General features: G+C 49.8%; 47 protein-coding genes and 1 pseudogene (2 of these 48 only partly in view). 32 read left to right on the top strand and 16 right to left on the bottom strand.

The window, feature by feature from the left end:
* Window positions 1-1138, bottom strand: the 5' portion of a protein-coding gene (locus tag IEY53_RS09080) for a sensor histidine kinase (RefSeq protein ID WP_189024091.1). 719 nt of this gene lie to the left of the window's left edge; 1138 of the gene's 1857 nt are visible here — the first part of the coding sequence; the start codon lies at window positions 1136-1138; its stop codon lies off the left edge, out of view.
* Window positions 1139-1343: 205 nt separating this feature from the next.
* On the opposite strand from IEY53_RS09080, the gene IEY53_RS09075 reads away from it, so the two are divergent.
* The 5 genes from IEY53_RS09075 to IEY53_RS09055 all read left to right on the top strand — a co-directional run bounded on the left by IEY53_RS09075 (window position 1344) and on the right by IEY53_RS09055 (window position 6429).
* Entirely contained in the window at window positions 1344-2060 is a 717-nt protein-coding gene (locus IEY53_RS09075; protein WP_308424213.1) for a response regulator transcription factor, read from the top strand.
* A complete protein-coding gene (locus tag IEY53_RS09070) occupies window positions 2060-2995 on the top strand; it encodes a sensor histidine kinase (protein ID WP_189024090.1) in 936 nt (311 codons plus the stop codon). Before IEY53_RS09075 ends, IEY53_RS09070 begins: the two co-directional genes overlap by 1 nt.
* A 120-nt stretch (window positions 2996-3115) precedes the next feature.
* Window positions 3116-4036, top strand: a complete 921-nt coding sequence (locus IEY53_RS09065) for an ABC transporter ATP-binding protein (RefSeq protein ID WP_189024089.1) — start codon at window positions 3116-3118, stop codon at window positions 4034-4036.
* On the top strand, window positions 4029-4721 hold the full coding sequence (locus IEY53_RS09060; protein ID WP_189024087.1) for an ABC transporter permease: 693 nt from the start codon (window positions 4029-4031) through the stop codon (window positions 4719-4721). Before IEY53_RS09065 ends, IEY53_RS09060 begins: the two co-directional genes overlap by 8 nt.
* Before the next feature lie 163 nt (window positions 4722-4884).
* Window positions 4885-6429, top strand: a complete 1545-nt coding sequence (locus IEY53_RS09055; RefSeq protein WP_189024085.1) for a PAS domain-containing hybrid sensor histidine kinase/response regulator — start codon at window positions 4885-4887, stop codon at window positions 6427-6429.
* Between the two features lie 55 nt (window positions 6430-6484).
* Here the strand turns inward: IEY53_RS09055 and IEY53_RS09050 are convergent, their stop codons facing one another.
* The 6 genes from IEY53_RS09050 to IEY53_RS09025 form a co-directional block, all read right to left on the bottom strand.
* A complete protein-coding gene (locus tag IEY53_RS09050; protein ID WP_189024083.1) occupies window positions 6485-7336 on the bottom strand; it encodes a DegV family protein in 852 nt (283 codons plus the stop codon).
* Window positions 7337-7805: 469 nt separating this feature from the next.
* Window positions 7806-8690, bottom strand: a complete 885-nt coding sequence (locus IEY53_RS09045; RefSeq protein WP_229696056.1) for an AraC family transcriptional regulator — start codon at window positions 8688-8690, stop codon at window positions 7806-7808.
* A gap of 108 nt (window positions 8691-8798) precedes the next feature.
* Window positions 8799-10481 (bottom strand): glycoside hydrolase family 13 protein, encoded by a 1683-nt coding sequence (locus IEY53_RS09040; RefSeq protein ID WP_189024328.1) that lies wholly within the window; start codon window positions 10479-10481, stop codon window positions 8799-8801.
* Between the two features lie 80 nt (window positions 10482-10561).
* The gene (locus IEY53_RS09035) at window positions 10562-12880 is read right to left on the bottom strand and encodes a glycoside hydrolase family 65 protein (RefSeq protein ID WP_189024081.1); all 2319 of its coding nucleotides are present in this window, start codon (window positions 12878-12880) and stop codon (window positions 10562-10564) included.
* Between the two features lie 333 nt (window positions 12881-13213).
* Window positions 13214-13876 carry a beta-phosphoglucomutase gene (pgmB, locus tag IEY53_RS09030; RefSeq protein WP_189024079.1) on the bottom strand — a complete coding sequence of 221 codons (663 nt, stop codon included), beginning with the start codon at window positions 13874-13876 and terminating at the stop codon, window positions 13214-13216.
* A gap of 105 nt (window positions 13877-13981) precedes the next feature.
* Window positions 13982-15019 carry a LacI family DNA-binding transcriptional regulator gene (locus IEY53_RS09025; protein WP_189024078.1) on the bottom strand — a complete coding sequence of 346 codons (1038 nt, stop codon included), beginning with the start codon at window positions 15017-15019 and terminating at the stop codon, window positions 13982-13984.
* A gap of 514 nt (window positions 15020-15533) precedes the next feature.
* Here IEY53_RS09025 and IEY53_RS09020 point away from each other — a divergent pair.
* Window positions 15534-23243, top strand: coding sequence for a pullulanase (locus IEY53_RS09020; RefSeq protein WP_189024077.1), 7710 nt, complete (start codon window positions 15534-15536; stop codon window positions 23241-23243).
* 1540 nt (window positions 23244-24783) lie between these two features.
* Here IEY53_RS09020 and IEY53_RS09015 read toward each other — a convergent pair.
* Entirely contained in the window at window positions 24784-26529 is a 1746-nt protein-coding gene (locus IEY53_RS09015; protein ID WP_189024076.1) for an alpha-glycosidase, read from the bottom strand.
* Between the two features lie 723 nt (window positions 26530-27252).
* On the opposite strand from IEY53_RS09015, the gene IEY53_RS09010 reads away from it, so the two are divergent.
* From IEY53_RS09010 to IEY53_RS08985, 6 genes are all read left to right on the top strand, one after another.
* On the top strand, window positions 27253-28587 hold the full coding sequence (locus IEY53_RS09010; protein WP_189024075.1) for a sugar ABC transporter substrate-binding protein: 1335 nt from the start codon (window positions 27253-27255) through the stop codon (window positions 28585-28587).
* 89 nt (window positions 28588-28676) lie between these two features.
* Complete coding sequence (locus IEY53_RS09005; protein ID WP_189024074.1) at window positions 28677-29990, top strand: sugar ABC transporter permease; 1314 nt, start codon at window positions 28677-28679, stop codon at window positions 29988-29990.
* Window positions 29987-30832 (top strand): sugar ABC transporter permease, encoded by an 846-nt coding sequence (locus IEY53_RS09000; protein ID WP_189024073.1) that lies wholly within the window; start codon window positions 29987-29989, stop codon window positions 30830-30832. Before IEY53_RS09005 ends, IEY53_RS09000 begins: the two co-directional genes overlap by 4 nt.
* Before the next feature lie 100 nt (window positions 30833-30932).
* Complete coding sequence (locus IEY53_RS08995) at window positions 30933-32993, top strand: methyl-accepting chemotaxis protein (RefSeq protein ID WP_189024072.1); 2061 nt, start codon at window positions 30933-30935, stop codon at window positions 32991-32993.
* Window positions 32994-33071: 78 nt separating this feature from the next.
* Window positions 33072-34001: an AraC family transcriptional regulator gene (locus tag IEY53_RS08990; RefSeq protein ID WP_189024326.1), complete on the top strand. Its 930-nt coding sequence runs from the start codon at window positions 33072-33074 to the stop codon at window positions 33999-34001.
* Between the two features lie 101 nt (window positions 34002-34102).
* Window positions 34103-35608 carry an alpha-glucosidase/alpha-galactosidase gene (locus tag IEY53_RS08985; protein ID WP_189024071.1) on the top strand — a complete coding sequence of 502 codons (1506 nt, stop codon included), beginning with the start codon at window positions 34103-34105 and terminating at the stop codon, window positions 35606-35608.
* Window positions 35609-35720: 112 nt separating this feature from the next.
* On the opposite strand, the gene yhbH is transcribed toward IEY53_RS08985, so the two are convergent.
* A complete protein-coding gene (gene yhbH, locus IEY53_RS08980) occupies window positions 35721-36878 on the bottom strand; it encodes a sporulation protein YhbH (protein WP_189024324.1) in 1158 nt (385 codons plus the stop codon).
* 331 nt (window positions 36879-37209) lie between these two features.
* Here yhbH and IEY53_RS08975 point away from each other — a divergent pair, with 331 nt between their 5' ends.
* A complete protein-coding gene (locus tag IEY53_RS08975) occupies window positions 37210-38100 on the top strand; it encodes a DUF8580 domain-containing lipoprotein (RefSeq protein ID WP_189024069.1) in 891 nt (296 codons plus the stop codon).
* Between the two features lie 219 nt (window positions 38101-38319).
* Here IEY53_RS08975 and IEY53_RS08970 read toward each other — a convergent pair whose 3' ends face one another.
* Window positions 38320-38868, bottom strand: coding sequence for a TetR/AcrR family transcriptional regulator (locus IEY53_RS08970; RefSeq protein ID WP_189024067.1), 549 nt, complete (start codon window positions 38866-38868; stop codon window positions 38320-38322).
* Window positions 38869-39013: 145 nt separating this feature from the next.
* Between IEY53_RS08970 and IEY53_RS08965 the strand changes: the two genes are divergently transcribed.
* Window positions 39014-39934 carry a ketopantoate reductase family protein gene (locus tag IEY53_RS08965; protein ID WP_189024065.1) on the top strand — a complete coding sequence of 307 codons (921 nt, stop codon included), beginning with the start codon at window positions 39014-39016 and terminating at the stop codon, window positions 39932-39934.
* A 192-nt stretch (window positions 39935-40126) separates the two neighbouring features.
* On the opposite strand, the pseudogene IEY53_RS36280 reads toward IEY53_RS08965, so the two are convergent.
* Together IEY53_RS36280 and IEY53_RS08955 are read right to left on the bottom strand one after the other, a co-directional pair.
* Window positions 40127-40592: pseudogene (locus tag IEY53_RS36280) on the bottom strand (transposase); the annotation flags it as partial.
* A gap of 57 nt (window positions 40593-40649) precedes the next feature.
* Window positions 40650-41141 carry a hypothetical protein gene (locus IEY53_RS08955; protein WP_189024061.1) on the bottom strand — a complete coding sequence of 164 codons (492 nt, stop codon included), beginning with the start codon at window positions 41139-41141 and terminating at the stop codon, window positions 40650-40652.
* Window positions 41142-41307: 166 nt separating this feature from the next.
* Here IEY53_RS08955 and IEY53_RS08950 point away from each other — a divergent pair, with 166 nt between their 5' ends.
* Complete coding sequence (locus IEY53_RS08950; RefSeq protein ID WP_189024322.1) at window positions 41308-41688, top strand: DUF423 domain-containing protein; 381 nt, start codon at window positions 41308-41310, stop codon at window positions 41686-41688.
* Between the two features lie 118 nt (window positions 41689-41806).
* Here the strand turns inward: IEY53_RS08950 and IEY53_RS08945 are convergent, their stop codons facing one another.
* Entirely contained in the window at window positions 41807-42310 is a 504-nt protein-coding gene (locus IEY53_RS08945) for a hypothetical protein (protein ID WP_189024059.1), read from the bottom strand.
* A gap of 244 nt (window positions 42311-42554) precedes the next feature.
* Between IEY53_RS08945 and IEY53_RS08940 the strand changes: the two genes are divergently transcribed.
* The 8 genes from IEY53_RS08940 (at window position 42555) to sufB (ending at window position 49800) form a co-directional block, all read left to right on the top strand.
* Window positions 42555-42857 carry a YunC family protein gene (locus IEY53_RS08940; RefSeq protein ID WP_189024057.1) on the top strand — a complete coding sequence of 101 codons (303 nt, stop codon included), beginning with the start codon at window positions 42555-42557 and terminating at the stop codon, window positions 42855-42857.
* Between the two features lie 274 nt (window positions 42858-43131).
* Window positions 43132-43593: a Dps family protein gene (locus tag IEY53_RS08935; protein ID WP_189024055.1), complete on the top strand. Its 462-nt coding sequence runs from the start codon at window positions 43132-43134 to the stop codon at window positions 43591-43593.
* Between the two features lie 226 nt (window positions 43594-43819).
* Window positions 43820-44395: a DUF1802 family protein gene (locus IEY53_RS08930; protein ID WP_189024053.1), complete on the top strand. Its 576-nt coding sequence runs from the start codon at window positions 43820-43822 to the stop codon at window positions 44393-44395.
* A gap of 228 nt (window positions 44396-44623) precedes the next feature.
* Window positions 44624-45406 (top strand): Fe-S cluster assembly ATPase SufC, encoded by a 783-nt coding sequence (sufC, locus tag IEY53_RS08925; RefSeq protein WP_189024051.1) that lies wholly within the window; start codon window positions 44624-44626, stop codon window positions 45404-45406.
* A gap of 28 nt (window positions 45407-45434) precedes the next feature.
* Window positions 45435-46736 (top strand): Fe-S cluster assembly protein SufD, encoded by a 1302-nt coding sequence (gene sufD / locus IEY53_RS08920; protein WP_189024049.1) that lies wholly within the window; start codon window positions 45435-45437, stop codon window positions 46734-46736.
* Window positions 46733-47959, top strand: a complete 1227-nt coding sequence (locus IEY53_RS08915; protein ID WP_189024047.1) for a cysteine desulfurase — start codon at window positions 46733-46735, stop codon at window positions 47957-47959. Before sufD ends, IEY53_RS08915 begins: the two co-directional genes overlap by 4 nt.
* Entirely contained in the window at window positions 47946-48377 is a 432-nt protein-coding gene (sufU, locus tag IEY53_RS08910; RefSeq protein ID WP_189024045.1) for a Fe-S cluster assembly sulfur transfer protein SufU, read from the top strand. Before IEY53_RS08915 ends, sufU begins: the two co-directional genes overlap by 14 nt.
* Before the next feature lie 25 nt (window positions 48378-48402).
* Window positions 48403-49800, top strand: coding sequence for a Fe-S cluster assembly protein SufB (gene sufB, locus IEY53_RS08905; protein ID WP_189024043.1), 1398 nt, complete (start codon window positions 48403-48405; stop codon window positions 49798-49800).
* A 38-nt stretch (window positions 49801-49838) separates the two neighbouring features.
* Here sufB and IEY53_RS08900 read toward each other — a convergent pair whose 3' ends face one another.
* The 3 genes from IEY53_RS08900 to IEY53_RS08890 all read right to left on the bottom strand — a co-directional run bounded on the left by IEY53_RS08900 (window position 49839) and on the right by IEY53_RS08890 (window position 51978).
* Window positions 49839-51044 (bottom strand): tyrosine-type recombinase/integrase, encoded by a 1206-nt coding sequence (locus IEY53_RS08900; RefSeq protein WP_189024041.1) that lies wholly within the window; start codon window positions 51042-51044, stop codon window positions 49839-49841.
* 72 nt (window positions 51045-51116) lie between these two features.
* The gene (locus IEY53_RS08895; protein WP_189024038.1) at window positions 51117-51527 is read right to left on the bottom strand and encodes an ImmA/IrrE family metallo-endopeptidase; all 411 of its coding nucleotides are present in this window, start codon (window positions 51525-51527) and stop codon (window positions 51117-51119) included.
* A gap of 10 nt (window positions 51528-51537) precedes the next feature.
* Window positions 51538-51978 (bottom strand): helix-turn-helix domain-containing protein, encoded by a 441-nt coding sequence (locus tag IEY53_RS08890; protein WP_189024037.1) that lies wholly within the window; start codon window positions 51976-51978, stop codon window positions 51538-51540.
* 105 nt (window positions 51979-52083) lie between these two features.
* Here IEY53_RS08890 and IEY53_RS08885 point away from each other — a divergent pair, with 105 nt between their 5' ends.
* The 9 genes from IEY53_RS08885 to dnaN form a co-directional block, all read left to right on the top strand.
* The gene (locus tag IEY53_RS08885) at window positions 52084-52287 is read left to right on the top strand and encodes a helix-turn-helix transcriptional regulator (RefSeq protein ID WP_189024035.1); all 204 of its coding nucleotides are present in this window, start codon (window positions 52084-52086) and stop codon (window positions 52285-52287) included.
* A 132-nt stretch (window positions 52288-52419) separates the two neighbouring features.
* On the top strand, window positions 52420-52692 hold the full coding sequence (locus IEY53_RS08880; RefSeq protein WP_189024033.1) for a group-specific protein: 273 nt from the start codon (window positions 52420-52422) through the stop codon (window positions 52690-52692).
* A gap of 241 nt (window positions 52693-52933) precedes the next feature.
* Complete coding sequence (locus IEY53_RS08875) at window positions 52934-54061, top strand: ParB N-terminal domain-containing protein (RefSeq protein ID WP_189024031.1); 1128 nt, start codon at window positions 52934-52936, stop codon at window positions 54059-54061.
* Window positions 54054-54470: an ORF6C domain-containing protein gene (locus tag IEY53_RS08870; RefSeq protein WP_189024029.1), complete on the top strand. Its 417-nt coding sequence runs from the start codon at window positions 54054-54056 to the stop codon at window positions 54468-54470. The genes IEY53_RS08875 and IEY53_RS08870 overlap by 8 nt, the downstream gene beginning before the upstream one ends.
* Complete coding sequence (locus IEY53_RS08865; RefSeq protein ID WP_189024027.1) at window positions 54467-54613, top strand: hypothetical protein; 147 nt, start codon at window positions 54467-54469, stop codon at window positions 54611-54613. Before IEY53_RS08870 ends, IEY53_RS08865 begins: the two co-directional genes overlap by 4 nt.
* A gap of 3 nt (window positions 54614-54616) precedes the next feature.
* Window positions 54617-54979 (top strand): hypothetical protein, encoded by a 363-nt coding sequence (locus IEY53_RS08860; RefSeq protein WP_189024025.1) that lies wholly within the window; start codon window positions 54617-54619, stop codon window positions 54977-54979.
* A 112-nt stretch (window positions 54980-55091) separates the two neighbouring features.
* On the top strand, window positions 55092-56057 hold the full coding sequence (locus IEY53_RS08855) for a phage replisome organizer N-terminal domain-containing protein (RefSeq protein ID WP_189024023.1): 966 nt from the start codon (window positions 55092-55094) through the stop codon (window positions 56055-56057).
* Window positions 56058-56066: 9 nt separating this feature from the next.
* Window positions 56067-57020 (top strand): primosomal protein DnaI, encoded by a 954-nt coding sequence (dnaI, locus tag IEY53_RS08850; RefSeq protein WP_229696055.1) that lies wholly within the window; start codon window positions 56067-56069, stop codon window positions 57018-57020.
* 2 nt (window positions 57021-57022) lie between these two features.
* A protein-coding gene (dnaN, locus tag IEY53_RS08845) for a DNA polymerase III subunit beta (protein WP_189024019.1) crosses the window boundary here: on the top strand, window positions 57023-57671 show its 5' portion. Its footprint extends 458 nt past the window's final position; only the first 649 of its 1107 coding nucleotides appear in the window; it begins with the start codon at window positions 57023-57025; the stop codon falls past the right edge of the window.

Genomic DNA, 57671 nt, shown 5'->3' with positions numbered 1-57671 from the left:
TGTCAATTTCTTCCACCATACGGTTGAAGCCGCTGCTAAGCCTGCCAAGCTCGTCACCGGAGACAACGGGCACGCTCTGTTTGAAATTCCCCAGCTCGACCAGCCGCATCTTTTTCATCAGCAAGCCGAGTGGGCGGGTTAGACGGTAAGAAAAGTAAGCCGCCAGCCCGCTTCCCAGTGCCAGAGAGATCAACCCGATCCCTACCGTGAAATTACGCAGTTCCCTGATTTCTTTCAGCAAGGAGACAACGGGAATGTAGCTGATTATACTGATATCCGAATAGGCCGAATAATCGGATATGATCAGATACTCTTTTCCGTTAATGCGCAGGCGGTGCACGGCGGTTTCGGCATCCGCTCTGAGGGAACCGGCAGCGTCAAGAAGCTGGCGTGTCTCCTCACTGCTGCTATTCGCTGTAGACTTCTCATAAAAGAGTTCGTGCCCGCTATTTTGTACGACCAGACTGCCTTGATCCTCAAATTTTGCATTGTTTATAATCTGTCCGAACAACGTTTGTTTCAGATCGATTTTGACAACACCCAGAGTTCGATTGGTATTGGGTTCGCGAATCAGCCGTGACACGGAGAAATAGACCCGGGCGTCTTCCAGATAATAGGAAGGATGATGAGGGGGGATCAGCACCCAGGCACCGTCGGCTTCCTTTACCCTGGAGTACCAAGACTGTTCCTCTACATCAGAAAAAGCACTAATGGCGCTGGGCGCTTTACTGGAAAAGGTATAACCATTCCCTGCGAATATCTGAATGCTGTCAATTTCCGGACGGTCAAAGGTCATGCTGGCGATATAAAGCTGCAGATTGGAGCGCTCATCCACTGAAGGCTGCTTTTTGGAGGATTCGCTCCCGCTATATTTACGCAGAATGTTCAGAACATTGGAGTCGTACAGGGGCATAAGGGTGAGCCGCTGCATCTCCATCAGTGTCCGGTCAAGGTTGGCATTCATTTGTTCGACCAATTGTGCTGAATAATCAGCTGTTCGCTGCTCTGTGGAACGGGAAAAATCAACATAGGTCGCTATGCCTTGCAGGCTAAGAGGGATGAATATCAGCAGCAGAAAGATCAGAAGTGTTTTGGAGCGGAGACTCCAGGGTTTGCGGTGCTTATTGGATTTGTTCATAGCATCCTCCCTTCGGCCGGTCAAGGTGTGAAGTGCAGATTGGCTTTTTGCAGCTGCAGGCAGACTATTATTTTGACTTATTATACACTGATTGTTTATGGTTTGAAGACTGAACTTTGGCTTGGGACGGATACACAGGTTAAACGATTATTGTTATACTTCATCTATGAGACATAGAGTTTAAGCAAAACAGGAGGCTGGCATCATGCAGGAACGTATATTGCTGATCGAGGATGACGAGGCCATCAGCGAGATGGTGAGGTCTTATTTGGTTAAAGAGGGCTATGAGGTCGAGACGGCATTTGACGGGGAAGCGGCCGAAAGCGTCTTTCGGCTGAAGTCGTTTGATCTGGTGCTGCTGGATCTGATGCTGCCCAAACGGAGCGGGACGGATATTCTGCAGACCATCCGGGCCAGGAGTCTGGTTCCGGTGCTGATTATGTCCGCCAAGGACAGCGATGTGGACAAGGCGCTGGGTCTGGGCTTCGGAGCGGATGACTATATTACCAAGCCGTTCTCGATGATCGAGCTGGCGGCTCGGGTGAAGGCGGCGATCCGCAGGGCGGGTTATGCCGCGGCAGGCACCCCAAGAGAGGAGATGTCTCTTCCGGCGAGTCAGAGGATTACCTTGCGCGGATTGACTGTCGATCTTGATAATTTCTCGGCGTTGAAGAACGGAGAGGAAGTGAAGCTGACGGCCAAGGAATTTCATATTCTGAAGCTGTTTGTCACCCATCCGGGCCGCGTATTCACCAAAGCGCAAATTTATGCCAGTGTGTGGGCGGATGACTATTATGGCGACGAGAACGTAATTAACGTACATATGAGAAGACTGCGGGAAAAAATTGAAGATGATCCCTCCCACCCCGAATATATCAAAACCCTATGGGGTATCGGTTACAAGCTGGAAGAGGTGCAGTGATGATTACGCTTGCTGTCATGCTCATTGTGCTGCTCCTGCTGGTCATCTTGTGGCAGCGTAGACTTATTGTCAACCACAACCGTCAGGTGAAGTACGTTCATGAGAAGCTGAACAACATCCTGGATGAGGGCACTCACGAAAGGCTGCTGTTGTTCAGCAGCAACAGGGAGCTGCAAATCCTGCTGACTGACCTGAACCGTCTGCTTGATGCGAATCACAAAGGGGCCGCCGAACGGGCCAAACTCGACAAGTCGATGCGCAATATGCTGGCGAATGTGTCCCATGATCTAAAGACCCCCCTAACAGTAGTACTGGGATATATCGAGACACTTTTACATGATGAAGACATGCCGGCAGCGGAGCGCGAGCGTATGCTGCGGACCATTCATCAGAAGGCGAATGAAGTCATCAGCCTGATGAATACCTTTTTTGACCTAGCGAAGCTGGAGTCCGGGGACAGCAATATCCCCCTTGCACGGGTAGAGCTGGGAGAAGTCTGCCGCCGGAACATTCTTTCGTTCTATGATCTCCTTAACGCCAAAGGGAGCGAGGTGCAGATAGACCTGCCGGACGAAGCTCTGTACCTGATGGGGAATGAAGAGGCGCTGGACCGGATTCTCAACAACCTGCTCTCCAATGCCATCGCCTATGGCGGAGCGGGAGGGATTCTTGGCCTGAAGCTGTACAGTGACGAAGATAAATTATATATCGAAGTCTGGGACCGGGGAAAAGGCATTGCCGAAGCCCACCAGGACAAGGTTTTTGAGCGGCTGTATACGCTGGAGGATTCACGGAACCGGGTTTATCAGGGCAGTGGACTGGGACTGACCATTACCAAAAGGCTGGCGGAGCAGATGGACGGAACTATCTCACTGTCCAGTAAACCGTATGTATACACGGCATTTACGGTGGCTTTTCCCAGGCTGCGCTTTTAGGGGAGCTGCGTGAGAGGGAGCAACTTAAGATTTTCGTAAGAAACCGGTAATAAAAAAGAACAATCCGCTGTGTACAATAAGAGACAAGGAAGACAACAACAACCAAAGGGGACAGCGGATATGACCACGATACTCCAGACACGGAATTTGACGAAGATTTATCAGGGCAAAGAAGCCGTTAACAATGTCAACATGAATATCAGACAAGGGGAGATTTACGGTTTCCTGGGCCCGAACGGTGCGGGCAAAACCACGGTAATGAGGATGATTACCAACCTGGTTAAGCCGACGAGCGGCGAGATTGAATTTTTCGGGGAGATCATGACGCCCCGCTCTTATGAAATGCTGAAGCGGATGGGTTGCATCATTGAATATCCGGTATTCTATGACAGACTGACCGCCAAAGAGAATCTGACCCTGCACGGCGAGTATATGGGTTATTATGACAGGCAGGCTATCGATGATGCACTTAAGCTGGTGAAGCTGACCGGGATTGACAATAAGCCGGTGAAACAGTTCTCGCTGGGGATGAAGCAACGTCTGGGCATCGCCCGGGCGGTGATGACCAAACCTGAGCTGTTGATCCTGGATGAGCCGATTAACGGGCTGGACCCGGTAGGCATCAAGGAGTTGCGCGAAATTTTCCGCATGCTTAGCCATGAATATGGAATGACGCTGCTGATTTCCAGCCACATTCTGGGCGAAATTGAGCAGATTGCAGATACAATTGGCGTAATCCGGGATGGCTTGCTGGTAGAGGAAGTCGCGATGGATTCCATCCGCGGCCAGAATACGGAATATATCGAGCTGGTGACAAGCGAGAGCAACAGGGCGCTTTACGTGCTTGAGCATAAGCTGAAATTAACCAACTTCAAGCTGGTGGATCCGCGGACGATCCGGATCTATGATGAGGGCCTTTCCCAGCGGGACTTGAATAAGACCCTGGTGATGGAAGATATTGAGCTGGAAAGCCTCAGCAAAAAAAATCATACGCTCGAAGAACATTTCTTGAACCTGATAGGGGGTGAAGGCGTTGCTTAAGCTGATATCTCTGGAGATTCGCAAACATAAGCTGGGCGGTATGCTTAAAGGTGCAGTGATTACCAGCTTCGCTCTTCTGGCGTTTATGGTGCTGATCCTGTTTGTGGAGGCAAAGGAGGGTGAGGCCTTCACCTCCTATTCTGAAATGTTTGAAATCTTATTCGTTCTCCTCAAAGCAGCCTTTATTGTCTTTGCAGCTGTATTGCTGAGCAGGATCGTCATTGACGAATACAAAAACAATACGATCTCCCTGTTGTTCATGTACCCGATTGAACGGAAGAAACTGATGGCAGCCAAATTGATTATCGTCTTTGGGTTCACGCTGGCCGCAATTATTGTTTCGGATGTGGTGCTGGGACTTATACTGATCGCCATTAATGAGACTTGGCATCTTGTTCCGGGAACCTTGACCTTGTCCATGGTGACTACAGAGCTGGTCAAGTTGGGTGCAGGGGCGCTATACGCGGCCGGTATCAGCCTGATCCCGCTATTCTTCGGGATGCGCAAGAAGTCCGTTCCAACTACCATTGTCTCCGCGATACTGGTAGTTAGCCTGATTACCTCCGGCTTCAATGATACGTTTCGTCTGGGGAATTTCACGGCAGTCTCCGTATTCCTGGGCTTCTTTGGAATAGTTATAGCCTACTTCTCTCTGCGTAATATTGAAACTGAAGATATTGCCTAAACAGGCAGTTTAACAACAAAAGCAAGAAGCCGGTTCTCGGAAGGATGAGGGCGGGCTTCTTGCTTTTTTTCGGATACGAAGCTGAGTTATTTTGTTATAATAGAACATAAATCTATCTTTAAGGATAGGCAGGGTGAAGGGCAGGCTCGAAAGGGTGTAGGCTGTGGATAAGGATCAGAATGTGGTACTAAAGCAAATGATTTCGGAAGATGGGGCATATAAGTCATTGTATGAGAATCACCCTGATTCCATTTACATAATGGATGTGCAGGGCAGGTATGTTGGGGCAAACCGGTCTGCTCTGGAAATTACCGGTTATACCTATGAAGAGATGAACAAGCTTGCGGATGAAGCCTGGTCCCAGGAGAGCGCTGTCCTCCGTAAGCATTATTTGTTACAGGCGCTGCAGGGGGAATCGCCGCGTTTTGAGATGGACTTTATTCATAAGAATGGCGGAATCCGGCGCAGTATCGTTACATATGTACCTATTAAGGCCGATGGGGAGATTGTAGGCATTTTTGGCATTGCGGTGGATATTACCGACAAAGTCACCAGTCTCGAGCATCTTAAGGAGCTTAACAATCGCCACAGCCTGATTCTGAACTCCGTATCGGAAGGGATCTTTGGTCTGGATGCCGGCGGGCGGACCATCTTTATGAATCCGGCGGCCATGGACATGCTGGGCACCTGCCCGGAGCAATTCAGCGGGATTCGCAGCCTGATGAATCTCCAGCATACCCGTGCGGATGGATCACATTATGCGGCCATGGAATCCCCTATCAGCCGGACGATGGCAGACGGAGTCCCCCGGAGCATGGAAGAGGAGATCTTTTGGCGCAAGGACGGGACAAGCTTTCTGGTGAACTACCGGGTAGCTCCTATTATGGATCAAGGCAGAATTGAAGGCGCAGTGGTCTTCTTCAGTGACATCACCAATGAGCGGGAGGTTCTCCGGGCCAAAGAATCGGCTGAGAGGGCAGCACTTGCCAAGGCGGATTTCCTGGCGATGATGAGTCATGAAATCCGTACCCCGATGAACGGTATGATCGGCATGGCGGATCTGCTGCTGGAGACTGAGCTTAATGAGGACCAGCGCAGCTACGCCGAGATTCTGCACAGCAGCAGTCATAACCTGCTGCAGATTCTGAATGATATCCTTGATTTCAGCAAGATCGAAGCAGGAAAAATGTCGCTCCAGACCGAGGCCTGCGATCTGCGGGAACTGGTGGGCGGAGTGATTGATCTGTTCACGCCCAAAGCGCAAGAGAAACAGCTGGCGCTGCGTTGGTGGGCGGATACCAGCGTGCCCGAATCGCTGACGGCGGACCCGAACCGGCTGCGTCAGATTCTCGTCAATCTGGTGGGCAACGCTCTGAAATTTACGGAGCGGGGCAGCATTACCTTGTCCGTCAAGAACATTTCGCTCCCCTATTCGCAGAGCAATCTGCTGGAATTCTCCGTGCGGGATACAGGGATTGGCATAGCTTGCAGCAAGCAGAATTTGTTGTTCCAGTCCTTCTCGCAGCTGCATCCGTCAATCAATCGCAAATATGGCGGAACGGGGCTGGGATTGGCCATCTGCAAGCAGCTTGTTGAGCTGATGGGCGGGACGATTTTTGTGGAAAGCGAAGAAGGGGAGGGCTCGACCTTCCGTTTCCTGCTCCCTTTTCAAGAAGGAACAGAGTGTCAGGAGCAGGCTGGTCCATAAACAAGAAACCTCCGGGTTCATTGCACGGGCAATGGCCGGAGGTTTCTTAAGGTGTTTAGTCCTGGGTCATATACATAAGTCCAACAGTGTGAGGGCCACAGTGGCTGCCGATGACACAGCCGGCATGGATAATGGCAATCTCCTGAATGCCCGTGGTAGCTCTTAGCGCTGCCTGCAGGTATGCCGCGTCTTCCTCTGCCAGGGAGTGAGCGATGATCAGCAGCTCCTGATCCATGCGGGCCAGGTTTTGGGAGGCATTATGCAGCATTTGCTCGACGGCTTTTTCCTTTTTGCCGCGGACTTTACTGACCGGCACAATCTTGCCATCCATAAGCCGCAGCACCGGGCGGATCTTGAGCAGGCTGCCGATGAAATTCTGCATGCCCGAACAACGTCCCCCCATATATAAGTAATCCAGTGTATCCACGACAAACTCGGTTTCCACCCGGGTTCTTGCCGACTTCACCATTGCGGCGATATCTGCAGCGCTCTGTCCTTTGGCAGCGGCCTTCGCCGCTTTCATGACCAGCAAGGCGATGCCTCCGCAAAGTGTTTCGGAATCTACCACATGTATCCGGCCAGCAGGATATTCTTCGGCCGCCAGCAGCACATTCTGATAGGTAGAGGACAGGGAGGAAGACAAGCTGATATAGACAATATCGTCTCCGCTCTCAATGACCGGGTTGAAGGCGGCCATGAAGTCAGCCGGTGAAGGCGCAGCTGTCTTGGGCAGCGCACCTTTGGCGGCCACCCGGCGGTAGATCTCTTCCGGTGTAATCTCCACCCCATCCTTAAACGTTCCATCCTCAAAAACTACATATAGCGGTACGATGCCAATATCATAGGAATCCTTCCAGTCCTGAGGCAAGTCGGAAGTACTGTCTGTAAAAATCTTTACATTGGGCATGAAATTATCCTTCACCCTTCTAAGAATAGTAATAGTGCATGTAAGTGATTCAATAAGCTATCCGTATAGTCTGTTCATTATACCAAGTCTTCTCCTATTCTCAAAATAGAAAATAGACAAAGAGACTATCCGCCCGGATAGTCTCTTCAATAAGGAAAATATAAAATTTTTGAAAGTTAAGCTGGCTCTACCTCAAAATAGGCGGTTGACAGACTTAACGGACTGGAGAAACGTTATTTCGCGCAATCAGCTCATTTTTCTGGTCAAACGGACTCAGGAGCCGCTATATGATCCATTGACCCTCGTTTTGGGCTAGAGATCATAGAATAAGAGCACCTGTGTCCGTATAAAAGGACAACACCCTTCGTTGCCTCAAATAAGATCCCCGGAGTCCGCTTCCTTGCACAACCGGTCCCGGTGGCGAGTGGTTGTCGGGACCAAGTCAATCGCTGATTATGGATTTGAGCCGTTAAGCTTTCTTCTTAATTGGAATCCACACTTCGCTGCGATAGTCATCGGCATGGGTGTCGCCAAGTGAATACAACTCCAGTTCCGGCCCGCCGGCATGTTCATAATCCGTTTCAGGGAACCATTCCTGGAAGATCCGCTGCCACAAGCCCTGAATGGCATCCGGCATGGGACCAACCGAGGTAAAGACCGCCCAGTCGGCGGCAGGGATAACCGCAGTTTCATACTCCTGGGTATCGGCATCAGGCTGGGCTTCTACAGCGACCCAGTAGGAGAACTGCTCGCCCGCATGGTCCATGTCCAGACATACCCCGAGGATGTCCTTGCCGCCGCCGATCTGTATCAGTTGGTCGGCGGTGCCGTCGGTATTCACCCGATCCCAGAATTTAGGGATTTCGCGTATATTCTCCCCGTCTTTGGTGGTCACACGAACCGACTTGCCGACAATGGTGAAGCTGTCCTTCTGCACAATTCTGTATTCCATTTCTTTATCTCCCTTCAAAGATAGGTGGAAGGAGAGGCGCGGGAAGGCTTTGAGAGGTACGCCTTTATCACGGGCTGCAGAAGGAGACACGCCATGCAGCTTGCGAAACGCTTTGGAAAAGGATTCAGGCGAATCGTATCCATACTTTAGCGCCAGATCCAGCACTTTGACGTTTGACAAGCATAACTCCTGTGCAGCCAGTGATAATCTTCGCTTGCGGATATACTCGGCGACCGCCACACCGGTCAGCAAGAGGAACATGCGTTGAAAATGAAAGGGGGAAGAATACGCTACTTTGGCGATTTCATCCATATTCAGGGGTTCTTCCAACCTGCTCTCGATATAATCCATAGCATTTTTCATCCGCATCAGCCATTCCAAGTTCTCCATCTCCTTATCCATCCATACTATCATGCCGCAGCTTGCTGATCCTGTTCATCCGTGCGCTCTGAGGACAGGTGCAAGGAAAACATTGTCAGGCAATAGTATAACGTAAAAGGAGAGAGGTTGTCAGGTATTCAGGCGGTACACACCGGCTTCATAAGGCCGCAAAATACCGTGTGCCCCAGCTTCCTCAGGATAGTTGCCGATCACAAGCTCCTTTATCTCCTGCAATTCTGCGGGAAGATCGACCGGCTGCGGCACATCGCTGAAATTCAGCAGCACCAGCCAGCGCTCCTCTGCAAGCGTACGGGTATAGGCGTAGATGTATTCATGGTCAGGCAGCAGGAGGTTGTATTCGCCATACACCATGACCGGGTTCTTTTTGCGCAGCTTTATCAGCCGCTGATAGTAATAGAATACGGAATCCGGATCAGCCAGCGCCTGCTCCACATTGATCTCGCGGTAATTCGGGTTAAGCTTCAGCCAAGGCGTTCCCGCCGTAAACCCCGCATTCTCAGAAGCATCCCACTGCATAGGCGTTCTTGCATTGTCGCGTCCTTTGGTATGAATGGCTTGCAGAATGGTCTCATGATCGGCCCCGCCTCCGGTAACCTTGTCACGGTACATATTGAGGGTCTCGATATCCTGATAATCCTCCAGGACCGGGAATTTAACATTGGTCATGCCAATTTCTTCGCCTTGATAAATGTAAGGGGTACCCTTGAGCGTGTGCAGAAGGGTACCCAGCATGGTGGCGGACTGGACGCGGTATTCGCCGTCATTGCCGAAGCGGGAGACCATCCGCGGCTGATCGTGGTTGTTCAAATACAGGCTGTTCCAGCCCTGCTCCGCGAGGCCCGCCTGCCATTTGTGAAGAATGGCGCGGAGCTGCTTGAGGTTCCAGGGCGCAATATCCCACTTGCCTGCGGGTCCGGAATCGATATCCATGTGCTCAAACTGAAAGACCATCTGCAGCTCGTTCCGGTCTTCCGCCGTATACTTGATGGCATCTTCCACCGTGACACCCGGGGTCTCGCCGACAGTCATAATATTATATTTGGACAATACCTTAGCGTTCATTTCCTGCAAAAACTCATGGACTCTCGGTCCATTCATGTAGTATTCGCCGCCGCCGGCCAACTCTCCTGGAGCCAGATCTTCATGCTGGACGGAGGGCAGGCCTTCGACCTTGGAGATCATATTAATGACATCCATCCGCAGGCCGTCAACCCCTTTGTCGAGCCAGAAGGTCATCATCTTGTAAAGCGCATCCCGCAGCCGCGGATTCTCCCAATTCAGATCCGGCTGTTTGCGCGAAAATAAGTGCAGATAATACTCGCCGGTAGCCTCGTCCAGCTCCCAGGCCGGACCGCTGAAGATGGAGCTCCAGTTGTTGGGCCGTTCACCGTTTTCTCCGCCCGGGCGCCAAATATAATAATCGCGGTAGGGGTTATCTTTGGAGGAGCGGGATTCGACAAACCAGGCATGCTCGTCCGACGAATGGTTAATTACAAGATCCATCATCAGCTTGATTCCCCGGGCGTGCAGACCGGCCAGGAGCTCCTCCCAGTCCTGAAGCGTACCGAACTCGTCCATAATATCTTCATAGTCGCTGATATCATAACCGTTGTCGTCATTGGGGGATTTGTATACCGGCGACAGCCAGACCACATCGATCCCCAGCTTCTCCAAATAATCGAGACGGGAGATTATCCCCTGCAGGTCCCCGATGCCATCTCCGTTGCTGTCCTGGAAGCTGCGCGGATAGATTTGGTAGACGACGGCTTCCTTCCAAAAAGCTCGTTTCAAACTCATGCTCATTCGCTCCTTTGCAGAATAAAATGAGGCCCCCGCAGCAGACACAAAGCTCGGGGGCCCGGCAGATCCTATTAAGCGGTGACGGTGATGCCTTCGGCCGTTATGCTGCTTTTCCCGTCTACCGTGTACTCTTTGTCGTAGATGGTGATTTGCGCCGGAATCCCGGTTTCGTTGGCAACGGTTACTTGCTTATCCGTAACACTGATATTGAGGCGGGCGCCGCGGAACATGATTTTGAACGCATAAGAGGTCCAGTGGCCCGGGTTGGACGGGTTCAGAATCAGCCTATCCTGCTGGACACGCAGGCCGCCGAAGCCGTGCACAATCGACATCCAGGTTCCGGCCATGCTCGTAGTATGGCAGCCGTCTTCCGTATCATTGTTGTAGTTGTCGAGATCAAGCCTTGAGGTGCGCAGGTACATCTCATAGGCTTTTTCTTTATAGCCCAGCTCGCAGGCGAGAATCGCATGGATGCAGGGGGAGAGCGACGATTCGTGAACGGTGATCGGCTCATAGAAATCAAAGTTCCGCTGTTTCGTCTCCAGGTCATACCGGTCACCCAGGAAGTACAATCCCTGCAGCACGTCAGCCTGTTTAATAAAGCAGGAGCGCAAGATCCGGTCCCATGACCATTTCTGGTTCAGCGGCAAATGCTCCGGTGGGAGATCCTTGACTTGAATCAGCTCTTTGTCCAGGAAACCATCCTGCTGCAGGAAGATTCCACGTTCGGCATCCTCGGGATAATACATGCCTGCGATAATCTCTGTCCATTTCTCCGTTTCGTTCACCTGCAGCGCAAGCTTATCCAGCAGCTCATGGTAACGTGAAGTTTCATTTTCCTGCAGATAGGCCAGGGCTTCCAACGTGTATTCCATAGTCCAGGAAGCGATACGGTTGGTGTACCAGTTGTTGTTGACATTGTTCTCGTATTCGTTCGGCCCTGTTACGCCAAGCATCACGTATTTGTCCTTGTCAGCAGAATAATGCACGCGTTCCTCCCAGAAGCGGGAAATCTCTACCAGTACCTCAAGACCGTATTGGCCCAGATAAGCTTTGTCGCCGGTGTAGTTTACATAGTTATAGATGGCATAGGCAATGGCCCCGTTGCGGTGGATTTCCTCGAACGTAATCTCCCACTCATTGTGGCATTCTTCCCCGTTCATCGTGACCATCGGATATAATGCGCCTTTGGTGAACCCGAGCTTGCGGGCGTTCTCCTTGGCTTTGTCCAGGTGTTTATAACGGTAGATCAGCAGATTGCGGGCAATGGAGGCATCCGCAGTGCTTAGGTAGAAAGGCACACAATACGCTTCCGTATCCCAGTAGGTGCTTCCGCCGTATTTTTCACCTGTGAAGCCCTTCGGTCCGATGTTCAGGCGGTCGTCTTCTCCGGTATAAGTCTGGTTGAGCTGAAAAATATTAAAACGGATCGCCTGCTGCGCAGACACATCGCCTTCAATACTAATGTCGCTTTCCTTCCATTTAGCCTTCCAGGCTTCGGCCTGTTCACTAAGCAGCAGGGCAAATCCAGCCTCGCGGGCACTGTGCAGCGCCGAATGGGCGGCCTCGACCAGCTGTCCCAGCCCATAATTGCGGGAAGTGACATTGGCGGCATACTTATAAATAACCACCTGATCGCCTGCCTGCACCGTTACATCCGCAGTTGCCCCCACATACTTCTCACGCTGGATGGCCTCTGCAGGTATGGCCAGCTTCTCTCCATTCACCAGAATGTCAAAAGCCATCGCCGTGGTTACATGGAAGTCGAGCTTTTTGGTTTTTAGCGTAAGGTACCCGCTGTCCGGCTCAGCATTTTTCTCTACCTCGTTCCAGAATTTCTCGTCATAATTGGAGTCTTTGTTCTTGATGTCGCCGTCGAGATAAGGCGTAAGCGTTATCGTACCGCTGAAATTCACGGGAACGATGGAGTAGCGGATGGCCCCGATCTCCTGGCGGACCATGCTGACGATACGGAGGCTCTCGACCCGGACTTCCTTGCCGTCTTCCAGAACTGCCGTGAAGGAACGTGAGAGGGTGCCTTCCTTCATATCCAGTACTCTGCGGAAAGCTGTAACGCTGCATGTGGCCAGATCAAGCGGTACGCCATCAATTTCGACGTTGATGCCAATCCAGTTGGTGCTGTTCAGTACTTTGGCGAAATATTCGGGATACCCGTTTTTCCACCAGCCGACCCGCGTTTTGTCCGGGTAATAGACACCGGCCATGTAGCTGCCCTGCAGGCTGTGGCCACTGTACTGCTCCTCGAAATTCGCCCGGCCGCCCATGTAGCCGTTGCCGATGCTGAATACGCTCTCGGAAATCTCCTGCGTCTGCGGATTAAAGGACTCTTCAATAATGGACCATTCATCAATTGTTAAATACTGTTTCATTGGGACCGGCTCCTTTAAAATAGGGGATGAGATAAAAAGATCTAATGGTTGCGCTGTATGGTTACGATTGTGCCGCTGCGCAGGCGAGTGGTTGTTCCGATCGCTGTTGTCCCCGGATGCCTGAATTGGAATACCGGCGGTAAGCATCCGGGGACAAAGGCGACCGCTGCCGCTTCTCCACAATCCTCTCGCCCGCTCCGCTCTAACTGTAACTTGATGGCAAAATTAGTTCTTTGGAAGAGGGCGATGCAGGGAAAAGCGTTGTTGGATCATATTATGTATCCAACCTGGTTAAAGAAGCGCCTGCGTATGCTTACGGTTCAACAAAATTCATCAAACCGTGGCAAAAGACTCGCGCAGAAGGCTCACGTTCATCTGGGCCAGGGAAGGGACGACGAGGTTCGCAGCACTGAGCGTCTGCGGGGAACCGATGCCGATACTTGCCATGCCGGCACGGATGGCCGCTTCGATCCCTGCTTCGGCATCTTCGAAGACCACACATTGCCCGGGAGCCGTACCCAGTGCCTGCGCACCGAGCAGGAAAACTTCGGGGTCCGGCTTCGCAGCACTGGTATGAGTACCGTCGATAATGGCATCGAAGTAAGGCGTAAGACCGGTGTTGTTCAAGATCGTCATGGCATTTTTGCTGGCGGAGCCCAGCGCTATCTTCAGCCCTTGTTCACGGCATTCTCTCAGGAATTCCAGTGCGCCCGGCAGAATTTCGGAGCTGTCCATCTTGGCGATGTACTGGACATAGCGGTTGTTCTTCTGCTCGGCCAGCCGTGTTTTTTCCTCTTCATCCAGCAACAAACCGCCAATCTCCAGCAGGATATTAAGCGAAGCTGTCCGGCTGACCCCTTTGAGCCGCTCGTTATCCTGCTCCGTAAAGGTGAAGCCAAGACTGTCTGCAAGTTCTTTCCAGGCGATGTAGTGATACTTGGCGGTGTCTACCAGCACACCGTCGAGATCGAATAAGCAGGCTTTGATTTCTCTCATAATTGTGCCTCCTGATCAGTGTTATTCATTATAGCGCAAACGTTTGTACAAAGTTCCAAAAAATAAATGAAGCCTGCATTGAGCTTCATCTATTCATAAGCTGAATTACTCCTTGCCGGGTCCCCTCATTGAGGACTCCCGGATGATCAGCCGGTGGGGAATCACAAATCTGTTTGTATAGCCTGTGTTGTTATCCGGCTTTTGGATACTTTGGATCAGTACTTGGGAGGCCGTATAGCCCAGGTGGTAAATTCCGATATCAATGCTGCTGATCGGCGGACTGGATAATTCGGAAAGCGGGATGTTGTTAAAGCTGACGATTGCCAGGTCCTCAGGGACCTTGTATTTCAGCTCGTTCAGTCCGCGCAGTACACCGAAAGATACCATATCGTCGACGGCGACCAGTGCAGTTGGCCGGTTCGGGAGATTCATGAAGAAAGACATCGCCCGGTATCCGCTCTCCTGCAAAAATTCACCTTCGACAATCCATTCCGGCTGCGTCTGCAGACCGCTGCTCTGCATGGCCTTACGGTATCCCTCCAGACGGTCGCGCGATACAATAAGCTCCGGCGGACCACTGACAAATCCGATGCGTTCATGCCCCATGGAGATCAGGTGGTTCGTAGCGTCAAAAGCAGCCATGACATTGTCATTGTCGACGGATAAAATATTCTCATACCGGTCGCTTCGCCCTACCAGGACAAAGGGATAACTGTTGTTCTCCAGAAATTCAATCACCGCGTCGTCTTTCCGGGAATAGAGCAGAATGGCACCATCCACGCGGCGGCCCTTGAGCAGACGGGAGACGGCTTCGAGTTCTTCTTTCTCATTTGCACCGGAACTGATCAGCACATCATAGCCGGAGCGGCTGGCTTGTGTGACAATCCCGCGGATGAGCTCCATAAAAAACAAGTTGGAGAACAGTTCTTCAGCCGGCTTTGGAAGAATGATGCATATGCTGTTGGTTGTCTTGGACACCAGACTCTTAGCCATCATATTGGGCGTATAGCCCATTTCCTCCATAATAACTTTAACTTTGCGGGAGGTTTCCAGGCTAATTCTGGGATGTCCAGACAACACCCGGGATACTGTGGAGGGAGAGACTCCCGCTTTCTTTGCCACATCCTTGATGGTAACTGTCACAAGAAACCTCCTTATGGAACCGTTTGCTTCACAAAGTAATATTAATCGAAGTATTGGCAATTGTAAATAGATAAACTCCTTCAAAAAGCCCCTGCAGTCCTTGGGGGGAATGATTCCGCAGCGTTCATCGTGCAAACGGTTGTCTCCGGGTAGGGATAATGGCAGGGGAGGGATGTGATTCACCACGTGAGGAGAATAACCTTTTGTTTATTGGCTAAAACACGTATATAGGCGATATGGAGACAACTAAATTACAGTTGACAATTTCTTCATGGCGGCATTAGTATGATAATCAAAATGTGGCAAACGCTTTCAAGGATGAGTCTGTGCAAATATCGTTTGAAGAGCTTGGGGAGGTGAGTGGAGCGTTTTTAACTGCGTTTTTTCTGCATTTTTTTGCAAACGTTTGCGCTATTTTCGGCCACTCTTTGACAGCAGGAGTGACGGGATTCCGCGCAGCAACAGCAGTACACCATAACCATTCAAATATTGAACACATGGGGGGATTTACAGGATGAATGTTGCGTTAAGGGGTCATTCCCGGTCGAAAAGGTTATTCAGCATCTGTATGATTATTGCTTTGATCTGTTCCAGTTTTACGGTCTATCCGGCTAACGCGGAGGCAGCGGTGAGCAAGGTTGTGCTGGCAGGCGATTTACAGGCCGCTATATCTGCAGGCGCCGGGAACCCGGCGGACAACTGGAACCCGGATGCGGCGGCGACGCAGATGTCAGATCTGGGTGGCGGCTATTACGCATTTACAGGCACCCTGCCGGCCGGAGTGTATGAATACAAAGTCGCCCTTAACGGGACATGGGATGAGAGCTATGGCTACGCAAACTACACGAACCCGCAGGGAAAGGAGAAAGACGGCAACATCCAAATTACACTCGATGCTGAAAAACAAGTTACGTTCTATTACAACGAGTTTACGCGCAAAATTGCCGACTCCACGTATTACACACCGCTCGCGGAAGGCAAGCTTCCGCGACTGACGGGTACCCTCCAGACGGAGCTGGGAGATGCCGGAGATTCCTCGCCGGCAGATGCTAAGACCGTCTTGACCGATGCTGATTTTGACGGCGTCTACGATGTAGCTGCGGCACTTCCTGCCGGGGATTACACGTACAGCATTTGGGTTCCAGGCGAGACACCCGAAGCAGATGCTATTTATCCGGAGACGGATCAGCACCTGAACCTGCCCGCAGATCTTCCGGTGACCTTCAAGTACAGTACGCTGGACCACCAAGTGTCCGCTTTTTTTACACCCCCAAGCGAACCTTCAATGGTACAGCCTGTACCGGCAGGGCACATACGGATCCATTACAACCGGCCCGCCGGCGATTATGAAGGTCAAGGCTTGTGGCTGTGGGATGATGTGGCAGCACCTTCAGGGAACTGGCCGGCAGGAGCGACTCCGTTCCCGGATGGGCAAACCGATGCCTATGGGGCTTATGTTGATGTGCCTCTGAAGGAGGGGGCGTTGAAGATTTCTTTTCTTGTCGTCCACCGCAGCACCCAGGCCAAAGACGAAGGTGACAAACTATTCTCCATAGGTACACCGCAGACCAATGAAATCTGGATCAAGCAAGGGTCAAACGAAGTTACGCCTTACGAGCCCATAACGCTTCCGGCCAATACGGTACGGATTCATTATCAGCGGGCAGACGGGAATCAGGGCGAATACGGGTTGTGGCTGTGGGATCACGTGGCAGCGCCTTCGGAGAACTGGCCATCCGGAGCGACAGCTTTTCCTGCCGGGCAGAAGGACCGTTTCGGTTCTTATGTCGATGTGCCTCTGGCAGAGGGTGCGAAGAAAATTGGCTTCATCGTCATGAAACCGTCGAACGGCGATAAAGACGGCGGCGATAAAACGTTCAGCCTGCTGGACCGCTACAACCAGATCTGGGTGCGGGAAGGGGAGGACCATGTCTACGTCTCACCTTTTGGCGAAATGCCGGTTGGATTCGTGTCGGCCGAAGTATTATCCATTCATAAAATTCTGCTTGGATTCACCTTGACGGACGGCCTGACTGCCGAGGAATTGAAGGCAGCCATTACGATCAAAGCCAAAGATGGCAGCCCTATCGAGGTCGCATCGGTAGCAGTGAAGAGTGCTACTTCTATCGAGGTGGATACCGCCGAATTCGGGCTGGATCAGCTTCCGCTGAGTATTTCGTATGCGGGCAAGACGTTGTCTGCCGCAACAGGCTGGAGAATGCTCGATGAAATGTACAATTACACCGGGGATGATCTCGGCGCAACCTATCATCCGGCTGACCACACCGCTACGCTGAAGTTATGGGCACCCAAAGCGAGCAGTGTAACAGCGAATGTCTATGACAAGGACGACGCCAACCGGCTGGTCGGCAGTGTTGAGCTGACGCTGGGCGAGCAAGGCGTGTGGTCGGTGAAGTTGTCCCCGGGAGACCTTGACAGTGGAGGGGCGGAGGATGTTCGGGGCTACTTTTACCAATACGTCGTCACCAACGACGGTATTGCCAAAGCCGTGCTTGATCCCTACGCCAAGTCGATGGCAGCATTCACCGTGAATACGGCAGGACAACCCGGCACGGGCGGAGATACGGTCGGTAAAGCGGCGATCGTGGATCTGGGCGTGACGAACCCGGCGGATTATCAGGCGGCCGATATCGACGGTTACGAGAAACGCGAGGACGCCGTGATCTATGAAGTCCATATCCGTGACTTTACTTCGGATGTGTCCATCGAGAGCAATCTGGATGGCGAGCGTTGGGGTTCTTATGCCGCTTTTGAGAAGAAGCTTGATTATATTAAATCCATGGGCGTAACCCATATTCAGCTTCTGCCCGTGATGTCTTGGTATTACGGGGATGAGACGAAGATGGGGGACCGCGGGAGCGGATATTCGGCCAAAGGCAATGAGTATAACTGGGGTTATGACCCTCATAACTATTTCTCCCCTGACGGTGCATATTCCCGGGATGCCGCCGATCCCGAGGCACGGATCAAGGAGCTGAAAGAGCTCATTGATGCGGTGCATGAAGCGGGGATGGGGGTTATTCTCGATGTCGTCTATACGCATATGGCCCAAAAAGAGCTGCTGAACGACATCGTGCCGAATTACTATGCCTTCCAGGATGCGAATGGAAATTTTATCGGCGGGTTCGGCAACAACCTGGCGACCAATCACAAGATGGCTAAGAAGCTGATGGTCGACTCCGTGAAGTACTGGTTTGAAGAGTACAAAATCGACGGCATGCGCTGGGACATGATGGGCGATGCTACCGCCGATGCGGTGCAGGCTGCTTATGATGCGGCGGCAGAGATTAATCCGCAGGCGCTGTTTATCGGGGAAGGCTGGAGAACCTTCGGCGGTGCGGCTTCCGATCCGGCGCTTGCGGGGCAAGGGGCCGATCAGGACTGGATGAGCCGCACGGACAGTGTGGGCGTATTCTCGGATGAGTTCCGCAATGAACTGAAATCCGGTTATGGCTCGGAAGGCGAGCCGAGATTCATTACCGGCGGCGCGCGCTCCATCGCTACGATTCTGAACAATATCAAGGGACAGCCGTCGAATATCCCGGCGGATGATCCGGGCGATATCGTGCCTTATATCGAGGCGCATGATAACCTCACGCTGCATGATGTGATCGCGCAGTCGATCAAAAAAGATCCGGCGGTCCCGGAGAATGAGCTGGAGATCCAGAAGCGTATCCGGCTTGGCAATCTGCTGATGCTCACATCGCAGGGAACGGCTTTTATGCAGGCGGGTCAAGAGTACGGACGCACGAAGCAGTGGAAAGCTGCCGGTGTGCCTGAAGATAAGTATACGGAGATGAAGGATGCCAGCGGGTTGTCCTTTGGTTATTTTATCCATGACTCCTATGATTCTTCGGACGCGGTTAATATGTTCGATTGGACCAAAGCCACGGATGAAGTGAGCTTTCCGGTTCAGAACACTACAAGGGAATATACGGCAGGGCTGATTGCACTACGGAAATCGACGGATGCCTTCCGGCTGGGAGACCTGAACCTTGTCAATTCCAATGTGAAGCTGCTGGAAACCCCGGAGATGAAGGCCACCGATCTGGTGATTGGCTACACGAACAAAGCTACAGATGGAACGGGCCTATATTATGTCTTTATGAATGGCGACAACACCTCCAGAACGCTGACCCTGAGTGAGGATCTGACCGGCGGGCAGGTCGTGGTGGACAACGACGAGGCGGGAGTGACCGCGATACCGGCCGGGGATCAGAGCGGTTTTGTGCTGACGGCGGGGTCGATTACCTTGGAGCCGCTAACTGCGGTAATTATCCGCAAGGATGTTGCCGCAGCCGTACTTGCTTCACTGGAGACGGATAGTTCCGCCTATTCGCTGCAAGTGGATGGTGCACATCAGACGGCAGTGGCCGCGAAATACGAAGACGGCAGCAGACGGACGGTAACGGGCCAGGCCAGCTATGTGTCTGATAAGCCGGAAGTGGCTTCGGTGAACGGTAAAGGAATGGTTACAGCGATTAGCGCAGGAACAGCCACGATTACGGTTACTTACGGCGGATTATCTGCGAGCGTGACCGTTACTGTAACGAAGGAGCCGGTGGATAACAAACGGTATGTGCTGTTCACGTACAGCCGGGAGGACCAGGATTATAAGGACTGGAATATCTGGGTCTGGAATACCGGAGTGAAAAACGATCAAATCGACTTTACAACGTTCAACAATGGCACCGCCAGCGTGCTGATTGAAGTGGCGCCTGGTGCAACCAGTGTAGGCTTCGTGCTGCGCAAAGGCACGGATTGGAACACCGGCAAGCAGGATTATCCGGATGACCGGGTCATTCCGCTGATGCCGGGCGAAGCTTTTACCAAAGTCCATGTGACCAGCCTGGTGAAGGAGCTTGATATCAAGCCGGGAGTCAGCGGGCCTGTACTGAAAGACGGGACCATCACCTTTATTTACCGCGATGACGCCTTGTTCCGTAGTGACAATATGGCTGGCATTACGGACGTTAAGGTGAAAGTGAACGGAACCTCGTACCCGATGGTCTACGATCCCGCCAAGGAATGGTTCAGCTACACGCTGGGCGATCTTGAAGAGGGCACTTATAAGTACACATTCCTGGTGACGAAAAATGGGTTGACCGAAGAAATCACCGACCCGAAAAACACAATAAACGGTGAGTCCTCGGTGGTCTATCATGTGCCGGAAGTGACGATAACTGCGGCAGTCAGCCCGCAGGCGGTCACGCCGAATCAAAATGCCGTGCTGACCGTCCAGGCCGAATCGCCGGAAGAAATCTCTTACAGTGATGCCTATATGGACTTGACTGCCCTCGGGGGAACTGCCCGGGTGAAGCTGGATACGGTGCTGATGAAGCAGACGGTTGCGGTCAAAGATAACGTTCCGGCAGGCCTCAAGAAGATTCCGGTTACCCTGGTGGATCAATATGGGAATCTGCATACACAGACGGCTGAGCTTGAGGTGAAGACCAGAACCTATACGGGGGAAAAGCTGGATTTTGACTGGGAGGAGGCCCGGATTTATTTTGCGCTGACGGACCGGTTCAAGGATGGCGACCTGACGAATAATGAGAATGTTGATAAGGCTCATTTGGAGGCCTATCACGGCGGGGATTTCCGCGGCATGATTGATAATCTGGACTATTTGCAGAAGCTTGGCATCAATACGCTCTGGATTACGCCGGTTGTGGACAACATTGATTTTAATCAAGGCGTTGGGTTCGGCGGCCAGCAATATGCGTATCACGGCTATTGGGCCAAGGATTTCACCAAGCTGGATGAACATCTGGGTGATATGGACACATTCAAGGAGCTGATTGAGAAAGCCCACGACAAGGGCATCAAAATCATGGTAGATGTGGTGCTTAATCATACGGGTTATGGCCTGAAGCCGGAGGATACTAATCCGGGTGTTCCGGCTGAGGATAAAGAGCGTTTTGCCGGGATGCTCCGCACGGACGGGGTCTCCGCAGACACGGACCCGATTCAGGGCGAATTGGCGGGACTGCCGGACTTCCGGACTGAAGACCCTGCGGTACGTGAGCAGATCATTGCCTGGCAGACCGGTTGGCTGGACAACACGCGGACGGAGCGTGGCGACACCATTGACTATTTCCGTGTGGATACGGTCAAACATGTGGAGGATACAACCTGGAAAGCCTTCAAAAATGCGCTGACCGCAGCTGCACCGGAATTCAAAATGGTCGGCGAATATTTTGGCGGCACGATTGATAGTAACGGCGGGCAACTCGGGACCGGCCAGATGGACGGTCTGCTGGATTTCGGCTTCAAGGGTGCGGCCAAGAATTTTACAGATGGCAAAATCAATGAAGTGGACGCGTATTTGCAGGACCGCGAAGCCAAAATCGACAATACCCGGATGATGGCCCAGTTCCTGAGCAGCCATGATGAAGACGGCTTCCTGTCCTCTTATGTGGACGGTGACAAAGGCAAGCTGAAGATTGCGGCGGCGCTGCAAATAACCGCCAAGGGGCAGCCGGTCGTTTATTATGGCGAAGAGCTGGGACGCTCCGGTAAAAATGCCGGCAACATGGCGAATGGAGAGTTCAGCGAGAACCGCGGCGACATGCCATGGGATCAGCTGACGGCAGAGCAGGCACTGCATGATCATTATGCGAAGCTGCTGAATATCCGGGCCAAATATTCCAAAGTGTACGCTGCTGGCAAGCGGATGAAGCTGGCGGGTTCGGATGAACTGGGCTATCTGGCGTTTGACAAGCAATACGGCAGTACCCATGTTGTGACAGCAATCCATACACGACAGGATGCGGTGACGGTGGAGCTTCCGGTTCCTTTTGCAGCGGGTAAGGAAGTGGTGGACGAATACAGCGGCAAGACGTATACGGTATCTGGTGATCAACTGGTGACAATCCTGCTGCCTGGCAGAGATGACGGGGGAACTGTGATTCTGGCTGCGGTGCCGGGAGATGACCCGGAGCCGGAAGTAACGCCGACACCTGAGATTAAGCCGACACCTACACCTGCTCCAACGGACGAAGGGACGCCAACACCTGCACCGGTATCCACACCTGAGTCCACGTCCGTTCCGGGCTCGGTGCCGACTTCAGCACCTGTTGTTACACCGGCTCCTGTTAACGGTACACAAGTCATTACCGGTGACCGTTTGAGCAAGGGAAAAGAGGGTCAAGTGGAGATTGTGGCTAAGCCGGGCACTGTGCAGCTGCCGATCGATGCTGCTGCATGGCTTGGAGTGAATGATCTGGTGCTTCAAATGGGCGAAGTCTCTGTGACCTTCCCGAATGAAATGCTGCGTGCCCTGCAAAGTAAGGTACCCGGAGAGGCGGTGGAAGAGGCTAGTATCTTGTTCTCGGCAAGCCCGCTGCAAGAGGATGCAGGCAGTACCTGGATTCGCCGGCTGAACGGCAGCAACAGGGAGGTAAGCGCCGTTTCCGCGATCTATGAGTTGCATCTGATTATTATGAAAAAAGACGGAACACAGTTGCCGGTAACCGTGTTGGAGCAGCCGGTTACACTGAAGTTTAAGCTTAATGCGCAGATTACTAATGACCGGATGGGTGTATTCTATCTCGGGGACAACAGCTCCATTGAATATATGGGCGCTCTGCCCGAAGGCGGAATGATGTCTGCAAAAGTCAAACATTTCAGTAAATATGGCGTACTGGAAATTAACAAAACCTTTGTTGATGTGTCAGCCGCTCATTGGGCGGAAGCGGCGATTCAATCGCTTAGTGCGAAGCAGGTTGTCACCGGAGTTACGGACAGCCATTTCAGACCGCAGCAGTTGGTGAGCCGCGCTGAATTTGCGGCAATGCTGATTCGGTCGCTTGGAGTGAAGGCGGAAGGCAAGGCAATGTTCAGCGATGTGAAGGAAGAGGCCTGGTATTCGGCATACGTGACTTCAGCCGTCAAGCTGGGCATTGTAAAGGGCCGCACCGCAGAGCGATTCGCACCGGGTGAGCGGATCAGCCGGGAGGAGATGGCAGCCATGGTTATCCGCGCCCTGGAAGTGAAGCAAGGGCAGGAGCTTGAACCGGCTGCCGAGCATGTTGCGGCATTCGCGGATGCTTCCGACATCAGCACATGGGCGGCAGCTGATGTGAATCTTGCCGCCAAGCTGGGCTTGGTGCAAGGCAGGGCGGATACCCTCTTCGCACCGCAAGAAGGGATGACCCGCGCCGAAAGCGCACAGGTAGTCTATCGGTTGCTGGGTTTGTAAGTAACTCGGCTCTGAACACCAAGGAGAACAGTGTGACTTACACTGTGGCTAATCCCCGAAAGATGTAACAGGTCTATTAGTTGACTAACTAGAGTTTGCTAGGAAAGGAAAAGACACTCTTCATGCTTGGAGAGTGTCTTTTGTGTGAGTTTGTTAGGGAGCTGTAATGCCTGTGCGTAACTGTGATGTGCTCAAAGTGAGAATGAAGAGAATGGATACGTTGTGGCTAACCACCGCAAGCTGTAACAGACCAATTAGTTAACTAACTAGAGATTTGCTAGGAAAGGCAAAAGACGCTCTCCATGTTCGGAGAGTGGCTCTTGGGTGCGTGGTTAGTTAATAGCTGAAATGCTCGGTGTAACTGTGGTGTGCTCCAAGCGAGAATGAAGAGAATGGATACGTTGTGGCTAATCACCGCAAGTTGTAACAGACCAATTAGTTAACTAACTGGAGATTTGTTAGAAAGGCAAAGCCACTCTTCATGATTGGAGAGTGGCTCTTGGGTGCGTGGTTAGTTAATAGCTAAAATGCTCGGTGTAACTGTGGTGTGCTCAAAGTGAGAATGAAGAGAATGGGTACGCTTTGGCTAACCACCGCAAGTTGTAACAGACCAATTAGTTAACTAACTGGAGATTGGTTAGAATGGCAAAGCCACTCTTCATGATTGGAGAGTGGCTCTTGGGTGCGTGGTTAGTTAATAGCTGAAATGCTCGGTGTAACTGTGGTGTGCTCCAAGCGAGAATGAAGAGAATGGATACGTTGTGGCTAACCACCGCAAGCTGTAACAGACCAATTAGTTAACTAACTGGAGATTTGCTAGAAAGGCAAAGCCACTCTTCATGATTGGAGAGTGGCTTTTGTGTGAGTTTGTTAGAAAATGTAATGCCTGTGCGTAACTGTGATGTGCTCAAAGTGAGAATGAAGTGTGTTGGATGGTGTTGGTGCAATTATTGTTACTGGTACTAAAACAGCGATTCTGATGTAAAAAGTGCATCAGAATCATCTGAAATACCGCTGTAAATGGAATCTGATGTATTTCGTACATCGGATTTTGGAGAACCAGCTCTGTTGGAGTGTTTTTTGCTGATTCTGCTGCACGAAATACATCAGAACCTCAAAAGTGGAGAATTTAGCAGGATTTTGATGTACAAAATACATCAGAACTCTACTGAGCGTTCGCATTACGTCCTCATGTGGATGCGACTCTGCCTGGCGGTCTCGAGGCCCCGCTCCCGCGTGCCCCCGCCACGCCCTTGCGTGCCGTGCAAGCGCCCCGCTCCGCGTGCCCCCACCACGCCCTTGCGCGCCGTGCCAGCGCCCCACTCCCGCGTGCGCCCCCCATCGCGCCCCCGCCACGCCTTTGCGTGCCGTGCCAGCGCCCCGCCACGCCCTTGCGCTCTACGCCGCGCCCCCCGCCCGCCCGCGCCGCTCCCGCGTGCGCCCGCCCCGCACCCCGTGCCGCCCCCCGCAGCGGCGCCACGCGAAACAGGGCATCCCCACAGCCAGCCTGGCTGTGGGGATGCCCTGTTCATACGAGCTGCTACAATACTGCCTTGATCACGGCGTAGCCGTAAGCGGGCAGCTTGACTGTAAGTTTGCTGCGCTCAGCACGCAGCGTGTCGCCGGTAAAGACGTTCTCCCAGTTCCGTTCATCGACATCGATGCGGAAGGTCTGGGCAGTCTCTTCGTTGTTGAGCAGGATGATGAGCACATCATCGCCCAGTCGGCGTTCGTAGGCGAGTTTGCTTCCTTGCCGCGCTGCCTCCAGGAAGTGGATTGAACCGGTCCGCAGGGCAGGGTGGCTGCTGCGGATATCGATCAGCCTGCGGAAGTAGCTGAACAGCTCACGGTCCTGCTTCTCGGTATCCCACTCCATGCATTTACGGCAGTCAGGGTCCCCTTCGCCATCCATACCGATCTCGTCCCCGTAGTAAATACAAGGAGTGCCCATGAACGTGAACTGGAACAATGCGGCCAGCTTCAGCTTGTTTTTGTCCCCGCCGGCCAGAGTCAGAAGGCGCGGGGTATCATGGCTGTCCAGCAGATTGAAGGCCACCTCGCTGGCTTGCAGCGGATAACGGGACAGCTGCTTGCCGATGGCATTCGCGAACCCTTCGGCATCCAGTGAAGCGTTCACAAAGAAATCGGTGACCGCGTCGGTGAAAGGATAGTTCATCACGGCATCGAATTTGTCGCCTTCCAGCCACGGAGCAGATTCATGCCAGATTTCACCCAGAATATAGGCTTCCGGATTCGCGCGTTTGACAACCTTCCGGAATTCGCGCCAGAATTCATGATCCACCTCGTTGGCCACATCCAGCCGCCAACCATCAATGCCGATTTCTTTGATCCAATATTCTGCGACACGTAACAAGTATTCTTTGACCTCGGGATTTTCGGTGTTCAGCTTGGGCATCAGCGGCTCAAAGGCAAAGGTGTCATAAGTCGGAATACCGTTTACCACCTCCAGCGGGAATTGGCGGATGTGGAACCAATCCTTGTATGCCGAGTCCTCGCCTTTTTCCAATACATCAACAAACGGGGCAAAGGTTCTGCCTGAATGGTTGAAGACAGCATCCAGCAGCACACGGATTCCCCGTTCATGGCAGGCATCGACCAATCGCTTGAGCGTGGCCGCATCACCGAAATGCGGATCAATCTTCATGTAGTCTTCCGTGTCATATTTGTGGTTGGTTGTAGCGGTAAAGACAGGGGTGAAGTAGATGCCGGAAATGCCAAGCTCACTGAGGTAATCAAGATGGTCGATCACTCCTTGCAGGTCACCCCCGAAGAAGTTGTCGCGCTGTGGGGCTCCGCCCCAGGGCAACACGCCTTCCGGACTCAGAGAGGGATCGCCATTCGCAAAACGCTCCGGAAATATTTGATAAAAGACCGTATCTTTCACCCAGGCAGGGGGCGTGAATACATCAACGCGGTTCAAGTAAGGGAATTCAAATAACCGGTTAGGATTCTCGGGACGGGTGGTCTGAAAGTCACTTTCGGTCATCCAGATCCGTTCATGCTCCTTCTGCAGCAGGAAGCCGTATTTCAGCCGGCGGTGCATAGGAACGGACGAGCATTCCCAATAATCGAACATCGCGTCCGAGGTGAAAAGCGTCATGGGAATCAGTTCCTTGGTGGTGTCCCAGGCATATTTGTCTCCGGCCCAGGCGAATACTTCGGTTAAATCGCCTTTTTTGGCACGCAGACGAAGATGAATGGTGTTCACATCATACGCATAAGACCAGTTGAGGCGTGGACGGTGATATACAGCTTCAAGTAACATAATAATTCCTCCTAATAGTTTTGTAGACATGCCCCCTAAAGCCGTTTCATACAAAATCGGCCTGAAAAGCACAGCTTGGTTCTGAAATCACTGGGCGCACAGCAAAAAGGCACAACCGCCCGCTGGCTAGACAGCCGAGGTTGTACCTGTCTCAAGGAACATTGCCTTTGAATTGTATGGAATATGGGGGAGGGCACTCCCTTAACGATTTGGATTATAGCATGGAATAATTAGGGGTTCAATATATTTGTACAAACCTTTGCACAAAATTTCACAGCGTATGACTGGAGAGAACAGGTGATTCAGGATTATAAACAAGGGCTGAGCAAGGATTACAGCGGTAGTTTGAAAACTCATCACTCAACAAGAAAGGGGCAATAATAGAAAAACGGACTAATTAAGAGATATCCTTTAAAAGGATTAGTAAATAGGCTGAAATATATATAATATCATGATAAATGACGAAATACCCTATATGCAAACGTTTTTACAAACTTTAACGACTGTTGTATGATGTATTCAGAAATGAAGCGCTTTCCAGTCTTGCAAGTGCATAACATGGAGGGGTGTAAAAGAAAAACTGAAATTTTTTTTGGCCGCTCTGAAATCGTTTGCGCAAGTGACGACACCAGGATTGGCAGCTCAGCGACACAGCAAACAGCAACTTAGAAACGCACTGACTGGTTCACCAAAGCAGTTCACAAATTGGGAGGGGTTAAGGCAATGAAGCTTAAAAAAATGATGGTTATCACCGCAGCATGTTCAATGGCACTGTCGATAACAGCTTGTGGAGCGAACGGCAATGGCAATAACGGAGGTAACACGGCAGCTACCAACGCACCTGCTGAGAATACAGGAACAGACAATGCAGGAACGAACAGCGGCAACGCCGTTACATCTGAGGGTGTGGTGCCGGAAGAAGGCGCGACGCTGACTGTATGGGAGAGTAAAGAGGAAAGAGCTTTTACCGAAGCGATCGCCAAGCAGTTTACAGAGAAATATAATGTCCCCGTCAAAATTGAAGAGCTGGCACCGCCGGACCAAGTCACCAAGCTTACCCAAGACGGACCTTCCGGTCTTGCTGCCGATGTTGTTGTCATTCCGCATGACAATCTGGGCAAGGCTGCAAGTGCAAGTCTGCTGCTTCCGAATGATCTTTTTGCAGAAGAAACCAAAACCAGAAATACGGAAGCTTCCATCATCGGTTCTTCGTATGAGGGCGAATTGTACGGATATCCGCGTGCGGCTGAGACCGTTGCCCTATTTTATAACAAAACTCTGGTGAAAGAAGCCCCTAAATCGTTTGATGATGTGCTGGCTTTCAGTAAGACGTTCACAGACAAATCCAAGAACAGATACGGCATTATGTGGGAAGTTGGCAACATGTACTTTAACTACCCGTTCATTGCGTCGGATGGAGGTTACCTCTTCGGTGACAACGGCACGAACAAGGATGATATCGGGCTGGCAAGCGAAGGCGCGATTAAAGGCCTGCAGACCTTTGTTAAGCTGAAAGAAGCCTTGCCGATCAAAAGCGGTGACATCAATCCTGATATCAAACGCAGCCTGTTCATCTCCGGCGACGTAGCGATGGATATTACCGGTCCATGGGAACTGGGTGCATACAAGGAAGCGCTGGGTGAGAGTCTCGGAATTGCACCGATTCCTACCATTGACGGCAAAACGTCCATAACCTTCTCGGGCATCAAGATTTATGGCGTCAATTCCTACACCCAATATCCAAATGCCGCCAAAATGTACGCAGACTTCGCGACCACCAAAGAAGCCCAGCTTCTGCTGAACAAAACGATCGGGTCGGTTCCGACAAATAAAGAGGCGCTGGAAGACCCGCAGATCAAGAGTGACCCTTATGTATCCGCCTTCGCCCAGCAAGCCACCAATTCGCAGCCGATGCCTTCCATTCCTGAAATGGGCAATGTGTGGAGCCCGGTAAACGCAGCGCTTCCCGAAATCTGGGACAACAACGCAGATCCAAAAGCTGCCATGGATAAAGCAGTTCAGCAAATCAAGGATCTGAACAACGGCGCATCGCAATAACCGCATAAAGTGTTATAAAATCGCCCGCCGCATGGTTAGCGGCAGGCGGTTTTTACGATTTTACGCGTAGAGAGGAGAACGGAAGAGAAATGCAGCGACACCGTACAAGAGCCGCAATACTGTCGACGTTATTTATGGGATTGGGACAAATATATAACCGCCAATTCATCAAAGGGCTGATTTTTGTAGCTGTAGAGGCGCTGGCCTTGATTTATTTCATCCAGAATCTGGGCAGGGCAATGTGGGGGATGGCCACATTAGGAGATACCCCCAGTCATCTGCAGAAGGTAAAAGGGATTGCCAAAATGGTGCCTGGCGACCATTCCATCTATATCCTGATTCAAAGTTTGATTACTCTGCTGTTTCTGCTGGTCGTCCTTATCGCCTGGTATATGAACATCAGGGATGCTTACCGGACAGGGGCTGAGCGCGAGGGCGGCAAATCCGCCAATTCGTTCAGACAGACGATCCGTTATATTCTGGATTATAAATTTGCGCAGACGTTTTTAGTGTTACCCGGAATCGGGATTTTGTTTTTTACGATCATGCCGATCATCTTCATGATTATGCTGGCTTTCACGAACTACTCCGCACCGAATCATTTGCCTCCGGCGAAGCTGGTGGACTGGGTCGGATTTGAGACCTTCCGCAATCTGCTTGTGCTCAAGACCTGGAGCCACACGTTTTATGGAGTGCTGACCTGGACCATAATCTGGGCGGTTCTGTCTACCGTGACTACATATTTCGGCGGGCTGCTTGTAGCTCTGCTGGTCAGTCAGCAGGGCATTCGCTTCAAAGGCATGTGGAGAGTGATTCTGATTGTGCCTTATGCTGTACCGCAGCTGATCTCCCTGCTGCTGATGCGCAACTTGTTCAACGGCCAATTCGGTCCGATCAACCAGTACCTCGGATTTTTTGGCCTGGACGGATTGCCCTGGCTGACAGATCCGTTCTGGGCAAAGGTTACCGTAATCATCGTCAATATGTGGGTGGGGATTCCGGTCTCCATGTTGCTGATTATGGGTGTACTGACCACCATTCCCCGTGATATGTACGAAGCGGCAGAGGTGGATGGGGCATCCGCCTATCAGAAGTTCCGCATTGTAACGCTGCCGATGGTGTTGTTCTCTACCGCGCCGACTTTAATTGCGCAGTTTGCCGGCAATATCAACAACTTTAACGCGATCTTCCTGTTGACCGGCGGTAATCCCGTGAAAGGGGATTATCAGTATGCGGGCTCAACGGATCTGCTCGTGACTTGGCTGTACAAGTTGACACTGGATCAGAATAAAAACAATATGGCTTCGGCAATCGGCATTATTATCTTTGTGATTGTGGCATCATTCTCGTTGTACAATTACCGCCGGACCAAATCATTCAAAGAGGAGGACATGATTCAATGAGCGGACGTAAACTTGCTAACTTCTTGCGCCTGACACTTAGTTACATTGTGTTGACTGTGCTGGCGATTGCGGCTCTGTATCCGGCTCTGTGGATTCTTCTGGCATCCTTCCGGCCCGGCAAATCACTTTACAGCAAGACCCTGATTCCCGAGCGCTTCACACTGGACCATTATACGGAGCTGTTTACTTCACCTGTCTATATGTTCGGAACCTGGTACGCCAATACACTCAAGATTGCTGTCTGCTCCATGCTGATCGGGGTAGTGCTGACTCTGCTGACCAGCTACGCGGTTTCCCGGTTCCGTTTCAAAGCGCGTAAGACGGCGCTGTCTACGGTGCTGATTCTGGGGATGTTCCCCGGGTTCATGAGCATGATTGCCATTTATTTGCTGTTAAAAGAGTTTAATCTGCTCGATACGCATCTGGCACTGATTATCGTCTATGCAGCCGGTGCGCCGCTAGGCGGCACCTTTATTGCCAAAGGCTTTCTGGACACCATCCCGCGTTCGCTGGATGAGGCGGCCAGGATTGACGGCGCGAGCAATTTCAGTATCTTTGCCCGCATTATTCTGCCGTTGTCCCGTCCGATGATTACGTACATGGCATTAACCCAGTTTGTTGGCCCATGGGTCGATTTCATCTTTGCCAAGCTGATTCTCCGGACCAAGGAGAACTGGACTGTGGCTGTCGGCATGTGGGATATGGTCAACAGCAACCAGAATACCAACTTCACCTTGTTTTCGGCCGGAGCCGTGTTGATCTCCATTCCGATAATGATTTTGTTCGTCTTTCTGCAGCGGATGCTGGTGGACGGCCTGACGGCGGGAGCCAGCAAAGGATAAAGCAGCACCAAACTAAATACAAGCATAATGAAACGGGTACAGCCTTGCGTAAGCTACAGGAGGGCTGTACCTTTTATTTTGCCGTGGGGAGAGAAGGAGTATGAGAAGGGTTCGGGGGTTAGCTATCCAATCGGTGGGGGTCAAATTGTTTGTTATTTTATTCTGCAGCATAGTTCTGCTGTCATCAGTACTAGGGTGGACTTCCTATTATGCCGCCAAAGGCATTATTACGGATGAGGTTGCGGCGGCTTCGGCGCAGTCTGTGGTGCAGGCGGCCGATAAGCTTGATTTTCTGTTTGCCGAATATGAAGCGCTCTCCAGGCAGTTTGCGGTTGACGCTGTGCTCAAAAACGATCTGGAGACGGTGAATAATGACGCGGCCGGGACCGTAGCCCGGACTGCGGCGGAGGATCGAATCCGCCGTAAACTCGATGCTGTCAAAGGGTCGGACGGGCGGGTGCTGGCTATTCGGCTGATCTCGGGCAGTCTGGTAGATGCAGAGTCTTACCGGTCGGCAGGGATCAGCCCGATCCGTAGTGATGAGGGGATTGTGAAGCGGATAGAGCAGATTAAGGAGGCCAAGGGCAATCCGTTTTGGTTCCCGGTAAGACCCAAAGGTTTTTTTGATGCTTATGGTGAAGCCTCTTTGACCATGGGCAGATTGCTGCGGAACATTCAGCATCCCGAAGCAGAATATTATATGCTGATCGAGATTAAAGGCGAGGCGCTGACGGGAGTGCTGGCTAATCTTCAGATTGGCCAATCCGGCGAGATCCGCATTCTGGATTCAGCCGGAAGCATTGTTTACGGTGCGGATGAAACGCAACTCGGCCAGCAGTCACCGATTAAGATTGTGGAGGCACAGTCCCAAGAGGTACAGCATTCCTTTACCGCAGATAATGAGCAAGGACAGGAGCAGCTTGTGGTATATCAGTCTCTCGCTACAGCGGACTGGACCATGATCGGTTATGCACCGGTGACAGATTTTACTAAGTCGGCGGACAAGTTGATTTACATAACGTTATTGGTAGTGTTGGCTGCGGCTGTGATTGCCCTGCTGATCGGATATTTGCTGGTGCGGCTCATTGGCAGACCGCTGGGGAAATTGGCCGGTTTAATGGAAGAAGGGGAACGGGGCAATCTGTCGGTTCGTGCGAAGTTTAAAAGCCGGGACGAGATCGGGCGGCTGGGCCAGAGCTTTAACCGGATGATGGAGCAGATCGCCCGGCTGGCCAGGCAGAGCAGCCAATCGGCGGAAGAAGTGTTGTCTACTTCGGAGCAGCTGGTGCAGGCCTCGGCCGTTATTTCTCTGCATGCCGGAGAAATCGCGGCTGCCACCGGAGAAATCGCAGGCGGGGCAGCCAGTATGGCCTTGGAAGCAGAACAGAGTCACCAGCGGGTGGAAACGATGGGGGCGCAAATGAATGAAATGTCCGGAATGAATACCCGGATGGACGCTGCGGCGGGGAAGGTAATTGCGGTAAGTGAGCAGGGGACAGCGCTAATGCGGCAACTGGTAGAGCAGAGTGAGTCCACAATGGCGATGATGAACCGGATTCAAGAGCATTCGTCCCGGCTAAGCGAAAGCACCGAGCTGATCCGCAGTATTCTGAGTCCGATGATTGCAGTGAACAAGCAGACGAATATCCTGGCCTTGAACGCTTCCATTGAAGCGGTCCGGGCCGGTGCTGCCGGACGGGGGTTCCTTGTCATTGCCGATGAAATCCGCCAGCTGGCCCATGAATCCGGCCAGTCTATATATTCAGTAACACAAATCACGGAGGAGATCGGCCAGCATATCAAACATACGGTTGAGGTTGTTCAGGAAGCTGCACCCTTATTCGGAGAGCGGATTATGTCTGTACAGGAATCCTCCATGATATTTGAAAGTGTAAGACAGGAGATGTTGGGCTTTACCCGGCATCTCAATGAGTCTTCCGCCTCCGTCACCGCGCTGTTTGATTTCCAGACGCAGCTGGGTGAGTCTATGGACAGTGTCCGGTCTGTGGTCCAGCAGACCGGAGCCTCCACGCAGGAGGTGGCCTCGATGTCCACCCAGCAGCTCAAGGTGAGTGAAGAGCTGGTGTCCTTATCCGCTAAGCTGGAGGAACTGGCCGGAGACTTGAAGGCATCCCTGGGTTCATTTCAGGGATTGTCCTAGAGGGATTGTTCAACTGCGCCCGCCAAGCTACACTGGGATTAAGCAAGAACAAGGGAGCGGGGGCAGGCGATAATGAAGTTGAGCGGAAGCCTTTTTCAAAAAGCATTGATTGACGGAGACTACAGCCCGCGATTTTTTGCTTATTATTACAAGCAGTGGACCGGCTACCGGATGTCTTATCACCAGCATGATTCAACAGAAATCATGTATCTGATCTCGGGGGGCTGTGTTGTTGATGTCATGTCCGGTGAAGGCCGGGAAGACAGCTTTCGCCTTAAGCGCGGAGAACTCATCATCCTGGATGCCAACATCCCGCACAGGCTTATTGTGGAAGAAGGCACCTCGTGCCGCATGCTGAACGTGGAATTTGGATTCTCGGAATACGGTGGGGTGGCTCCATCCGTAGGCAGGCTGGCCAGGCAGGAGGAGGTTGTGGCTGAACTGCTGCAGAATCCTTTTACCAGTCTGGTGCTGCCCGATCCCGAAGACATTTATTATGTGCTGAAAAGCCTTGTGCTGGAGCTCGACCAGCGGCGGACCGGAGAGGGAAGCCTGATCGACCTGCTGTTCTCGGAGCTGCTGCTGCGCCTGGCCCGGCTGCGCCGGGAACAATGGCATGCCAGCCAGCAGCCTGCACAGATTTATGTGCGCCGGAGTATCGAATTTATGCATCAGAACTATGATCAGGCGATTCAGGTGAAGGATATTGCAGCGGCAGTCAGCCTGCATCCCGGTTACTTGCACCGGATATTCAAGGAGCACACCTCCCGGACGTTAACCGATTATTTGACCATGCTGCGTATGGAGAAGTCTAAAATGCTGCTTGGGCAAAGCGATATCCCCATTGTGGAGATTGCCGATTATGTGGGCATCAGCAGCCGTCAATATTTTCATCTGCTCTTCAAAAAGTACGCCCACTGCACTCCTGTGGAATACAGGAACTCCATAGAGCGCCACAAATGGAATTACGGGGAACAGTCTGGAACGAACATAAGTGAGGATATTTGACATCTTTTTTTAAAAGAGGTCATGATATTGGTTACGCTCACCCTTGCAGCCTTGCTACAATGGACAGGAACAAACCAATTCATGACCGGAGGGTGAACGCCATGTCGTTTAAAGTTGCTTTTATCGGGGCAGGCAGTATCGGATTCACACGCGGATTACTGCGCGATCTGCTGACAGTAGCGGAATTCAAGAATATTGAAGTCTCGTTTATGGATATCAACAGCCACAATCTGGAGATGGTCACAGAGCTGTGCCAGCGGGATATCAGGGAGAACGGCCTCCAGATTCAAATTCAGCCGACGACAGACCGCAGAGAAGCGCTCGAAGGTGCGAAGTACGTATTTTGTACTATTCGGGCTGGCGGGCTGGAGGCGTTTGCGACCGATGTGGATATTCCGCTAAAATACGGTGTTGACCAATGTGTAGGGGATACATTGTGTGCCGGAGGCATCATGTATGGACAACGCGGCATTGCCGAGATGCTGAAGATTTGCCGGGATATCCGGGAAGTAGCGGCACCCGATGTGCTACTGCTCAACTATTCGAATCCGATGGCAATGCTGACCTGGGCCTGCAATAAATATGGCGGTGTGCGCACGGTTGGTCTGTGCCACGGAGTGCAGCATGGCCATCAGCAGATTGCCGATGTCTATGGGCTGGAGAAAAAAGATGTGGATATCATCTGTGCGGGCATTAACCACCAGACCTGGTATATCTCCGCCAAACACGAGGGCAAAGACCTGACAAAAGGGTTGCTGGAAGCCTTTGAGAAACATCCGGAGTTCAGCCGTACGGAGAAGGTACGGATCGACATGCTGCGCCGGTTCGGCTATTACAGCACGGAATCCAACGGCCACCTTAGTGAATATGTGCCATGGTACCGTAAGCGGGCGGATGAGATTATGGACTGGATTGACCTAGGAAGCTGGATTAACGGCGAGACCGGAGGGTATCTGCGGGTCTGCACTGAGGGGCGCAACTGGTTCGAGACCGATTTCCCGAACTGGATGAAGGATCCTGCGCTTGTGTATAGCCGCGAGAACCGCGGTGAAGAGCACGGCTCCTACATTATAGAAGGTCTGGAGACAGGACGGGTCTACAGAGGTCACTTTAATGTGGTAAACAACGGAGTGATCGCGAATCTGCCGGACGACGCGATTATAGAAGCGCCGGGCTACGTCGACCGCAACGGCATTTCCATGCCGGCCGTAGGCGAGCTGCCGCTGGGACTGGCAGCGGTATGTAATGTAAGTATTTCCGTACAGCGGCTCGCTGTGGAAGCCGCCGTCCATGGAGATGACCAGCTGCTGCGTCAGGCCTTTATGCTGGACCCGCTTGTAGGGGCGGTCTGCAATCCGAAAGAGATCTGGCAGATGGTCGACGAGATGCTGGTTGCCGGGGAAAAGTGGCTGCCGCAATACGGCACATCCATCGCCGCAGCCAAGGAGCGGCTCGCTTCCGGGAAGCTTGTGCCAACCCGGGACGGGAATGAGGGGGCGGCGCGGCTGAAAGTGAAGACGGTGGGAGAGATGCAGCAGGACCGCCAGGCTGCGAATAAGAATGCCGGTGAATCCGACAAGGGTAAGGACCGCGAAAAAGTACACTAGGACTTTCACATAAAATAGGAATGGCAAGCCCGCAGATTGGTCTGCAGGCTTGCCATTTTGTGTCTTGTTCTTGTTTTCCTTTTCCGTTTGTGCACAGACCTGGGGATCCGGTTTACACAAGCTCCCTTTTGCCAAAAAAGGTTTTGAGCGCCTGATACACCTCTTTTTTGTCCTTGATGACATAATGCATGAACTGCTCATGCTTCAGATGGCGGTAGGCCGACATCAATGTACTGCTGCGGTTGTACTGGTTGACCTCGCCGTAGCCGAACATATTGCTCCGTTTCAGCAGCTCGCCGATCAGCTTTACACAACGATCGTTGTCGGAGGTCAGGTTGTCGCCGTCCGAGAAGTGGAACGGATAGATATTGAATTTGGAGGGCGGATACCGCTGATCGATAATCTCCAGCGCTTTTTGATAGGCCGAGGAGCAGATGGTTCCCCCGCTTTCTCCGCGGGTGAAGAAATCATGCTCGCTGACCTCCTTGGCCTCCGTATGATGGGCCAGAAAGACGATCTCAACCTTCTCATATTGGCGGCGCAGAAAGCGGGTCATCCAGAAGAAAAAGCTGCGGGCACAGTATTTTTCAAAAGAACCCATCGACCCGGAAGTGTCCATCATGGCAATAATTACGGCATTGGAGTGGGGGATCATAATGTCGTCCCAAGTCTTGTAGCGCAAATCGTCCGGACTGATGCTGTGAATGCCGGGTTGGCCCCGGCCGGCGTTGCGCCGCAGATTCTCCAGCAGTGTACGTTTCTTATCGATATTGGACATCATGCCTTTTTTGCGGATATCGTTGAAAACAATGGATTTGACTTCAATTTCCTCCTGCGACTTGGGCTTCAGCCGGGGGAGCTCCATATCCTCAAACAGGATATCCTCCAAATCCTCCAGGTTCACATCTGCTTCTACGGTGTCCTGGCCGGGCTGATCGCCTGCTTTGTCCCCTTTGCCCGGCTGGGCCGACTGTGAATCCCGCCCCAGCACATCGCCAACCTGGCTTTCGCCGTCTCCCTGCCCTACATGCTTTTGCTTGCGGAAATTATAAATGATCCGGTATTCATCCAAACTGCGGATGGGTACCTTCACGATTTGCTTGCCGCCCGACAAAATGATATTTTCTTCGGTCACGAGGTCAGGCATATTCCCCCTGATGGCTTCTTTAACTTTTTGCTGATGACGCTCCTGATCCTGATGGCCTTTGCGGTGAAGAGACCAGTCTTCTTTGGATACCACAAACGTAAAGGGGCCGGGTGAATGCGACAGGATGACCACCTCCCATGGATTATGAACCGGTGCGAACCTAGCCGTATGAAACGAATGATTCCTGCTGCAAGCAAGTGCTGTAACTAAAGTATATTCAAGGGGGCGGGGGATATGTGACCGGAACGGATAATCCCGTGGTTACTCTATGTACGGACCGCTGAGCGGACAATAGTTATCCGCTCCTTTAGGGTTACAGGGAGCAGTTCTGGTGAAGGGTAATAAGGTGCCCGGGATAATTTTTTGCAACCTTGGGTACGGGTTGCGCGTTTATATAGGTAACTATGCACGTATAAAACGTATACAACCAGATCAATTGGAGGAGGCAGACAACATGACTTTTCAACGATCATTACCTTCCATGGCGGCAGTCGCCGTATTGGCGCTGGTATTAACTGCTTGCAGCGGAAATACACCAGCCGATGCTCCTGGAGAAACAGATGCACCCGCATCGCCTGCACCAACAGCAGCTGTGGCACCGAGTCCATCGCCAAGTGCGGAAGCGCAGCTCCTTAAAGGCACAGGCATTTTTGTCGGGCAAATTGATAATCATTCTGTAGAAATTGAGACAAAGGAAGGCCCGACCGCTTTTGAGCTCGGTGAAGGGCTGGAGAATGCGGCGGACGACCTCAATACAGATGATCCGGTAGCTTTTGAATATATAGAGAAAGCAGTAGGAGAGGACCCCTCTGTGAAGCAGCGCGTGTTGTCCAAGCTCGTGCTGATGAATGACGAAGGGGCTAGTCAGTCCCCGGCAGCAGGAGTGTTGCCTGAAACCAAGGTGATGAAGCTTTCGCTGGAAGGCTCTGAGGAAGAAAAGACAGCCAAGCTTGCCACAGCCGAGGGGTATGCCCTGTATGTATTTGATATCTTCAGCTTTGATGCCCCGAACAATAAACTGGCGATGAAAGTGGACGACGGGTATTATGCAGAGATTACCAAGCTGCCGTCCGATTTCAATCTGGATTATTTGAAGGAAGAGGGAACGGAGGCGCTTAAAGAGACCGGTGAGGTTCTGGCGCTGGAAGGAGACAAACGTCCGGAGGCCATGGCAGACGCCCGGCTGTATTTGAGTGCTACCGGCTCCAAGCTGACCCGGCAGTATATCGTCAAGGAAATTGAAGGACAAGGTTATGTGTTTATCCTGAATATTCCGCAGCGGGAAGCTTCGGAAGGGTTTGGACCGCATGTCTTTGCCTCGCTGAACTCCATCGTGACCCAATAGGCTGCCTTCATTATTCAAATTAGGAGTCTGTCCCATAAGTAGATTATCTACAAGCATAGACAGACCCTTTTCATGCTCAAAACCGTAAAAGTCAACAGAGCGGCGATCCTCTTGTTATTGGAGGATCGCCGCTCTGCGTTTTTGGTCACAATGTGTAAACTGGCTTATGCGAGCTTTTTTATTGTACTACACAATGATTGGGTTTGAATGGTAGATTTATTATTTAGAATAGGGCGTAACGCCCTTTGTATACAGGTTGTCCACTAACTTGAAAAATTCTTCTGACGATAAATCCTTTTGTCGCTGGAGCCAAAGACGAAATAAAGAAAGGGATGTTGAGAGGTAAAACTCAATCAAGTACGGCGTTATGGAATGGTTTTGCGGAAAGTTAAATTCCAATCTATCCAAGGTGATTTCTCTTTTTAAGCGTTCTAAAAAACGAGTGCTTCCATAATCGCCCAGGAGGGCATTGAGAATCGAGAGATACTCCCTTTTGTCCAAACAATGGAGCGCATTTTGGACCGTGTGCATAGATAACGCTTTATTCGCCAATTCTTCTTTTATGTAGTTCAATAAATTATTTTCAACAAAGTCTAACAGTTCGTAAATATCAGAAAAGTATTGATAAAATGTACTGCGGTTATATCCTGACTTCTTCGCAAGCTCTTGAATGGAGATTTTTTCAATCGGCTTTTGGCTATATAACTCACAAAAAACATCTATAAAAATTTGTTTTGTTTTCTCCGTTGTTTCGGGCTGCTTTTTCATTTTATACTCCTATTCGAACAAGAATATCATCCGACAAATAATAAAAAACTGATGGTTGATAAAGGAATAATAAAGATCTACGATCACATTATACAACATGTTGTCTGATGATTAAAAGAAAATGTTGAAAAATAGGGGTGGTTTTATGTCAGCAAAACAAAATAGAGTTTTAATTTTTGGTGCAGGTGTTATAGGCAGCGCATACGCAATCAAATTCATTGAAGCAGGGATTGACGTCACTCTGTTTGCACATTCTAATAGATTTACAACATTGAAAGAAAATGGCCTGCAATATAATGGAAAAGGTGCGGTTAAATCTATAAAAGTAAATGTCATTGATACGCTTGAAAATGATGATGTATATGATTTTATTTTCGTTACAGTTCGTTACGATCGATCCGAATCAGCGTTGTTAGCATTAAAAGACAATCAAAGCAAAAATATTGTTACGATGATTAGCAATTCAATTGGATTTTCTTCGTGGCTGGATATTGTTGGAGATAGACTTTTACCAGCTTTCCCCGGTGCCGGCGGACAGATTAAAGATGGAATTTTGTATGCCCGGTTTCCACCAAAGGTCCTAGTGGCTACTATGTTTGGAGAAATTAGTGGTTTAGTGACAGAACGTACAGAAAACCTCGCAAAATTATTTAAAACAGCAAAACTTCCCTACGCAATTAATCAGGATATGAAAGCTTATCTAATCACACATTCAGTATCTGACATTGCTATGATTAGTGTTTTACATTCTGAAGATAAGATCATTGATGAAAAAACAGCTAAAACCAGAAAAAAGGCACATAAAATAACAATCACTTTAAAAACGTATTTAAAGGCAATCCAAAAAGCTGGCATTGCTATTAATCCATCTGCACTTAAAATTGTGCTTAAATTCCCTAATTTGATTTTGGATTTTTTCTTTATGATATGGCTACGGACTAAAATGGTTAAGGATATGATGTTGCCGGATTATGCGAGTAGAGCAAACAATGAAGTTGTGCAGTTGAATAACGATTTATTGAAGTTTTTAAATCAAAATGATATCGATCTGGAAATACATGCTTAGTGATTTCCGTTCGTTCAAAATAAGCACACGCTTATACGCCGAGAAAAAGCGTTGCCTACAGGATCAAAACGACATCATAACGGTCATCCACGAGCATCAATTGAAAAAAATCGCAGTTGCGACTCTAGCGTCTGGGCCAGTGTTCAAGTTTCTCACTGCTGATCCCGCCAGACTCGCCAAGTTCGCTCAGGTCCTGGCCTTATGCTTACGAACAGCTTGGCCCCACACGAAGGTGTAGCGATTCACGTGGGCCCCGATCTTGGTGCCGTCCACAAAGAAATGCTCCAGAGAGATGTACTTTTCGCCGTCCAGGAACTGAAGGAACGCAGTGAATACGGTTTCGAGGACATCTTTCATCCGCTGGGAGCGGAAACGGTTGATTGTGCGAAGATCCGGGCACTGCCGTCCCGCCAACCCCATGAAAGGAATGTTTTCCTGGGGTAGCTTTGGCGATTTGCCGAGAGGAATAGATGCGCTGGGTGTAGGGCGTAAATAATGACTTGTGAAGCATTTTGGGAGGGTAACTGTCGCAGCCACTGCCGGGATAGGCAACGTCAAAGATGGCGTCGTCGAGCCGATTCACGGCGGCATTTACGACACGGACGAGGTGATGTTCTGGAAGGTCTAACTCCACAAAACAGGGGGGCCCCAAAGCCATTTACATAGCTTACGGGACACCCCTGTTTTGTGTTTGGGGGGCACTTCGCCTCCCGGGTTACATCGCCCCGGCGTTGACTAGTACTGCTGAAACCATCAGCATGAACAGCAGAATAATCACCCCGTTGAGAATGGTGCCTAGGATGCCGAATATTTTGCGGCGGCCCCGCAGTGAAATCCCGATAATGCCAACGATCACTCCGATGACGTTCAGAGCGATAAGACCCAGCACCGCCATTCCGAGTGTCATGATCGACTCGGAGGTTCGGACAGTAAGATTATCCGTTTCATTCATTATGGCACCGGCCATGCTTCCGGCAATCATAAACGTGATGATATAGCCGACCAGCGTTACCAGGCTGATTGTAAAAGAGGTTATGCCCGGTCCGGAATGCTTAAGCCCATACCTCTCTTCTTGATAGGGCGAGGGAGCCTCGGTGTAAAGCGGGCTAAAGCCTCCGGCCGGATCAGGAGGGGATTCCGCCTGCTGGGCGGCCTCATCCTGCGGGTCAGCCTGTTTGTCAGACTTGGATAGATAGTTAGGGTCCATGGTCTACACTCCTTGACAGATGATATTGAATGATTAGTTCCTACTTTTTCATACCCTGAAGCCAAAAGCAAGCATCAGAATGAAGATTATTTCCATAACGAGGGTGGATATCAGCCTTGGCGATACGTTAAGATAGGAGGAGTCCATTATGAAGGAGAGGTCCATCATGCAACGAGCTTTTATCGCCTGGGGGGCTGTGCTCTCCATGCTGGCCGTAGCCATAGGCGCATTTGGGGCACATCTGCTGGAACCGGTAATCAGCGAGCATTATATGAAGGTCTACGAGACAGGCGTGCAATATCACATGTTTCATGCCCTTGGTCTGATTCTGATTGCCCTGATCGCAGGACAGTGGGGAGAAAGTGCCCGGCTGCGCTGGGCCGGGCGGCTCCTGGGAACGGGAATCGTACTTTTCTCAGGAAGTCTGTACGTGCTGAGCATTAGCGGAATCAAAGTGCTGGGTGCCATTACGCCTCTTGGCGGAGTGTGTTTTATCGCCGGCTGGTTATGCCTGACTCTGGAGGCAATTTCACGCAAGCGCGCATAATCGCACAGAAGTGGTGACTGTCCAGATACAACCTGCCGAAAGTGCAGTTGTGCAAATAAACAAAGCAGCGATTCTCCGGATAACGGGAGAATCGCTGCTTTGTTTCGTAGTGCACAGATTAATCGAATTCATCAATTTCATTCAAATTGAAGGTATAAACCTGCTTCTCATCCACATGGTAGACACTAATCGAATTAGCCGCTTCATCAAAATTAAGAATGCGGCAAGGCATGGACACTTGCTGGCCCCGGCGGTTTGTTCTCAAGCGCACCAGCTGGTTATTTTGAATGAAGGTCCGGAGCTTGCCGTAAGCATCAGCGGGTGTTTCATGGGCGGCTGGCCCTTTAGGGGGCCCGGGTTGTTTTTTGGTCTCTTTTGCCGGCAATTTTAAGGGTGCGGGAGGGGGACTCTCCTGTTGCAATGCCAATTTGGCCGAACGGAGAAGACTGTCAATGCTTCTCCCTAATTCAAGACCGGAATTGATTTTGAAATCTGTGGTCTTGTCATTGTTATTCAACATTTCAAGCAAATATTGCAGAGCAAGCGGATTGGTACGGGCATTAATCAGAATATCGACGTTGAAAAGATAATTCCCGTCCGTGTTTTGCAGTTTTTTGTCCATATATCCCCCAGCTAGTCGTTAGAAACGATACTTTAAATATTAATAAACTTCTTAAACTATACCACTAAACAAAACAGAATCATATACCCTGACCCTATGTAAATTAGGTCCTATGAACCTTGCTTTTAAGCAGTGGCACGGGACTTCTGTCCACACCCCGGCAGGCACGGACGCATACACATACAACGTGGATCACGAAATTTCAAGGAGCTTTGTTGCCAAGTGATTAGGAGGTGCTGTTACATTGGTTACCATGGAGCCTATCCAGGTAGGGAATCAGGTGCTGATCGGAGTCGAAGTCAAGCTGCCCAAAACAACACTGCTGTCCATCAGCACAAGCCGGGGCTATATTATGTGCGGTGCGCTGGATGTAGGGCTGCTTAATGAGAAGCTTGCAGACCGCCAGATCATTGCTGCCCGGGCGGTGGGGGTCCGCACCCTGGAGCAGCTGCTCGCAGCCCCTATGGAGTCCGTTACACATGCGGCAGAAAGCTTGGGCATTGTACCCGGAATGAGCGGGTCCGACGCCCTGCTGCGGATGCTGTAAGAGCTTTATGCAAGCGGCGTACAGCCGCCACAAATCTAACGAGGCCCGGGTGGGCCTCTTTTTTCATGGATAAGGAAACGGATACCTGACATAAGACAAGCTTTGGAGGCAAATGCTGAAGCTATGTAGGGTACAGGCACAGCCGAAAGGGGGCTGTTTCCAGGGGTCCCCTTGATTCGTCCCGGGCAGACAAGGGTAAAATAAGTATAGACAACTGCAGGCCGGATGAAGACGTGCAGCCGGCTAAATTAATGGACAAGGAAGGGATAAACTCATGGCTAAAGCATCCAATAAAGTAAACGCAACATCACTGGAACAAATATTAAACCGTCAGGTGGCTAACCTGAATGTCATGTATGTGAAGCTTCATAATTATCACTGGTATGTGAAAGGAGAGCAATTTTTTGCCCTCCACGTAAAATTTGAAGAGCTGTATGATGAAGTTACTCTCAAAATGGACGAGGTGGCCGAGCGTCTCTTGAGCATCAAGGGAACTCCGGCTGCAACGATGAAGGAATATCTGGAGCTGTCTTCCATTCAGGAAGCAACCGGCAAAGAAGATACGCGGGGAATGGTTCAGTCCCTGATTGAAGACTTTGCCACCCTGTCGGAAGAAATGACTGAAGGTATTGAGGTAGCAGAACAAGCCGGCGATCAGCCGACTGCTGACCTGTTCACTACGATCCGCAATGACCTGGAGAAACATCAATGGATGCTGCGTTCTTTCCTGGGCTGATCCGAAAGCGGCAGGCTTCGGCTGCTGTTACGAAACGAATCACCGAATACCAAATACAGACAAAGCCTCCTTCGGGAGGCTTTTATTTTTTAATTGATAATGGTTATCAATAATGTTATATTGTTTACTAGTAAACAAATTGGTCAAACGATTTGTAGTCATCTGCAGGTAACTATATAATGCTTGTGAGATGGAACATGAATACAAGGTAAGGGGGAATGCTAGGATGAACATGAATCCTGTGGCTCTTAAGGAATGGGCTTCTGCGATCAACACGCTGACAGAGGGCCGGCAGATTATATTGCTCCGCAAGGGGGGGATTGAGGAAGAAACCCGTCGTTTTGAGCTAAAAAGCCATTCTTTCTATTTATACCCCACTTTTGAGCATCAACGCACCGATTTGGTTAAGAAGGAATACCGCTCTTTTGTGGAACAATCTCTCGCTGATTTCAGACCTAATGCCCCCACAGTCAGATTGACAGCTTATGCAGAAGTGGCTGCAGATCTGGAGGTTCACACCCTGGAGCAGCTCGGGCTGCTGTATCCTTATCATATGTGGACGGAGGGGCTGGCATCGGAAAGGCTGCGCTGGAAGGCCCAAGATCCGCTGCATGTGCTGCTGCTTCGTGTATATTTGCTGGATGAGCCTGCCGAGATTCGGGTGCTGCCGGAGTATTCGGGCTGCCGTTCCTGGATTGAGCTGACGCCGCCTCCGGAGGCCGGGAGTCTGAAACCGGTGCTTAGCGATGAGGAGTTTGGGCGTAAAGCCCAAGCGATCGGATCCTTACTCGGGCAGCCTTAAGCGGAGAACAGCGTGGTTTTGTGACAAAGCGGCGGGAAAAATGTAAAACCGTGTTTGTAAAAATAAAGCCTTTGTAATAAAATTAATGAGAATCATTGATAATCACTGGGATTCAATTTATAATAATTATAATGTGATATAAAATCTAATTGTGCTGGCAATCAGGGAAGACCTGTTACAATACAACTTTCTGATTTCGCAAATCGATCAATGGAGGGAATAATAATTATGGCAGCAGATTTTGTCATTGAGGGACTGAAAGCGACGATTGAAGGAAAAGAAATTCTGAAGGGGATCAACCTTCAAATGAAGGGTGGCGAAATCCACGCCATCATGGGACCTAACGGTACAGGGAAAAGTACGCTTGCTTCAGCACTTATGGGACATCCCAAATATGAGGTAACCGAAGGTACGGCAACCCTGGAAGGCGAAGACCTGCTGGAGATGGCTGTAGACGAACGTGCCCGCGCCGGATTGTTCCTTGCGATGCAGTACCCAAGCGAAATTTCCGGAGTGACGAACTCCGACTTTCTGCGCAGTGCCATTAACTCCCGCCGGGAAGAAGGCAAAGAAATTTCCCTTATCCGTTTTATCCGTCAAATGGAAGCGAAGATGAAGGAATTGGACATGAACCCCGAGTTCCTGCACCGCTACCTGAACGAAGGTTTCTCCGGCGGCGAGAAGAAACGTAACGAAATTCTGCAAATGATGATGCTGGATCCGAAAATCGTTATTTTGGACGAAATCGACTCCGGTCTTGATATTGATGCTCTCAAAATTGTAGCTGACGGTGTAAACGCCATGCGCAGTGAAGAACGCGGCTTCCTGGTTATTACCCACTACCAGCGTCTGCTTAACTACATTAAGCCTGACTTTGTGCACGTGATGATGCAGGGCAGAATCGTGAAATCCGGTGGCCCTGAGCTGGCCCAGCGTCTGGAAGCGGACGGATATGAATGGATCAAGGAAGAACTCGGCATTGAAGACGAAACTGTAGGGCAAGAAGCGTAAGAGACGCCAGGAAGGAGGAGACCAATTTATGACGACGCAAACCATTCTTCCGGTGGACGCCCAGCGCCTTAGCGAATTATCGCAAAGCAGCGGCGAACCGGGCTGGCTGAAAGAAAGCCGCTTGAAAGCACTGGAACTGGCAGCAGGCCTTTCGCTGCCTAAACTGGAAAAAACACGGATAGACCGCTGGAATGTCAACAACTATGGCAGCTATAAAGCCAGCCAGCCATTGACAGCATTGAACGAGGCCCCTGCTTCTATTGCTGAGCTCGTAAAGGATCAGGAAAAAGGCAACTTGATTATTCAGCGCAACTCGGGTGTGGTCTATGCCCATCTTGCGCCGGAACTGGCGGCACAGGGCGTGATCTTCACGGACCTGGCCACTGCGGCTCAAGAGCATGGCGATCTGGTTCAGCGTTATTTGCATAAAGCTGTGCAGCCGGATGAGCATTCCATAGCGGCACTTCATGCGGCGCTGTGGAACGGTGGAGTATTCCTTTATGTGCCTAAGAATGTTGTCATCGAGGAGCCGCTTCAGGCGGTATTGCTGACGGATGATGCGGAAGCGGCTTTTGTTCCACATATTCTGGTCGTGGCTGACACGAACAGTGCAGTGACTTATGTAGACAACTATGTTTCGGACAAAACGGAAGCCGGGCTGCATAATGGTGCGGTGGAAGTATTTGTGGGAGCCGGTGCAAAAGTCCGTTATGCGACCGTGCATCAGCTTGGCGTGGATACCACAGACGTGACTTACCGCCGGGCCGTTGTAGAGAACGATGGAACCATCGAGTGGATCGTCGGTGAGATGAACTATGGTGATACCGCAAGTGACACCAAGTCCGTGCTGAAAGGCAACGGATCCAGCTCCGACGCCAAGGTTATCGCTGTAGGTTCCGGTTCACAGAAGCTTAACTACACTACACAAGCACAGCATTTTGGCAAAAATACGCCAAGTGACATGATCACACGTGCGGTAATGCGGGATGCGGCTACTTCCATTATTAACGGTATTACCAAGATCGAGAAGGGTGCCACCCGCGCTGACGGACAGCAAACGGAAAAAGTGTTGATGCTGAGTCCAAAAGCCCGCGGTGATGCGAACCCGATTCTCCTGATCGATGAGGATGATGTTACAGCAGGCCATGCCGCTTCCGTAGGACGGGTCAATTATGAGCAAGTGTATTATCTGATGTCCCGCGGAATTACACGGCATGATGCGGAAACACTGATCATTTACGGCTTCCTGGCTCCCGTAGTGTCGCAAATTCCACTGGAGGGACTGCGCAATCAGCTCCAATCTCTTGTGGAAAGGAAGTTAGGCCAATGATTAGCAGCACCATCCGGGAGCAGTTTCCCATTCTGAACCAGGATATCAATGGACATCCTCTGGTTTATCTTGACAACGCGGCGACTTCACAGAAGCCGCGTCAAGTCATTGAAGCGGTCAAATCCTATTACGAGTGGGATAACGCCAATGTACACCGGGGAGTTCATACGCTGGGCAGCCGGGCAACGGACGCTTATGAGGGAGCCCGCGAGAAGCTGGCCAGATTCATCAATGCCCGCAGCACCAAGGAAATCATCTTTACACGCGGGACAACAACCGCTCTGAATATGGTGGCATCCTCTTATGGGGCTGCAAATGTGGGTGAAGGCGATGAAATTGTGCTGACGCTGATGGAGCATCACAGCAACCTGATTCCATGGCAGCAGCTTGCCAAAAGAACAGGTGCGACGTTGAAATATATTCCGCTTCAGCAGGATGGCAACATTACACTTGCCGATGCCGAAGCAACGATTACGGATCGCACCAAGATTGTGGCGATCGCTTATGTCTCCAACGTGATGGGTGTTACCCATCCGGTGAAGGAACTGGCCGAGATTGCCCACCGTCACGGTGCGGTCATTGTCGTTGACGGGGCACAGAGCACTCCGCATATGAAGGTGGATGTGCAGGATCTGGATTGCGACTTCTACACCCTTTCCGGGCATAAAATGTGCGCTCCAACCGGTATCGGTGCCCTATACGGCAAAAAGGCCTTGCTCGAAGCCATGGAGCCTGTAGAATTCGGCGGCGAGATGATTGATGATGTGGGTCTATATGAATCCACATGGAAGGAACTCCCTTGGAAGTTCGAGGGCGGGACCCCGATCATCGCCGGTGCGGTCGGGCTGGGCGCAGCCGTAGATTTCCTGCAGGAGATCGGCATGGAAGCCATTCACCAGCATGAGAAACAGCTTGCAGCCTATGCGGAGCAGCGGCTGGCCGAGATAGACGGCCTGAATGTCTTTGGTCCCCGGGGCCGCGGGGTTGGAGTTGTAACCTTTAATCTCGGGGATGTACACCCGCATGATGTCGCAACTGTGCTGGACGCACAAGGCATCGCTATCCGGGCCGGGCATCACTGCTGCCAGCCGCTGATGCGCTGGCTGCAGGTCAGCTCAACGGCACGGGCCAGCTTCTACCTGTACAACACTGAACAAGACGTAGATCGGCTGGTCAGTGCTTTGATCAAGACAAAGGAGTATTTTGCCGATGAACTTGGATGATTTGTACAGACGCGTGATTATGGACCATTACAAAAATCCCCGGAACCGTGGCTCATTCGAAGATGACGCCCTAAAGATTGAGCTGAATAACCCCACCTGCGGCGACCGTATTACGCTGCAGCTGAAGGTAGAGGACGGCATTGTCAAAGATGCGCGTTATAGCGGTGAAGGCTGTTCGATCAGCATGTCGTCGGCTTCCATGATGACAGAAGCGGTCAAAGGCAAAACCGTAGCGCAGTCGCTTGAACTGGCGAACCGCTTCTCGGACCTGATGAAGGGTGAAACGGTGGATTTTGAAGACTATGAAGATATAGAAGCCCTGTCCGGTGTAAATAAATTTCCGGCGCGGATCAAATGTGCCACCTTGGCCTGGAACGCGCTTCGCAAAGGAATAGACGAGGAACAGCAACACCAATAACAACAGAAACAAGGAGGCTGACACCATGGCTAAGAAAGCGCCTGATATGGAAGAATACCAGTACGGGTTCCGTGATGAGCACAAGTCGATATTCCAGTCTGGTAAAGGCTTGACACCCGAGATTGTCAAAGAGATCTCGAAGATCAAAAATGAGCCGCAGTGGATGCTTGATTTCCGCTTGAAATCCCTGGAGCAATTCTACAAAATGCCGATGCCTAAATGGGGCGGCAATATGGATGATCTGGACTTTGATGAAATTCAGTATTATGTTAGACCTTCCGAGAAACAAGGGAAGACCTGGGAAGAAGTGCCTTCCGAGATCAAGGAGACTTTTGACAAGCTGGGGATTCCTGAAGCAGAACAAAAGTTCCTGGCCGGTGTCTCGGCCCAGTATGAATCCGAGGTTGTTTATCACAGCATGCAGCAGAACCTTGAAGATCAAGGCGTTATTTTTACCGATACCGATACTGCACTGCGCGAGCACCCGGAGTTGTTCCGGAAATTCTTCGGCACCATCATTCCGCCAACGGATAATAAATTTGCCGCTCTGAACAGTGCGGTATGGTCGGGCGGCAGCTTCATCTATGTTCCCAAAGGCGTGAAATGTGAAGTGCCTCTGCAGGCTTACTTCCGTATCAACTCCGAGAACATGGGTCAATTCGAACGGACGCTGATTCTGGCCGATGAGGACAGCTTTGTGCATTACGTTGAAGGCTGTACCGCTCCTATCTACAGCACGAATTCCCTGCACAGCGCCGTGGTTGAAATCCTGTGCATGAAGAATGCACGCGTTCGTTACACGACCATTCAGAACTGGGCACCAAACATCTACAACCTGGTGACCAAACGTGCGGTGGCCGAAGAGAACGCCACAATGGAATGGGTCGATGGCAACATCGGTTCCAAGCTGACAATGAAATATCCTGCGGTAGTACTCAAAGGCCGCGGTGCCAAAGGCTCCGTACTTTCCATCGCGGTAGCAGGCAAAGACCAGCACCAGGATGCGGGAGCCAAAATGATTCACCTGGCGCCGGACACCACTTCAACGATCGTCTCCAAGTCGATCAGCAAACATGGCGGTAAAGTAACCTACCGCGGTCTGGCTTCCTTCGGACGCCAAGCTGAGGGTGCCAAATCAAACATCAAATGCGACACACTCATCCTGGATAACGAGTCCACTTCGGACACGATTCCTTACAATGAGATCATGAACGATAATATTATTCTGGAGCATGAAGCTACTGTATCCAAGGTCTCTGAAGAGCAATTGTTCTATCTGATGAGCCGGGGCCTCACGGAAGCTGAAGCTACACAAATGATCATCATGGGCTTCATCGAGCCGTTCACCAAAGAGCTGCCGATGGAATACGCGGTAGAGATGAACCGTCTCATCAAGTTTGAGATGGAGGGCAGTATCGGCTAACCATCTGAAATCCTTGATATATCAGGCTTTTTGGGGATTTATTGCGAGGGGATTGAGTCGTCGTGCCGATTTTGTGCCGATTCAGTTTCTCTTTTAGTGTAGGAGGCGAACTTCAAAAGTTCGTCTTCTTCTATTTTTTGAGTTATAGACAAGTATGTGTCAGCTGTAGTTTTTATTGTTTTATGACCAAGGCGTTTGGATACAAACAGAAGACTAGCGCCTGATTCGAGGAGCAAAATTGCATGAGTGTGCCGGAATCCGTGAGTTCCCTTATATTCAACCTCGGCTTTAATACAGTAATTTTCAATTGATTCACGCACAGTCGAAGGAGTTAAGTAATTGCCGAGATAGTTTTGGAAAATGATCCCGTCTTTGTTTTGATGAAATGTTAGGCTTTTCAATATAAGGTTTTCTTGTATCGCTTTAAATTCCTCCAAAACCTCCACCGCATCCTTCTCTAATCTAATAGTTCGATAGGAAGATGTGTTTTTCAACGTAGTTACTTTCAGTGCATTGTTATTGTTCCTACTGGTTTGCCTTTCAATGGTTATTCTATCTCCTTTTAAATCTGACCATCTCAACGCTAATGCTTCGCTGATCCGTAGCCCAGACCGACTCAGAAAATACATGAGAGTGTAGTATATAGGATAGCCTTCAAATCGTTGATGTTTGTATTCTTTCATAAAGTCAAGAAGTTTGTTTAATTCAACTAAAGTATGATATTTTACAGCTTCTTTCTTTTTTGTTGAGTCCTTTATAGATACCTTTAATTTATCAGCAAGGTTTTTTTCAAGTATCTCTATTTCATAAACAGCATAATGAATAATACTTTTTATAACCGAAAGGTACTTCGTACAAGATCCGTAAGAATATTTTGGTTCTCCGTTTTCATCCTTCATATCCACGTAAGATTGAATCCAGTCTTTTATTTCAGAGCGACGCATCTTCATGATTCTTTTGTTGCCAAAATAAGGTAGGATGTGTAGTCGTACAATAGTTTCTACCTGTTCAAAAGTAGAGTCTTTCAAATTGGACCGCTTATGCTTCATCCATATCTCAACGACTTCGCTAAATAGCATATTGCGGTCATTTAGGGTTTGGCCGTAGTAAATTCTCTCCTCGACTTTTGCTGCTTCTATCTCAGCTTCTTTCCTAGTTCGGTATGTACCGATACTGAATTCTTCGCCGTCCTTCGAAACGCGAGCTTGCCAATTACCACTTTTTAATTTTCTGAAAGTTGCCATTTTACACCACCATGAGAACATTTGTTCTGTTTTATTGTATGATAAACCACCTTGCGGCAGATAAAGCGCAAATTATATAAAGGTACTATGTAATTCTTTGGGTATGCCGCATCGAAGTAAATAGGCATTAAGAGATTCGTCTTCTTGCATATCGATATTATAGGTAAGTAATCTTAAGGCAAATAAATTTGCCTGTCGTTCGTATTTCCCGGAATTAAAAAATGTGTACTCATCGATCCAAAAACGGCTCAAACCTGGATGCAACCGATCATGACCAAGCTCATGAGCACAAACGATTCTTTGCCAATTTTCGTCCAATTCACTATCTATTACAATAAACCTTCGCCTTAACTTTCTATAATAAAGACCTCTAGTTCCTTCAGGCATACTTACAAACCTTATTAAAATATTTAGTTCACGAGCAATTTCAAACGGATTATTCGTTTTGTATTTTCTAGCAAGTTTGCCTATAATACGCTCCAAGTTCCCTCACCTACTCTTTACTTTTATCTGAGGTGTCATTCTTCCTTGTACGTTTATTTTTACCATACGTTATTTTATTGATTTCCTTTGCTTCCCAAAAAAGACCCGATAGGATATCCATGACTCGTTGACGTTTTTCGCCTTCGATTGGCACACCGTCAAACATTACTGGCTGATCATTTTCAAGCATTTTTTTGAAGTCGGCAATATCCTTAGAAGTAGCCCAATTGGGAGGTGTAACTAAATCCTCTGAAGTCGTTTTCCCGAGAAGAACATTAGGAGTGGTCTTTAAAATATCTGCAATTTTATCAAGGTCTGTACTCGAAGGGATGACACGATCATTTTCTATATGCCCAAAATTAGATCGCCCCATTTTCAATTGTTCAGCAATATTTATTTGCGATAGTCCAAGTTGTTTTCTACGCTGCCGTATTCTTGTACCTAAAGACATAAAGAACCTCCAATGAGTGAAATAAGAATGGTATTTAAAATACTTGACGGTATTTATAATACCGTTTATAATCAGGGTACCAATAACGAAAAGAGGTGAATAGGTTTGAAAGGAACATTAACTAAAAAGCGCGAAAAACTAAAAAAAAGGCGTTTGGAAGAAGGCTTAACACAAGTAGGTCTTGCAAATAAAGTTGGTGTTTCCATAGAGCAAATAAGAAGTTTGGAATATGGAAGAGTAAACCCCAGTTTTAAAGTGATGATGAGTTTATGTGCAGTTTTAAAATGCAAACCGGAAGAAATTTTTTAAACATTAGGGTATTGTTAATACCTCTATTTAAGTATATCTATAGCGATAGGTATTGTCAATACCACTGATTTATTGATGTGGATTTTTTTATATAACTCAGGGTATTTTAAATACCTTTTCGGAGGTGATAGTATGGGCGGTCTTCTTAGTGTGAGTATAGATGAGTCACAAGTCAGGAAAATATGTCTGGAGCGCATAGAAGAAATCATTAAGCAGGTGGATGCGGAGTGCATTTTTTGGGATACGAGCGAACTAAAAAAACGCACCTGCATGAGCTGGAACACAATTAAAGAATCTTTCTTCTTCGACCAAAGATTTCAGAAAATTAAAGTAGGAAACAAATGGTATTATCCGGTACAAGAAACCAAAGCATTCTTAAGGATCTGGCTACTTGAGCAGAAATAAAATATAGGCTGGTGTCGTGTTGGAAACGGATTTACAAATTGCTTATGAAGCTCTATCCAGTGTAGTAACTGCTGGGTTGGATACTGGAGATAAAGTCGTTATGAGAGAAGCTGGGCTCGCTAGAGCAAAGGTACTGGAGTTAAAGTTCATGCTCCAACAACGTGGAGCCAAGCCTCACAGAGTAACATTGAACCGTGTTGAAAATTACTGTTTACCAGTACTTTAGGAAAGGAGAATCACATTGCTCATTGATATTAGCAAAATCAAAGTAACGGATCGCATTCGGCAGGACTTCAGCGGTATCGAAGAACTGGCACAAGACATCCAGGAGAACGGACTGATCAATCCTATAGTTGTTACCTCGGACTATCAGTTAATTGCCGGAGAACGTCGGCTAAGAGCTCACCAGCACCTCGGCAGACAACAAGTTGAGGTAAATGTCATGGAGGTGAGAGATTATGCGCATCACCTTCAACTGGAGATTAGTGAGAATGAACACCGGAGAGATTTCACATTTTCAGAACGGATCGCTTACGGCAAAAAAATCGAGGAACTTGAACGGCTCAAGGCAAAAGAGCGTATGTCTGCATCCGATAAGGAAAGTTTGCCTGAGGGAGACAAAGGTCAAGTCAGAGATATTGTGGCTGAGCAAGCAGGCTTCGGTAGCGGTCGCAATTACGATAAGGCAAAATACATTGCCGAAAACGCCACGTCAGAGATCATCCAAGAGCTTGACGGTGGACTTATCAGTACTCACAAGGCATTTGTTCAGACTAAAGAACGCTTGGAAGCTGCTGAGAAGGCGGCAAAAGAAGCAAATGTGCGAGCGGATGCTGCTGAGAAGGAAAGAGAGAATCTGCGCAAGCAATACAAGGACTCCATTCCTGCTGATCAGTTAGAGGAGGCAGTCAATGCAGCCATAGAGCGCCAGCAGGAAGAACATGAAGCATTTATAGCTCAGAAGGATAAGGAATCTCAGAAGGCGCTCAAGGCGCGTGATGAGAAGTGGAAGAAGGATATCGAGGCTGAACGAGATAAGGCTGAGGAATTGAAGATAGGACTTGATCGAGTCAAAACCGAGATGGAAGAACTGAAGGCCCAGCAACCGGCAGACTTCGACGAGCAATTGGCAGCTCTACAACTCAAGAACCTTCGCTTCCAGGCAGATCAAAATGTGCTTCAGATTAGCGCTCACACCAAATCGTACCTTCAGAAGGTTGGCCTTTCCGCATTTGCGATGGAGACGATCAGTAATGCAAGCGCTGGTGAGAGGAAGCGAATCAACGAGAGTTTGGATATGCTTCAGTCCTTCATAGATCAAATCAGACCTGCTGTAAACGGCAGAAAGGTGGTTGGAAGCAATGGCTAATACAAATGAGCTGCTGGCTGTTGTAGGTCAGCAATTGCAGATGACAGAACAGCAAGGCGCGGCCTTAAGGATGATGTTCGAAGGCCTTGGGTCAATAAGAGCTGAAATTATCGAACATAAAGAAGACGTACAAATGATGCTCCAGGAAGTGCGTGACAGCGTTACGCTGACAGATGCCGAATGTTATCAGGTACAACAGGCCGTTAAGCTCAAGACAGCAGAATTAACCAAGCACCGGTTTAAAGAATCCGATTTGAAATTTAACGAGATGGTCGGCAAGTACCGTCGACTTATCTGGAGTAAGCTGAAGCAACGTTTTGAGGTGGCTAAGTACAGTCATGTACGCCGGATTGATTTCGCTGACGCCATTGAGTTCATCCAGTTTTTTCAACCGGAGGACTACATATGACAATCGATCGGCTGCTTAAACGTAGACAAGTCTGGAAACGAATGAATGAACTTATTGCTTTTGAGAATCGTGGCTTTAAAAGTGATGAAACATCAATGGAAATTGCAGAACTACGAACCTTCTTGCGAACGAGGGAGGGATGAACAATGCCCGTCTTTAAAATTCCTGTAATTTCCATGGGTGAGCAGTTTGAAATGACTCAGGATGGAGAGACGTACTTTCATGCTGTAGCATCTTTGCATGACTCTTTGAATCATGGAGTGCTTCGAGTGGATTTAGTAAGACTGGATTTGACACAGGATCAAACAGCGATTATAGATGCTCTTGATCGTAAACGGAATTTAGAGGTCCGCATCAAGACTTTGCGTCAGTATATCGAAGTGGTTTGGGATATGCCCAGGTTGACTGAGAGGGCAGAACGAGAATTGAAGGATGCGACTAAGGACCTGAAGCAATTGATTGAGGGGATAGAAATAAAAATGACCACGTTGAGGGACGCGGCCATTTAAAGAACATTATTAAAAACTCATTAACAAAATATCATACATTGCCATTCGTGGTCAATATTAGATTATATGTATCACAGCCACTTATACCAAATGAAGGAGTTTGAACGGAAAAATGGCTGAAATTAAATGGATCAAGTTAAGCGTGACGATGTTCGATGACGAAAAAATAAAACTGATTGAAACCATGCCTGAGGCTGACACCATCATTGTTATTTGGGTGAAGCTGTTAGCCCTTGCAGGGCGTTCCAACATGGGTGGGTATATCATGTTAACTGAAACCATTCCCTATACAGAGGATATGCTTGTCTCAATGCTCAACCGCCCTTTGTCAACGATTCGTATGGCATTAGCTACTTTTCAGAAATTCGGAATGTTCGAGCTTTCTGATGATGGTATTTTCTTTTTAACAAATTGGGAGAAACATCAAAACGTTGATGGAATGGACAAGGTGAGATTGCAGACAAATGCCCGTGTTAAGAAACATCGGGATAGCAAAAAAGCTATTTTGTTGGAAGATAGCGAGAAACGTTACTGTAACGTTACAGTAACGGACGGTAACGCAACAGAAGTAGAAGTAGATATAGATAAAGAAAAAGATAACTACTGCTTTAATGGCTCCGCAACATCTGAATCAGATAATCCAAATCATAATAGCCAAGTTGCCGACCTTGCCGGGGATGTCGACTCCTACCGGACAGCTGATGAGATGGATTATAGAAAGCAGATTGTTGACCTGTACCTTTCTCGCAGAGGTAGGGGATTGGATATTTCAAGCAAGGACGAGTCCGCGATTGATGAACTCATTGCAGATGGGGTGCCGATCCACATTGCTCTTGCTGGAGTGTCAAAAGCTTTTGATAAATTCAAACCAAAAAATAAAAGGTCAGAAATCAACAGCCTAAACTACTGCGCAGGAATCATATACGACTTATTTGCGCTAGAAAATAGTCAAAAATCCGGTGATATAGAAAGTTCTGAAGCAACTTCAGATAAGCCGGATTTACCACAAGGAGATGTTCCCTCCGAGGAAGACATACAAAAAATGCTTGCAAACATGAGGTCGAAGCGGGGTGAGTAATTGAAAAGTATGGGCGATGAGATAAAGAGGCTCTTACCGGATAGGTTCTTTGAAAGGAAGGCTGCTCTGCTCAAGCATATTGGAACCCACCCTGAATTCCTGAGATTACAAAGCAAATATCCTGAACTTGTAGACCTGAATAGGGATCTGAGCAGCCTAGGAAATCACATATCTTGCTTTGATCATTGTCAGTCATGTCCAGGTCTTAGCGGCTGTCTGAATGAGTTTCCGGGGCATAGCAGCCATGAAGAGGCTAATGACAAACAGAAGTCGCTGGTCTTCCGGCTTCGGAAATGCCCTAAGCTTCTGGCATATGAAAAGCGCATCGCCAATCAAAGCAGGATTAAGAGTCACAATGTTCCAGCGCACATTGTCGAGGCAACGTTCGAAGATCTTGAGATAGACCAGAGTCGTAGACTTGCCATCTCTGAATGCATCAATTTTTGTTTTAGCTACGAGAAGGGAATCACCTACAAAGGCTTGTACCTATACGGTTCTATGGGCGTAGGGAAAAGTAGAGTAGCTGGAGCTATTGCGAATGAACTGGCAGGAATGGGCGTTGACGTCCTCATGGTGTACGTTCCTGACTATCTTGGAGAGGTCAAGGAGTCCATTTCCACGAATGATGTACAAGCCAAAATAGATGCCTTAAAATCTGTAGATGTTTTGATCCTGGATGACATTGGCGCTGACACTCTATCTTCTTGGACTAGGGATGATGTAATGGGACCCATTTTGCAAAGCAGAATGGAAACGAAGGCCACAATCTATACCAGCAATCTAAACATGAAGGAATTATTCGATTATTTTGTAAGTGTTAAAGACCTGAAGGATCAGCGTGATCGAAAACGGCATGAGGTGAAGGCCACGAGAATTATGGACCGAATCGAACCATTCGTTAAGGTATTGCATGTAGGCGGTAGGAATCGCCGTAGAGATAATTTGCATAACACAGGAGGATAGTCATGAAAATATCAATCGACAAACACATTCTGTATAAACCACTGGAACAGGCAGCAAAGTTTCTACCTTCAAAAACTGTAATTCCAATATTGGGAGAATTGCTTTTTGAAGCTAAGCCTGAAGGTCTTTACATTACTGGCGGAAACGGAATGCAGTTCCTGCGAACAAAAATAGAGCCGGATGATTACCAGTTGATAAAAGCGGGATCAGTAACTATTCCAGGCAGTAGGATTACTGAAATTGTAAAAGCAATGAAGGGTGTAATCGACATCGAAACATCTGGGCATGAAACTGAAATTAAAAGCGGTAGGAAAAAGTATGATCTTCCTAGTCTGGAGGCGGACGAATACCCTGAATTCATCGAAGACCCAGAGGGTGCTTCTGTAGAAATTGAGGGGAAGACGCTGAAAGTATTAGTAAAAGAGACGGCCTATGCTGCATCTGAAAGAGAAGAAACACCAATTTTAACGGGGCTTAGGCTTAGGTTTCAGGACAATATGATTAATGTCACTAGTACAGACCGCCATAGGTTGTCTTCCTCGGTTCAGGTAGCGGATAACGTGCTGGATATGCAAATTATTGTTGGTGCTAAAACAATGTCTGACCTTATGAAACTAATCGCACCTGAGGAAAAAATATCAATAAAGCTTG

This window comes from Paenibacillus albidus (genome assembly GCF_014644435.1).
In the GTDB taxonomy this organism is placed as follows: Bacteria; Bacillota; Bacilli; order Paenibacillales; family Paenibacillaceae; genus Paenibacillus_AQ; species Paenibacillus_AQ albidus.
This window is presented reverse-complemented; position numbering and strand designations above follow the sequence as displayed.

Coding starts and splice junctions, on each gene's coding strand:
- IEY53_RS09075 (WP_308424213.1), top strand. CDS start 1,344: ATGCAGGAACGTATATTGCTGATCGAGGATGACGAGGCCATCAGCGAG.
- IEY53_RS09070 (WP_189024090.1), top strand. CDS start 2,060: ATGATTACGCTTGCTGTCATGCTCATTGTGCTGCTCCTGCTGGTCATC.
- IEY53_RS09065 (WP_189024089.1), top strand. CDS start 3,116: ATGACCACGATACTCCAGACACGGAATTTGACGAAGATTTATCAGGGC.
- IEY53_RS09050 (WP_189024083.1), bottom strand. CDS start 7,336: ATGCCCAATGTAAAGATTTTTACAGACAGTACTTCCGACTTGCCTCAG.
- IEY53_RS09045 (WP_229696056.1), bottom strand. CDS start 8,690: ATGGATAAGGAGATGGAGAACTTGGAATGGCTGATGCGGATGAAAAAT.
- IEY53_RS09035 (WP_189024081.1), bottom strand. CDS start 12,880: ATGAAACAGTATTTAACAATTGATGAATGGTCCATTATTGAAGAGTCC.
- pgmB (WP_189024079.1), bottom strand. CDS start 13,876: ATGAGAGAAATCAAAGCCTGCTTATTCGATCTCGACGGTGTGCTGGTA.
- IEY53_RS09020 (WP_189024077.1), top strand. CDS start 15,534: ATGAATGTTGCGTTAAGGGGTCATTCCCGGTCGAAAAGGTTATTCAGC.
- IEY53_RS09015 (WP_189024076.1), bottom strand. CDS start 26,529: ATGTTACTTGAAGCTGTATATCACCGTCCACGCCTCAACTGGTCTTAT.
- IEY53_RS09010 (WP_189024075.1), top strand. CDS start 27,253: ATGAAGCTTAAAAAAATGATGGTTATCACCGCAGCATGTTCAATGGCA.
- IEY53_RS09005 (WP_189024074.1), top strand. CDS start 28,677: ATGCAGCGACACCGTACAAGAGCCGCAATACTGTCGACGTTATTTATG.
- IEY53_RS09000 (WP_189024073.1), top strand. CDS start 29,987: ATGAGCGGACGTAAACTTGCTAACTTCTTGCGCCTGACACTTAGTTAC.
- IEY53_RS08995 (WP_189024072.1), top strand. CDS start 30,933: ATGAGAAGGGTTCGGGGGTTAGCTATCCAATCGGTGGGGGTCAAATTG.
- IEY53_RS08985 (WP_189024071.1), top strand. CDS start 34,103: ATGTCGTTTAAAGTTGCTTTTATCGGGGCAGGCAGTATCGGATTCACA.
- IEY53_RS08975 (WP_189024069.1), top strand. CDS start 37,210: ATGACTTTTCAACGATCATTACCTTCCATGGCGGCAGTCGCCGTATTG.
- IEY53_RS08970 (WP_189024067.1), bottom strand. CDS start 38,868: ATGAAAAAGCAGCCCGAAACAACGGAGAAAACAAAACAAATTTTTATA.
- IEY53_RS08965 (WP_189024065.1), top strand. CDS start 39,014: ATGTCAGCAAAACAAAATAGAGTTTTAATTTTTGGTGCAGGTGTTATA.
- IEY53_RS08955 (WP_189024061.1), bottom strand. CDS start 41,141: ATGGACCCTAACTATCTATCCAAGTCTGACAAACAGGCTGACCCGCAG.
- IEY53_RS08950 (WP_189024322.1), top strand. CDS start 41,308: ATGCAACGAGCTTTTATCGCCTGGGGGGCTGTGCTCTCCATGCTGGCC.
- IEY53_RS08945 (WP_189024059.1), bottom strand. CDS start 42,310: ATGGACAAAAAACTGCAAAACACGGACGGGAATTATCTTTTCAACGTC.
- IEY53_RS08935 (WP_189024055.1), top strand. CDS start 43,132: ATGGCTAAAGCATCCAATAAAGTAAACGCAACATCACTGGAACAAATA.
- IEY53_RS08930 (WP_189024053.1), top strand. CDS start 43,820: ATGAACATGAATCCTGTGGCTCTTAAGGAATGGGCTTCTGCGATCAAC.
- sufC (WP_189024051.1), top strand. CDS start 44,624: ATGGCAGCAGATTTTGTCATTGAGGGACTGAAAGCGACGATTGAAGGA.
- sufD (WP_189024049.1), top strand. CDS start 45,435: ATGACGACGCAAACCATTCTTCCGGTGGACGCCCAGCGCCTTAGCGAA.
- IEY53_RS08915 (WP_189024047.1), top strand. CDS start 46,733: ATGATTAGCAGCACCATCCGGGAGCAGTTTCCCATTCTGAACCAGGAT.
- sufU (WP_189024045.1), top strand. CDS start 47,946: ATGAACTTGGATGATTTGTACAGACGCGTGATTATGGACCATTACAAA.
- sufB (WP_189024043.1), top strand. CDS start 48,403: ATGGCTAAGAAAGCGCCTGATATGGAAGAATACCAGTACGGGTTCCGT.
- IEY53_RS08900 (WP_189024041.1), bottom strand. CDS start 51,044: ATGGCAACTTTCAGAAAATTAAAAAGTGGTAATTGGCAAGCTCGCGTT.
- IEY53_RS08890 (WP_189024037.1), bottom strand. CDS start 51,978: ATGTCTTTAGGTACAAGAATACGGCAGCGTAGAAAACAACTTGGACTA.
- IEY53_RS08880 (WP_189024033.1), top strand. CDS start 52,420: ATGGGCGGTCTTCTTAGTGTGAGTATAGATGAGTCACAAGTCAGGAAA.
- IEY53_RS08870 (WP_189024029.1), top strand. CDS start 54,054: ATGGCTAATACAAATGAGCTGCTGGCTGTTGTAGGTCAGCAATTGCAG.
- IEY53_RS08865 (WP_189024027.1), top strand. CDS start 54,467: ATGACAATCGATCGGCTGCTTAAACGTAGACAAGTCTGGAAACGAATG.
- IEY53_RS08860 (WP_189024025.1), top strand. CDS start 54,617: ATGCCCGTCTTTAAAATTCCTGTAATTTCCATGGGTGAGCAGTTTGAA.
- IEY53_RS08855 (WP_189024023.1), top strand. CDS start 55,092: ATGGCTGAAATTAAATGGATCAAGTTAAGCGTGACGATGTTCGATGAC.
- dnaI (WP_229696055.1), top strand. CDS start 56,067: ATGGGCGATGAGATAAAGAGGCTCTTACCGGATAGGTTCTTTGAAAGG.